This window comes from Roseicella aerolata, assembly GCF_020523605.1.
GTDB lineage: Bacteria > Pseudomonadota > Alphaproteobacteria > Acetobacterales > Acetobacteraceae > Paracraurococcus > Paracraurococcus aerolatus.
This window is the reverse complement of record NZ_JAJAQI010000015.1, coordinates 54,743-110,878: the sequence shown is the minus strand read 5'-3', so window position 1 is coordinate 110,878 and position 56,136 is coordinate 54,743. Positions and strand designations below refer to the sequence as shown.

At 72.5% G+C, this 56,136-nt stretch carries 50 protein-coding genes (2 of these 50 only partly in view); 33 read left to right on the top strand and 17 right to left on the bottom strand.

What is annotated here, in order from left to right; translation table 11 throughout:
- Window positions 1-184, top strand: the 3' end of a protein-coding gene (locus LHA35_RS11940) for an ABC transporter ATP-binding protein (protein WP_226608508.1). Its footprint begins 566 nt before the window's first position; 184 of the gene's 750 nt are visible here — the last part of the coding sequence; the start codon falls outside the window, past its left edge; its stop codon occupies window positions 182-184.
- A gap of 272 nt (window positions 185-456) precedes the next feature.
- On the opposite strand, the gene LHA35_RS11935 is transcribed toward LHA35_RS11940, so the two are convergent.
- A complete protein-coding gene (locus tag LHA35_RS11935) occupies window positions 457-1,461 on the bottom strand; it encodes a transglycosylase SLT domain-containing protein (RefSeq protein ID WP_226608495.1) in 1,005 nt (334 codons plus the stop codon).
- Between the two features lie 265 nt (window positions 1,462-1,726).
- On the opposite strand from LHA35_RS11935, the gene LHA35_RS11930 reads away from it, so the two are divergent.
- Together LHA35_RS11930 and LHA35_RS11925 are read left to right on the top strand one after the other, a co-directional pair.
- Entirely contained in the window at window positions 1,727-3,049 is a 1,323-nt protein-coding gene (locus LHA35_RS11930) for an ABC transporter substrate-binding protein (RefSeq protein WP_226608494.1), read from the top strand.
- Between the two features lie 129 nt (window positions 3,050-3,178).
- On the top strand, window positions 3,179-4,075 hold the full coding sequence (locus LHA35_RS11925; RefSeq protein WP_226608493.1) for a TauD/TfdA dioxygenase family protein: 897 nt from the start codon (window positions 3,179-3,181) through the stop codon (window positions 4,073-4,075).
- A 306-nt stretch (window positions 4,076-4,381) separates the two neighbouring features.
- Here the strand turns inward: LHA35_RS11925 and LHA35_RS11920 are convergent, their stop codons facing one another.
- A complete protein-coding gene (locus tag LHA35_RS11920) occupies window positions 4,382-4,957 on the bottom strand; it encodes a tyrosine phosphatase family protein (RefSeq protein WP_226608492.1) in 576 nt (191 codons plus the stop codon).
- A gap of 119 nt (window positions 4,958-5,076) precedes the next feature.
- Between LHA35_RS11920 and radA the strand changes: the two genes are divergently transcribed.
- From radA to LHA35_RS11885, 7 genes are all read left to right on the top strand, one after another.
- On the top strand, window positions 5,077-6,501 hold the full coding sequence (radA, locus tag LHA35_RS11915; RefSeq protein WP_226608491.1) for a DNA repair protein RadA: 1,425 nt from the start codon (window positions 5,077-5,079) through the stop codon (window positions 6,499-6,501).
- A gap of 68 nt (window positions 6,502-6,569) precedes the next feature.
- On the top strand, window positions 6,570-7,571 hold the full coding sequence (locus LHA35_RS11910; protein WP_226608490.1) for a Bug family tripartite tricarboxylate transporter substrate binding protein: 1,002 nt from the start codon (window positions 6,570-6,572) through the stop codon (window positions 7,569-7,571).
- 118 nt (window positions 7,572-7,689) lie between these two features.
- Window positions 7,690-8,250 (top strand): CvpA family protein, encoded by a 561-nt coding sequence (locus tag LHA35_RS11905; RefSeq protein ID WP_226608489.1) that lies wholly within the window; start codon window positions 7,690-7,692, stop codon window positions 8,248-8,250.
- An 8-nt stretch (window positions 8,251-8,258) separates the two neighbouring features.
- On the top strand, window positions 8,259-9,740 hold the full coding sequence (gene purF, locus LHA35_RS11900; RefSeq protein WP_226608488.1) for an amidophosphoribosyltransferase: 1,482 nt from the start codon (window positions 8,259-8,261) through the stop codon (window positions 9,738-9,740).
- Window positions 9,740-10,450 carry an SDR family NAD(P)-dependent oxidoreductase gene (locus tag LHA35_RS11895; RefSeq protein ID WP_226608487.1) on the top strand — a complete coding sequence of 237 codons (711 nt, stop codon included), beginning with the start codon at window positions 9,740-9,742 and terminating at the stop codon, window positions 10,448-10,450. The genes purF and LHA35_RS11895 overlap by 1 nt, the downstream gene beginning before the upstream one ends.
- 80 nt (window positions 10,451-10,530) lie before the next feature.
- Window positions 10,531-11,358, top strand: a complete 828-nt coding sequence (locus LHA35_RS11890; protein ID WP_226608486.1) for a 23S rRNA (adenine(2030)-N(6))-methyltransferase RlmJ — start codon at window positions 10,531-10,533, stop codon at window positions 11,356-11,358.
- Between the two features lie 5 nt (window positions 11,359-11,363).
- The gene (locus tag LHA35_RS11885; RefSeq protein ID WP_226608485.1) at window positions 11,364-12,344 is read left to right on the top strand and encodes an NAD(P)H-dependent glycerol-3-phosphate dehydrogenase; all 981 of its coding nucleotides are present in this window, start codon (window positions 11,364-11,366) and stop codon (window positions 12,342-12,344) included.
- 839 nt (window positions 12,345-13,183) lie between these two features.
- Here LHA35_RS11885 and LHA35_RS11880 read toward each other — a convergent pair.
- The 3 genes from LHA35_RS11880 to LHA35_RS11870 all read right to left on the bottom strand — a co-directional run bounded on the left by LHA35_RS11880 (window position 13,184) and on the right by LHA35_RS11870 (window position 15,406).
- On the bottom strand, window positions 13,184-14,071 hold the full coding sequence (locus tag LHA35_RS11880) for a TauD/TfdA dioxygenase family protein (protein WP_226608484.1): 888 nt from the start codon (window positions 14,069-14,071) through the stop codon (window positions 13,184-13,186).
- 81 nt (window positions 14,072-14,152) lie between these two features.
- On the bottom strand, window positions 14,153-14,884 hold the full coding sequence (locus LHA35_RS11875) for an endonuclease III domain-containing protein (RefSeq protein WP_226608483.1): 732 nt from the start codon (window positions 14,882-14,884) through the stop codon (window positions 14,153-14,155).
- 90 nt (window positions 14,885-14,974) lie between these two features.
- The gene (locus LHA35_RS11870) at window positions 14,975-15,406 is read right to left on the bottom strand and encodes a helix-turn-helix domain-containing protein (protein WP_226608482.1); all 432 of its coding nucleotides are present in this window, start codon (window positions 15,404-15,406) and stop codon (window positions 14,975-14,977) included.
- Between the two features lie 192 nt (window positions 15,407-15,598).
- On the opposite strand from LHA35_RS11870, the gene LHA35_RS11865 reads away from it, so the two are divergent.
- Window positions 15,599-16,825 (top strand): HlyD family secretion protein, encoded by a 1,227-nt coding sequence (locus tag LHA35_RS11865; protein WP_226608481.1) that lies wholly within the window; start codon window positions 15,599-15,601, stop codon window positions 16,823-16,825.
- A 6-nt stretch (window positions 16,826-16,831) separates the two neighbouring features.
- Complete coding sequence (locus tag LHA35_RS11860) at window positions 16,832-18,790, top strand: glycosyltransferase (RefSeq protein ID WP_226608480.1); 1,959 nt, start codon at window positions 16,832-16,834, stop codon at window positions 18,788-18,790.
- A 52-nt stretch (window positions 18,791-18,842) separates the two neighbouring features.
- Here LHA35_RS11860 and LHA35_RS11855 read toward each other — a convergent pair whose 3' ends face one another.
- The 5 genes from LHA35_RS11855 to LHA35_RS11835 form a co-directional block, all read right to left on the bottom strand.
- The gene (locus tag LHA35_RS11855) at window positions 18,843-19,751 is read right to left on the bottom strand and encodes a hemolysin family protein (protein WP_408902319.1); all 909 of its coding nucleotides are present in this window, start codon (window positions 19,749-19,751) and stop codon (window positions 18,843-18,845) included.
- Window positions 19,752-19,753: 2 nt separating this feature from the next.
- Window positions 19,754-20,245, bottom strand: coding sequence for an rRNA maturation RNase YbeY (gene ybeY, locus LHA35_RS11850; RefSeq protein WP_226608478.1), 492 nt, complete (start codon window positions 20,243-20,245; stop codon window positions 19,754-19,756).
- 46 nt (window positions 20,246-20,291) lie between these two features.
- On the bottom strand, window positions 20,292-21,353 hold the full coding sequence (locus LHA35_RS11845; RefSeq protein ID WP_226608477.1) for a PhoH family protein: 1,062 nt from the start codon (window positions 21,351-21,353) through the stop codon (window positions 20,292-20,294).
- A gap of 53 nt (window positions 21,354-21,406) precedes the next feature.
- On the bottom strand, window positions 21,407-22,810 hold the full coding sequence (gene miaB, locus LHA35_RS11840) for a tRNA (N6-isopentenyl adenosine(37)-C2)-methylthiotransferase MiaB (protein ID WP_226608476.1): 1,404 nt from the start codon (window positions 22,808-22,810) through the stop codon (window positions 21,407-21,409).
- Window positions 22,811-23,005: 195 nt separating this feature from the next.
- The gene (locus tag LHA35_RS11835) at window positions 23,006-23,935 is read right to left on the bottom strand and encodes a lysophospholipid acyltransferase family protein (protein WP_226608475.1); all 930 of its coding nucleotides are present in this window, start codon (window positions 23,933-23,935) and stop codon (window positions 23,006-23,008) included.
- A 498-nt stretch (window positions 23,936-24,433) separates the two neighbouring features.
- On the opposite strand from LHA35_RS11835, the gene LHA35_RS11830 reads away from it, so the two are divergent.
- The 3 genes from LHA35_RS11830 (at window position 24,434) to LHA35_RS11820 (ending at window position 27,937) form a co-directional block, all read left to right on the top strand.
- On the top strand, window positions 24,434-25,060 hold the full coding sequence (locus tag LHA35_RS11830; protein WP_226608474.1) for a DUF3124 domain-containing protein: 627 nt from the start codon (window positions 24,434-24,436) through the stop codon (window positions 25,058-25,060).
- 266 nt (window positions 25,061-25,326) lie between these two features.
- Window positions 25,327-26,226: a universal stress protein gene (locus LHA35_RS11825; RefSeq protein WP_226608473.1), complete on the top strand. Its 900-nt coding sequence runs from the start codon at window positions 25,327-25,329 to the stop codon at window positions 26,224-26,226.
- A 28-nt stretch (window positions 26,227-26,254) separates the two neighbouring features.
- Window positions 26,255-27,937: a cation:proton antiporter gene (locus LHA35_RS11820; RefSeq protein ID WP_226608472.1), complete on the top strand. Its 1,683-nt coding sequence runs from the start codon at window positions 26,255-26,257 to the stop codon at window positions 27,935-27,937.
- Between the two features lie 228 nt (window positions 27,938-28,165).
- On the opposite strand, the gene LHA35_RS11815 is transcribed toward LHA35_RS11820, so the two are convergent.
- A complete protein-coding gene (locus tag LHA35_RS11815) occupies window positions 28,166-30,241 on the bottom strand; it encodes a protein-disulfide reductase DsbD family protein (RefSeq protein WP_226608471.1) in 2,076 nt (691 codons plus the stop codon).
- 131 nt (window positions 30,242-30,372) lie between these two features.
- Window positions 30,373-30,636 (bottom strand): hypothetical protein, encoded by a 264-nt coding sequence (locus tag LHA35_RS11810; RefSeq protein WP_226608470.1) that lies wholly within the window; start codon window positions 30,634-30,636, stop codon window positions 30,373-30,375.
- A 319-nt stretch (window positions 30,637-30,955) separates the two neighbouring features.
- Here LHA35_RS11810 and LHA35_RS11805 point away from each other — a divergent pair, with 319 nt between their 5' ends.
- The 3 genes from LHA35_RS11805 to LHA35_RS11795 all read left to right on the top strand — a co-directional run bounded on the left by LHA35_RS11805 (window position 30,956) and on the right by LHA35_RS11795 (window position 34,510).
- Complete coding sequence (locus tag LHA35_RS11805) at window positions 30,956-31,279, top strand: hypothetical protein (protein ID WP_226608469.1); 324 nt, start codon at window positions 30,956-30,958, stop codon at window positions 31,277-31,279.
- A 33-nt stretch (window positions 31,280-31,312) separates the two neighbouring features.
- Window positions 31,313-33,907 (top strand): ATP-dependent helicase HrpB, encoded by a 2,595-nt coding sequence (gene hrpB / locus LHA35_RS11800; RefSeq protein WP_226608468.1) that lies wholly within the window; start codon window positions 31,313-31,315, stop codon window positions 33,905-33,907.
- Window positions 33,908-34,081: 174 nt separating this feature from the next.
- Entirely contained in the window at window positions 34,082-34,510 is a 429-nt protein-coding gene (locus tag LHA35_RS11795; protein ID WP_226608467.1) for a GFA family protein, read from the top strand.
- A 224-nt stretch (window positions 34,511-34,734) separates the two neighbouring features.
- Here the strand turns inward: LHA35_RS11795 and phnE (LHA35_RS11790) are convergent, their stop codons facing one another.
- The 4 genes from phnE (LHA35_RS11790) to phnC are packed head-to-tail and all read right to left on the bottom strand — an operon-like array spanning window position 34,735 to window position 38,213.
- Window positions 34,735-35,592: a phosphonate ABC transporter, permease protein PhnE gene (gene phnE, locus LHA35_RS11790; protein ID WP_226608466.1), complete on the bottom strand. Its 858-nt coding sequence runs from the start codon at window positions 35,590-35,592 to the stop codon at window positions 34,735-34,737.
- Entirely contained in the window at window positions 35,589-36,491 is a 903-nt protein-coding gene (phnE, locus tag LHA35_RS11785) for a phosphonate ABC transporter, permease protein PhnE (RefSeq protein ID WP_226608465.1), read from the bottom strand. The genes phnE (LHA35_RS11790) and phnE (LHA35_RS11785) overlap by 4 nt, the downstream gene beginning before the upstream one ends.
- Window positions 36,492-36,495: 4 nt before the next feature.
- On the bottom strand, window positions 36,496-37,404 hold the full coding sequence (phnD, locus tag LHA35_RS11780) for a phosphonate ABC transporter substrate-binding protein (protein ID WP_226608464.1): 909 nt from the start codon (window positions 37,402-37,404) through the stop codon (window positions 36,496-36,498).
- 23 nt (window positions 37,405-37,427) lie between these two features.
- Complete coding sequence (phnC, locus tag LHA35_RS11775; protein ID WP_226608463.1) at window positions 37,428-38,213, bottom strand: phosphonate ABC transporter ATP-binding protein; 786 nt, start codon at window positions 38,211-38,213, stop codon at window positions 37,428-37,430.
- A gap of 141 nt (window positions 38,214-38,354) precedes the next feature.
- Here phnC and LHA35_RS11770 point away from each other — a divergent pair, with 141 nt between their 5' ends.
- The 9 genes from LHA35_RS11770 (at window position 38,355) to LHA35_RS11730 (ending at window position 49,978) form a co-directional block, all read left to right on the top strand.
- On the top strand, window positions 38,355-39,329 hold the full coding sequence (locus tag LHA35_RS11770) for a Bug family tripartite tricarboxylate transporter substrate binding protein (RefSeq protein WP_226608462.1): 975 nt from the start codon (window positions 38,355-38,357) through the stop codon (window positions 39,327-39,329).
- Window positions 39,330-39,447: 118 nt separating this feature from the next.
- Window positions 39,448-41,079: a GMC family oxidoreductase gene (locus tag LHA35_RS11765; RefSeq protein WP_226608461.1), complete on the top strand. Its 1,632-nt coding sequence runs from the start codon at window positions 39,448-39,450 to the stop codon at window positions 41,077-41,079.
- A 234-nt stretch (window positions 41,080-41,313) separates the two neighbouring features.
- The gene (locus LHA35_RS11760) at window positions 41,314-41,997 is read left to right on the top strand and encodes a thioesterase domain-containing protein (RefSeq protein ID WP_226608460.1); all 684 of its coding nucleotides are present in this window, start codon (window positions 41,314-41,316) and stop codon (window positions 41,995-41,997) included.
- A gap of 73 nt (window positions 41,998-42,070) precedes the next feature.
- Window positions 42,071-43,711: a long-chain fatty acid--CoA ligase gene (locus LHA35_RS11755; protein ID WP_226608459.1), complete on the top strand. Its 1,641-nt coding sequence runs from the start codon at window positions 42,071-42,073 to the stop codon at window positions 43,709-43,711.
- Window positions 43,712-43,920: 209 nt separating this feature from the next.
- Entirely contained in the window at window positions 43,921-45,531 is a 1,611-nt protein-coding gene (locus LHA35_RS11750) for an ABC transporter substrate-binding protein (RefSeq protein WP_226608458.1), read from the top strand.
- A gap of 250 nt (window positions 45,532-45,781) precedes the next feature.
- Window positions 45,782-47,389: an ABC transporter substrate-binding protein gene (locus LHA35_RS11745; protein ID WP_226608457.1), complete on the top strand. Its 1,608-nt coding sequence runs from the start codon at window positions 45,782-45,784 to the stop codon at window positions 47,387-47,389.
- A 236-nt stretch (window positions 47,390-47,625) separates the two neighbouring features.
- Complete coding sequence (locus LHA35_RS11740) at window positions 47,626-48,114, top strand: GcrA family cell cycle regulator (RefSeq protein ID WP_226608456.1); 489 nt, start codon at window positions 47,626-47,628, stop codon at window positions 48,112-48,114.
- 230 nt (window positions 48,115-48,344) lie between these two features.
- Entirely contained in the window at window positions 48,345-49,226 is an 882-nt protein-coding gene (locus LHA35_RS11735; RefSeq protein ID WP_226608455.1) for a DMT family transporter, read from the top strand.
- A 113-nt stretch (window positions 49,227-49,339) separates the two neighbouring features.
- Entirely contained in the window at window positions 49,340-49,978 is a 639-nt protein-coding gene (locus tag LHA35_RS11730; protein WP_226608454.1) for a class I SAM-dependent methyltransferase, read from the top strand.
- Window position 49,979: 1 nt separating this feature from the next.
- On the opposite strand, the gene LHA35_RS11725 is transcribed toward LHA35_RS11730, so the two are convergent.
- A complete protein-coding gene (locus LHA35_RS11725; protein WP_226608453.1) occupies window positions 49,980-50,711 on the bottom strand; it encodes a transglycosylase SLT domain-containing protein in 732 nt (243 codons plus the stop codon).
- 574 nt (window positions 50,712-51,285) lie between these two features.
- On the opposite strand from LHA35_RS11725, the gene coxB reads away from it, so the two are divergent.
- From coxB to LHA35_RS11700, 6 genes are all read left to right on the top strand, one after another.
- Complete coding sequence (gene coxB / locus LHA35_RS11720; protein ID WP_226608452.1) at window positions 51,286-52,218, top strand: cytochrome c oxidase subunit II; 933 nt, start codon at window positions 51,286-51,288, stop codon at window positions 52,216-52,218.
- A gap of 47 nt (window positions 52,219-52,265) precedes the next feature.
- Complete coding sequence (gene ctaD / locus LHA35_RS11715) at window positions 52,266-53,867, top strand: cytochrome c oxidase subunit I (RefSeq protein WP_226608451.1); 1,602 nt, start codon at window positions 52,266-52,268, stop codon at window positions 53,865-53,867.
- 156 nt (window positions 53,868-54,023) lie between these two features.
- Window positions 54,024-54,962, top strand: a complete 939-nt coding sequence (locus LHA35_RS11710; protein WP_226608450.1) for a heme o synthase — start codon at window positions 54,024-54,026, stop codon at window positions 54,960-54,962.
- The gene (locus tag LHA35_RS28625; protein WP_264185487.1) at window positions 54,959-55,087 is read left to right on the top strand and encodes a hypothetical protein; all 129 of its coding nucleotides are present in this window, start codon (window positions 54,959-54,961) and stop codon (window positions 55,085-55,087) included. Before LHA35_RS11710 ends, LHA35_RS28625 begins: the two co-directional genes overlap by 4 nt.
- Before the next feature lie 32 nt (window positions 55,088-55,119).
- Window positions 55,120-55,737, top strand: coding sequence for a cytochrome c oxidase assembly protein (locus LHA35_RS11705; protein WP_226608449.1), 618 nt, complete (start codon window positions 55,120-55,122; stop codon window positions 55,735-55,737).
- A gap of 229 nt (window positions 55,738-55,966) precedes the next feature.
- Window positions 55,967-56,136, top strand: the 5' portion of a protein-coding gene (locus LHA35_RS11700) for a cytochrome c oxidase subunit 3 (RefSeq protein WP_226608448.1). It continues 685 nt past the right edge of the window; only the first 170 of its 855 coding nucleotides appear in the window; it begins with the start codon at window positions 55,967-55,969; the stop codon falls past the right edge of the window.

The following is a 56,136-nucleotide window of genomic DNA, read 5'->3' as shown; positions in this document are numbered from 1 at the left end:
CGTCTCCATCACCCATGACATGGCGAGCGCCCGGCGCATCGGCGACACGGCGGCGATGCTGCACAAGGGCCGGATCGTCTGGAGCGGCCCGGCCGCCAGCCTGGGCCATACCGGCCATGCGCTGGTGGACCAGTTCGCCAATGGCGAGCGGGAGGGGCCGATCCAGATGGAACTGCGGCGCTGAAGCAGATCGCGGAGGGGCATGAACGCCCCGCAGCGTGAATCTACTCTACAAACAGCGGTCTACAGCGGATTGGCGTTCAGCTTTGAACGCAATCCGCTGTAGGGCGGACCGCGGAGGGGCGTGAACGCCCGGGCGCCTGAATCGGCTCGAAAAACAAGGAGCTACAGCGGATGGACGTTCAGGAAGGAACGCATTTCGCCGCAGCGGGCCTGCATGTCCCGAGGGCGGGCGGCATCATCCTGGCCTGAGACACCCGGCCGGCCGCGGCCCCGTCACCGCGCATCCGCCAGTTCCAGCACCGGCGGCACGCCGAGCGAGACCAGCATCGGCCCGTGCAGGTCGCGCTGCCCGGCGATGGACCGCCCGACCCAGCCATGCAGCTCCGCCAGGCTGAGCGGCCGGCCGCTGCGGCGCTCGGCGAAGAGCTCCCGGTTCATGGCGTGGCCGTCGCGCGAGACGAAATCCGCGGCGGGGCGGGAGGGTGACTTCTCCAGCGCCGTCAGGAAGCGCTGCGCCCCGGCCGGGCCGAGCAGGTGGACCAGGTAGAGGTCCTCCGCCCGGACCGGGCGGCCGAGGCTCGCCTGCAGCCCGCCACGGGCGCGGTTGATCCGCTCCGCCGCCAGCACGGCCGAGAGCCGCGGATTGTCCCGCAGATCCAGGATCTGCTTGAGGTGGCGCGGGTCGCGCGTGGTGATCGCCCCCGTCGCCGCATCGGTCCGCAGCTGCGCGGCGCGCTGCGCGAGGCCGTGCCGCGGGCCGAAATCGCGCACCACCTCCAGCCAGGTCGCCTCGGTGAACTGCATCAGGCCGCGCGCCGTGGAGCGGCCGTTGCGGGCGCGCGGGTCGAAGCGGCTCTCCTGCCAGGCGAGTGCGACCAGCAGCAGCGGGTCGAGGCCGGTCGCGCGGCTGGCATGGTCGATCGCCGCGGTGACCGACTGGCCGGAAGGCGCCGCGGCACGGGCGGGCAGCGCGGCGCGGGCCGGACGCGCCGCGGCGGCCGGCCTGCTCGCCCTGCGGGCCGGCGTGGCGCGAGTGGGCTGGCGGGCTGCCGGCCGGGCTTCCCGCGCCGGCCGGGGCTGGGCGGCCGGCTTGCGCGGCTGGCTCGTCTCCGCGCGCGGCTTCGGGCCGCCGCGGGCCGCCTCGGCCGGGGGGATCAGCCAGGGTGCGGCAAGCAGCGCCGCCGCCATGGCGAGGGCCGGGACGAGGCGCGCCGGCAGGTGGGCACAAGTGTTCTCAGCGCGCCGCGTGAGGGCGGCGCGACCATGGTCCGGTCGCATGCGGCAGGCCTCCCTGGGGGGATGGGGAGATCAGGCGTGACGTTGCGGGATAATGTCGCCCGGGCCGAGCGGTTCCGTGATGCCGGCCGCCGCTGGCGCTTGCGTCGCGGCGAACCCGCCTGTGCCGCCGGTTGCGCGATGGATCAGGAGATCGCGAGGGCATCCCGCCGGACTCGTCCCGCCTGCGCGACGGGCCGCATCCTCCTCCTCGCCGGGTGCCGCCCAGGCGTCGCCCTGGCCAAGGACATGTCAGGGAGGATCAACCATGCAGGACGTCACCCGCCGCGCGGCCCTTGGCCTCGGCGCCGCGGCGCTCGCCGGCCCGGCCATGGCGCAGGGCAGCATCCCGCGCACCGATGCCGGGCCGCTGCGCGCCACGCCCGAGGCCGGCGCCACGCTCCGCGTCATCCGCCCGGCCCGCTTCGTCGAGCCGGACGAGGTGATCTTCCGCCAGAACGCCCAGCGCTTCCAGGACCGCTTCAACATCCCCGTCCGGGTCGATTTCGTGGGCTGGGAGGACATCCGGCCGCAGACCGCGGTGGTGGCGAATACCGGCACCGGCCCGGATGTCGTCATCGGCTGGTCCGACGACCCGCATATCTATGCCGACAGGGTGGTCGAGCTGAACGATGTCGCCGACTATCTCGGGCAGCGCTATGGCGGCTGGATGACCCTCGCCGAGCGATACGGCAAGCGGCACAACAGCAATGCCTGGCTGGGCATCCCCTTCGGCGGCAATATCGGGCCCTGCACCTATCGTGTCTCGGCGGTGAAGGAGGCCGGCTTCGACCGCATCCCCGAGGACCATGAGGGCTTCCTCAGGCTCTGCCAGGCCTTGAAGCGCAACAACAAGCCGGTCGGCTTCGCCCTGGGCAATGCGGTCGGGGACGGCAACAATTTCGCGCAGTGGCTGCTCTGGTCGCACGGTGCCTATCTGGTGGACGAGGAGGGCAAGGTCGCCATCAACAGCCGGGAGACGGTGGAGGCGCTGAAATACCTCCAGGAACTCTACCCGACCTTCGTGGCCGGCACGCTCTCCTGGCTTGATCCCTCGAACAACCGGGCCTATTCGGCGCAGGAGATCTTTCTCACCGCGAATGGCGTCTCGCTCTACTTCACCCTGAAGAACGATCCGAAGACCGCGGCGATCGCCGAGGACACGCAGCACGCCTTCATGCCGAAGGGTCGCGCCAGCGCGCCGCCGCAGACCGCGACGGTGATGAACGCCATGGTCTTCCGGCACACGCGCTACCCGAACGCCGCCAAGGCCTTCATCGCCTTCATGCTGGAATCCGAGCAGTACGAGCCCTGGATGCAGGGCTCGCTCGGCTACTGGGCGCATCCGCTGAAGGCCTACAGCGCCAGCAGCGTCTGGACCTCCGACCCCAAGCTCACGATCTTCCGGGAGACGATGGAGACCCCGTTCTGGAGCGGTTACAAGGGGCCGATCAGCCAGGCTTCCGGCGCGGTCGCGGCGGATTACGTGCTGGTGCAGATGTGCGCCGCCGTCGCCACCGGCCAGGCGACGCCGGAAGCCGCGGCACGGGAGGCCGAGCGGCGGGCGCGGCGCTACTACCGCGCGAGCTGACCGCCGGAGCCGGCGCCCGCCCGGGGCGCCGGCCAGTCCGCCGGGAATTCAGACCGCGACGCAGGCGGACGGTCGCTTGACCGCCAGGGGCCGGCCGGGGCTAATATATCAGCCCTGGAGGACCAGGCCATGCCGCTGCAACTCACCCCGCTGCACCCGCTCTTCGCCGCCGAGGTCTCGGGCCTCGACCTGCGCACCACCCCGGGCCCCGAGATCTGCGACGAGATCCACCGCGCCATGGACCGCTACGCGGTGCTGGTTTTCCGCGACCAGCGGCTGGACGACGACCAGCAGATGGCCTTCGGCGAGGCGCTCGGCCCGCTGGAGGAGGCGCGCGCGACGGTGGACGCGCACAAGCACCGGCTGAAGCACAACCGGATGGCCGACATCTCCAACCTCGATGTCGATGGCAAGCTGCTCGCGGCCGATGACCGCCGCCGCATGTTCAACCTGGGCAACCAGCTCTGGCATTCCGACAGCAGTTTCAAGGCGACGCCGGCCAAGTATTCCATGCTGCATGGCCGCGTGGTCCCGCCCGAGGGCGGCGAGACCGAGTTCGCCGACATGCGCGCCGCCTGGGATGCCTTGCCGGAAAAGACCAGGGCGCAGGTCCGCGACCTCGTCACGGAGCACAGCCTCATCTACTCGCGCGGGCAGATGGGCTTCGAGGACTACACCGAGGAGGAGAAGCAGAAATTCGCCCCGGTGAAGCAGCGCCTGGTGCGCTGGCATCCCGGCTCGCAGCGCCACTCGATCTATCTGTCATCGCATATCGGGCAGATCCTCGGGATGCCGCGGCCCGAGGCGATGATGCTGATCCGCAACCTGACGGAATTCGCGACCCAGCGTCAGTTCGTCTATGCCCATCCGTGGCGGCAATGGGACCTGGTGATGTGGGACAACCGCTGCACCATGCACCGTGCCCGGCCCTATGACGACCACACCTATCCGCGCGACATGCGGCGCGTGACGCTGATGGACGTGGCGCCGACGCTGGAGCAGCAGCTGCCGATGGCGGCGGAGTAGCGGCCTGGCCCTGTCACGGCCGGGCTCCGGCCCGGCCGTCATCCTGTCCGACCGCCCCGCATCAAGCACCGGTGGCGGCTGCGAGCCTCAAACGCCGGCGGCCCTCCGGGCCCTGGCTGCGCGGCATGAGCCGCGGCGCGCCTTCGCGCCCGGCCCGCTCCGCAGGTCAGGACGTCATGCGCTACAGCGGATTGCGTTCGAAACTGAACGCCAATCCGCTGTAGACCGCCGTTTGTAGAGCAGATTCATGCCGTGGGGCGTTCACGCCCCTCCGCGATCCGCTCTAGGCGTCATGCGGGCCGGCTATCAGCCCAGCGCCTCCGCCGCATCCACCTCCCGCCCCCGGCCGGCCTTGCGCATGATCTCGGCGAGGTGCGGCCGGATGCGCAATTGGTGCCGGTAGATCACCGCCGCCGCCGCCGGCAGCGTGCCGCCCCGGCCGAGCATGGCATCCCCCATCTCCAGCAGGCGCAGGTTCGGCCAGGCCTTCTCGCGGATGCCGAGGATGCCCTGCAGCAGCTCCTCGGCCGGCAGCGCCGGCCGGGCCTGGGCCAGGACCAGCGCCATGGAGGCGGTCGAGCGCGAGATGCCGGCATGGCAATGCACCAGCAGCCTGGAGGCCGCCTCGGCCTCCAGGTCCCGGCCGAAGGAGAGGATGGCCTCCACATCCTCCTCCCGCGGCGGGGTCATGCCCGGCATCGCCTCGATGATGTCGTGGAAGCGGAGCTCCAGCTTGGCGTGCTCGCCGAAGGCTCCGAAGGCCTCGGGCACCGGCCAGTCGGGGTCGAGGATCGACAGCACATGGCTGACGCCGGTCTCGCAATGGCCGGTCAGCTCCTCGATGCCGCAGACGGTGAGGCCGAAGGGAAAATGCGTGTCCATGGGCAGGAGCATGGGTCTGCCCGGCGCCTCGGTCCAGGGCTGGCCGCGGCGGAATCGGGTGACGTTGCGCGGCCGCGGCGCTATATCCCCTGTTCACGTTTCGTCCCGGAGGGTGCCGCTTGGCCAAGGACCGCAACCGCCATGTCTGCCAGGCCTGCGGCGCCGTCTTCCCGAAATGGCAGGGGCGCTGCGATGCCTGCGGCGAGTGGAACACCCTGCAGGAGGAAGCGCCGCCCCCGGCGCGCGGCCCCGGCCCGGCGGCCAGGGCGGCGGGCGGGCGGCGCGTGGAATTCGTGGGCCTCCAGGGCCAGGCGGCGCCGCCGCCGCGCATCCCGACAGGCCTTGCGGAGCTCGACCGCGTGCTGGGCGGCGGGCTGGTCCCGGCCTCCGCCGTTCTGGTCGGCGGCGATCCCGGCATCGGCAAGTCCACCATCCTGCTGCAGGCGGCGGCGCGCATCGCGACGGCTGGCCGCCGCGCCCTCTATATCAGCGGGGAGGAGGCGGTGGCGCAGGTCCGGCTCCGCGCGCTGCGCCTCGGGCTGGAGCAGGCGCCGCTGGAACTCGCCGCCGCCACCGCGCTGCGCGACATCGCGGCGAGCCTGGAGGAGGAGAAGGACGCCGCGCTGGTCGTCATCGATTCCATCCAGACCCTCTGGCTGGATGCGCTCGACAGCGCGCCGGGGACGGTGGCGCAGGTGCGCGCCTGCGCCGCCGAGCTGATCCGCCTGGCCAAGACCCGCGGCTTCGCCCTCGTCCTGGTCGGGCATGTGACGAAGGAAGGGACGCTGGCCGGACCCCGCGTGCTGGAGCACATGGTGGATGCCACGCTCTATTTCGAAGGCGATCGCGGCCACCAGTTCCGCATCCTGCGCGCCGTCAAGAACCGCTTCGGCGCGACGGACGAGATCGGCGTCTTCGAGATGACCGAGGGCGGGCTGGTGGAGGTGCCGAACCCCTCGGCCCTGTTCCTGGCGGAGCGGCGCGGCAATGTCGCGGGCAGCGCGGTCTTCGCCGGCATCGAGGGCACGCGGCCGGTGCTGGTGGAGGTGCAGGCGCTGCTCGCTCCTTCCGCCGGCGGCAGCCCGCGCCGGCAGGTGGTGGGCTGGGACACCGGGCGGCTGGCCATGCTGATGGCGGTGCTGGAGGCACGCTGCGGCCTGACGCTCGGCATGAACGACGTCTACCTGAACATCGCCGGCGGCCTGCGCATCGCCGAGCCGGCGGCCGACCTCGCGGTGGCGGCGGCGCTGGTCTCGGCCGCGACCGACCGGCCGACCGACCCGGAGACGGTCTATTTCGGCGAGGTCGGCCTTTCCGGCGAGATCCGCCAGGTGGCGCAGGCCGAGGCGCGCCTGCGGGAGGCGCAGAAGCTCGGCTTCGCCGGCGCCGTGCTGCCGCGGCGGCTCGCCCGCGGCGGGCGGGCGCCGGTGGCGCTCGAGGGGCTGCGCCTCGCGGAGATCGGGCATATCGCCGACCTGGTCGCGCCTTTCGCCGCCAAGACGGGGCGGCGCGAGAAGGAGAGGGAGGCCGCGAAAGCGGGTTGAGCCGCCGGCGCGCGGGCCGCATCCTTCCCCGCAACGAGGCCGTTCAGGCCCGGAGGGAGGAAGTGCCCATGCCCATCCGTCGCCGGGCCGTGCTGGCCCCCTTGGGCGCGCTCTGGGGCGCGCCCGTCTTCCTCTCGCCCCGCGCCCTGCGCGCCCAGGGCGGCTTCCCGGACCGGCCGGTCCGCCTCATCGTCCCCTTCGCCCCGGGCGGCAATTCCGACACGGTCGCGCGCGTCATGGCGCCGAAGCTGTCCGAGATGCTGGGCCAGCCGGTGGTGGTGGAGAACCGCGCCGGCGCCGCCGGCAATGTCGCGGCGACCGCCTTCGCCCGGGCGAAGCCGGACGGCACCACCATCTTCCTCGGCTCGAACGGGCCGCTGACGGTCAACCCGACCATCCAGGCCAACCTGGCCTATGACCCGGCCAGGGATTTCGCGCCGGTCGGGCTCTTCGTCCGCACGCCGACCGTGCTGGCGGTGCATCGTAGCGTCCCGGTCCGGACACTCGTGGAACTGGTCGCGCTGGCCAGGGCGGCGCCCGGCAGCATCACCGCCGGCTCCTCCGGCAATGGCAGCACCTCCCACCTGGCGATCGAGAGCTTCAACGCCGCGACCGGCGCGGCCCTGCAGCACGTGCCCTATGGCAGCGGCGGCGCCATGACGCCGGACCTGGTGGCCGGGACCATCAAGGCGGCGATGACCGAGATCTCCACCGCCCTGCCGCTGCACCGGGAAGGGGTGGTGCGCATCCTCGGCGTCGGCTCGGCGCAGCGGCTGAAGGTGGCGCCCGAGGTGCCGACCCTGGAGGAGGCCGGGATGCCGGGCTTCCGCGCCGCGGCCTTCGTCGGGATTGTGACCGTCGCCGGCACGCCGCCGGAGGCCATGGCGGCGCTCTCCGCCGCGGTGGCCGCCGCCGTCGCCGATCCGGCCAACCGGCAGCGGCTGGAGGAGATGGGCAGCGAGATGGCCTCTCCCGAGGAGGCGACGCCGGCGGGCTTCGCCGCCTTCCTGGTGCGGGAGACCGCCTGGACCCGGGCGGCGGCGGAGCGGGCCGGGCTGCGGGCGGGGTAGGGGCGCCGGCCCGGGATCGCCCCCGCCCAGCCCCTTCCCCACCGCGACGCTGCCCCGCTTGCGCTGACTGCCGCTTGCGTGGACACCGCCACCGCCCCGCCGCTATACCGCCGCCACGATGACCTGGGTCGACGGTGTGGTGCTGGCGGTGCTCGCCGTCTCGGCGTTGCTCGCCTTCATGCGGGGGCTTGTGCAGGAAGTGCTCGGGGTCGGCGCCTGGATCGGCGCCGCCTTCCTTGCGCTCGCCCTCCGCCCCGCCGTGGTGCCCTTGCTCGAGGGCAGCGTGGAGCCCGCCTGGCTGGCCGATGCCCTGGCCGCCGGCGGCGTCTTCCTCATCGTCCTGGTCGTCCTCAAGATCCTGATCAGCTTCGTGGCCCGCCGCGTGCAGGACAGTGTCCTGGGCGGCACGGACCGCGCCCTCGGCCTGGTCTTCGGCGTCGCGCGGGGTGCGTTTCTGGTCATCCTCGCCTATATCCTGGGTGGCATGGTGCTGCCCGCGGCCGATCGCTGGCCGGAGGCCGTCCGCGAGGCGCGGACGCTGCCCCTGGTGGTGGACGGTTCCCACTGGCTGGTGGCCCAACTGCCCCCCGAATACCGGCCCCGCGTCGCCGCGCCCCCGGCACGCCCGGGGCCGACGCATGACGAATTGCTGCGACCGCCGGCCCGCAACCGGACGTGAGGACCCCCATGACCGACCTGTCCACCCGTCCGTGGCAGTCCGAAGACGACAAATTCCACGAGGAATGCGGCGTCTTCGGCGTCTGGAACGCCACCGATGCCGCCGCCCTCACCGCGCTCGGCCTGCATGCCCTGCAGCACCGGGGGCAGGAGGCCGCCGGCATCGTCGCCCTAGATGAGGGTGGCATCTTCCACGCCCATAAGGGCCAGGGCCTGGTCGGGGACATCTTCTCCGACGCCAAGGTGATGGCCCAGCTTCGCGGCCGCGCCGCGGTCGGCCACAACCGCTACGCCACCACCGGCGAGACGGCGCTGCGCAACGTCCAGCCGCTCTATGCCGATTTCGCCTTCGGCGGCTTCGCGGTCGCGCATAACGGCAACCTCACCAACGCCCTTGGCCTCCGCCGCAGCCTGGTCGGGCGCGGCTGCCTGTTCCAGAGCACGACCGATTCCGAGGTCTTCATCCACCTCATCGCCATCAGCCTCTACTCGACCGTGGTGGACCGGCTGATCGACGCGCTGCGCCAGGTCCAGGGCGCCTACAGCCTGGTGGCGCTGCACAACGGCGCGCTGATCGGCGCGCGGGACCCGCTCGGCGTCCGGCCGCTGGTGCTCGGCCGCATGGGCGGGGAGGGGGGCGCGCCCCCCTCCTGGGTGCTGTCCTCCGAGACCTGCGCCCTCGACATCGTCGGCGCCGAATTCGTGCGGGACATCGATGCCGGCGAGATCATCGTCATCGACGACAAGGGCGTGCACAGCATCAAGCCCTTCGGCAAGCAGCCGGACCGCTTCTGCATCTTCGAGTACATCTACTTCGCCCGGCCCGACTCGATCGTGGAAGGCACGCCGGTCTACGACACCCGCAAGAAGATCGGCGCGGAGCTGGCGCGCGAGAGCGGCGTGGCGGCCGATGTGGTGGTGCCCGTGCCGGACAGCGGCGTGCCGGCGGCCATGGGCTATTCCATGGAAAGCGGCATCCCCTTCGAGCTCGGCATCATCCGCAACCACTATGTCGGCCGCACCTTCATCGAGCCGACCGACCAGATCCGCCATCTCGGCGTGAAGCTGAAGCACAGCGCCAACCGGCCGATGCTGGAAGGCAAGCGGGTGATCCTGGTGGACGATTCCATCGTCCGCGGCACCACCAGCCGCAAGATCGTCGAGATGGTCCGCCAGGCCGGCGCGACGGAGGTGCATATGCGCATCTCCTCCCCCCCCACCACCCATAGCTGCTACTACGGCATCGACACGCCGGAACGCGGCAAGCTGCTGGCCGCCAGGCACGATCTGCAGGAGATGGCGCAGATCATCGGCGTGGACAGCCTCGCCTTCATCTCGCTCGACGGCCTCTACCGCGCGCTCGGCAAGCCGGGCCGCGATCCCAAGAAGCCGGCCTATTGCGATGCCTGCTTCACCGGCGACTACGGCATCCCGCTGACCGACGCGCAGGACAACAACGACCGGCAGCTCTCGCTGCTGCAGGCGGGCTGATGCCGAAGCCGCTCGAAGGATCGGTGGCGCTCGTGACGGGCGCCTCCCGCGGCCTCGGCGCCGCGACCGCGATCGAACTGGCGAAGCTCGGCGCGCATTGCGTGCTGACCGCCCGCACCCAGGGCGCGCTGGAGGAGGTCGACGACGCCATCCGCGCCGCGGGCGGCCAGGCGACCCTCTTCCCGCTCGACCTGGCGAAGGATGGCGAGAAGCTCGACATGGTCGGGCCCTCCATCGCCCAGCGCTTCGGGCGGCTGGACATCCTGGTGCATGCCGCGGGCGTGCTGGCGAAGCTCACCCCCATCGCGCACATCATGCCGCGGGACTGGCAGGAAGCCGTGGCGGTGAACCTCTCCGCCTGCTGGCGGCTGATCCGCACCTGCGACCCGCCGCTGCGCGCCGCCCCCGCCGGCCGCGCCGTCATCCTGACCGACGGGCTGGTGGCGGAGCCGCGCGCCTATTGGGGCCTCTACGGTTTCGGCAAGGCCGGGCAGGAACACCTGGCGAAAGCCTGGGCGGCCGAGGTGGCGAACACGAAGCTCCGGGTGAACCTCTTCGACCCCGGCGCCGTCGCCACCAAGCTGCGCGCCATGGCCATGCCGGGCGAGGACCCGGCGACCCTGCCGCAACCCGCCGAGGTGGCGCCGCAGGTCGCTGCGCTCTGCCTGCCCGCGGAAAGCCGTAACGGCGAGGTCGTTCGCCGCACATAGCGGAGGGGGGCTTTGCCCCCTCCGCACCTCCCCCACCAGGGGTCAGGCGACCCCTGGACCCGGCCTGAGTTGGCAAGACCATGAACTACCGCCACGCCTTCCACGCCGGCAATTTCGCCGATTGCATGAAGCACGCGCTGCTGGTCTGGCTGCTGCGTGCCCTCGCGGCCAAGGAAAAGCCCTTCCGGGTGCTCGACACCCATGCCGGCATCGGCAGCTACGATCTCGGCGGCAGCGAGGCGGAGCGCACCGGGGAGTGGAGGAAGGGCATCGGCCGGCTGCTCGACACCAGCGGTGGGCCGCTCGCCGATTATGTCGGCCTGGTCCGCGCCGCCGGGGCGCCGGCGCAATACCCGGGCTCTCCCGCCCTGATCCGCGCCCTGCTGCGGCCGCAGGACCAGCTCCTCGCCTGCGAACTGCACCCGGAGGACCACGCCACCCTCCGCGCCCGCTTCCGCGGCGACCGGCAGGTCGCCATCCACCACCGCGACGGCTACGAGGCGCTGAAGGCCCTCACCCCCTTCCCGGAGAAGCGCGGCCTGGTGCTGGTGGACCCGCCCTTCGAGCAGGAAGGGGAGTTCGACCGCATGGCCCAGGGCATCGCCCTGGTCGGCCACCGCTTCCGCGCCGGCATCCAGGCCTGCTGGTATCCCATCAAGCACCGCGCCCCGGTCCGCGCCTTCCACGCCGGGCTGAAGGAGAGCGGGGTGCGCGACCTGGTCGCCGCCGAGCTCTGGCTGCGCGAGCCGACCGACCCGCAGCGCCTGAACGGCTGCGGCCTGCTGGTCGCCAACCCACCCTGGAAATTCGAGGAGGAAGGCGCCGCCATCCTCGCCGCGCTGCTGGAGCGGCTGGGGGAGGGCGAGCCCGGCCAGGGCTGGGCCATGACCCGCATCGCGGAGGAATAGGGGGAATGCCGAAGCTCGCCGTCCTCGGGGCCGGCGCCTGGGGCACCGCCCTCGCCCTGCAGGCAGGGCGGGCGGGGCAGGCGGTGACGCTCTGGGCGCGCGACCCGGCGCGCGTGGCAGCCATGGCGGCGGCGCGCGAGAATGCCCGCTACCTCCCCGGCATCGCCCTGCCTGATGGAGTCTCCGCCACCGCCGACCTGGCCGCGGCGGTGCAGGGCGCCGAACTCGCCATCCTCGCCGTTCCGGTGCAGCATATCCGCGCCTTCCTCGCGGGACTGCCGGCGGCCGCGCCGCCCCTCGTCACCGTCGCCAAGGGCGTCGAGCTGGGCACGCTCCTCCTGCCGCTCGAGATCATCGCGGCGCTGCGGCCCGGCCATGCCACTGCCGTCCTCTCCGGCCCGAACTTCGCGCGGGAGGTCGCGGCCGGCCTGCCCGCCGCGGCGGTCGTCGCCAGCCATGACCAGGCCCTGCGGGGACAGGTGGGTGACCTGCTGGCGACGCCTGCCTTCCGCCTCTATGGCAGCGACGACCCGGTGGGCGTGCAGGTGGGCGGCGCCGCCAAGAATGTCATCGCCATCGCCGCCGGCGTCGTGATCGGCGCCGGCCTGGGCGAGAATGCCCGCGCGGCGCTGGTCACGCGCGGCGTCGCGGAACTCTCCCGCCTCGCGGTCGCGCTCGGCGGCCGGGCGGAGACGGCGGCCGGGCTCTCCGGCCTCGGCGACCTGCTGCTGACCGCGACGGGCCCGGGCAGCCGCAATTTCTCGCTCGGCTTGGCGCTCGGCCAGGGGCGGACCCTGGCCGAGGTGCTGGCGGAGCGCGTGGGGGTGACGGAAGGGGTGGCGACCGCCCCGGCGATCACCGCCCGCGCCCGGCGATGCGGCGTCGAACTGCCGATCTGCCAGGCCGTGGCCGACCTGCTGGCGGGCCACCTGACGGTGCCGGAGGCCATGGGCCGCCTGCTCTCCCGGCCGCGGCGGGACGAGTAGCGACGGCCGCGCCACGGCGGCGCGCGGCCCTGCCCTTGAGCGCCGGTTCCTGCTGCGGATCCGCCTTGCGGTCCGGCCGTGATCCGTGGCCGGCGCCCGTCGCGCCGCGCTGCGCCGCCCTGTCCGGCCCACCATCTGGCGAGCTGTCGCGCCTCGCGCTCACGTCAGATCGGGCGGGCCTCCCGGGCACGGGCATATATCATTTGTTAGATGTTTTAACGCTTCGCAAATGCCTAGGCTGCTCTGGCCGGGTGCAGCGGTCTGGTTTCAGAGAATGAAAAATTTAATTTGGTGCAAGTGGAGGGGCGACATTGCCGTTGCTCAAAAATTCCAGAATAGCATTTATGACGAGTAATGGCGTATTTACAGGATTTACTTTGTTGGGTTTGGGTTGGGTAAGAATTTACTGAATTCGAAGCTGAATGATATACGCCAATGGTACAAGGCCGTTGCCCCGGCCTCGTCGCTGCGCTGGGCACCAGCGCGGCGGCGCTGCGGGGAGCCCCGACAGGCCGGTCTCTCGTCTGGCGGTGTTCGGGCGATGGCATCACGCCACCCGGGTGGCGATCCGCTGCAAGCCATTGTCTGCAGGGCGGAGTCTCGCGCGCGGACGTTCACGCCCGGGCGCGGTCTGCGCTACAGCGGGTTGCGTTCATGCCTGAACGCCCATCCGCTGGTGCTCCTTGCCGTTCGAGCAGGGTCACGCTCCCGGACGTTCACGCCCGTCCGCGTTCCGCTCTACAGCGGATTGCGTTCGAAACTGAACGCAATCCGCTGTAGATCGCTGTTTGTAGAGCAGATTCACGCTGCGGGGCGTTCACGCCCCTCCGCGATCTGCTCTAGGCCGCCTGTTCCAGCGTCGGCGCCACATCCGCCACCGTCGTGCGGTGCAGGTCGCGCACCTGCGCCGCGTCATAGCGCCGGGCGCGGTGCATGGTGACGCGGTTGTCCCACATCACCAGGTCATGCGGCTGCCAGACATGGGCGTGAACATTCTCGCGCTGCGTCGCGTTCTCCGTCAGGTCGCGCAGCAGCGCCCGCGCTTCCGGCACCGGCCAGCCCTGGATGGCCCCGGCATGGGAGGAGAGAAAGAGCGAGAGCCGCCCGGTCCGCGGGTGCCGGCGCACCAGGCGCTGCGGCACCGGCGCCCATTTCGCCCGCTCCTCCTTGGTGAAGTCGGTGAAGCCCAGCACGCCGCGCGAGTAGATCTGGCTGTGTTCGCAGACCAGGTCGCGCACCAATGCCCTGGTCTCCTGATCGAGCGTGTCCCAGGCCCGGCGCATATCGGCGAATTCCGTGTTGCCGCCTGCCCCGGGGATGACGCGGGCCGAAAGCAGGGAATACTTCGCCGGCGTCGCCTTGAAGCTGCTGTCGCTGTGCCAGAGCATGTTGCCGAGGCTGAACAGCCGCTTGCGGTCGTCCCGCGCCATCACCGTGCCGTCGCGGTGCAGGTTGGAGATGTCGTTCACCTCCATGGACAGCCGCCGCTGCTCGCCCTGCACGATGTCGCCCGTCGCCAGTTCCAGCGGGCCGAAATTCCGGCTGAAGGCGACCTGCTGCGCGTCGTCGATCTCCTGGCCGCGGAAGACGAGGACGCCGTAGGTGTCCATCCCCTCCTCGATCGCCGCGGCCTCGGCCGGGGTGATGATGTTGCGAAGGTCGACGCCGGAGACCTCGCCGACGAAATCGGGGCGCGCCGGATTGGCGGGGCGGATGGCAAGCGGCATGGGCAGGGTTTCCTCCTCCGGGGGGCCTCCGGCCCCTTCTCAGGCCGCCGAGCTTAACGCCGGGCGCCGCCGCCGGCCATCTCAGCGATGCGCCGTGACGCCGACCTGCCGGCATTGCCGCAGCAGGGCGCAGCCGGAGCAGCGCGGCTTTTCGCCGGTGCAGACGAATTTCCCGAAGGGCACCAGCTGCTCGTTGATCTCGATCCAGTAGCGCTCCGGCAGCCGGGCCAGCAGCGCCTGCATGGTCCGTTCCGGCGTGCCTGTCGCCACATAGCCCCAGCGGTTGGCAATGCGGTGGACATGGATGTCGACCGAGATCGCCGGCGTCCCGAAGCCGACGCCGAGCGTCAGCGCCGCGATCTTCGGCCCGACGCCGCGCAGCGCCTGCAGCCCCTCCATCGTGTCCGGCACCGCCCCGGCCTCGGCGATCCGGCGGGAGAGGGCGAGGATGTCCCGCGCCTTCGGCTCCGGGAAGGTCGCGCCCTCCAGCAGCCCGACCAGCTCCGCCTCCGGCAGCGCGGCCATGGCGTCCGGCGTCCGGGCGCGGGCAAAGAGGCGGCGGCAGACCGGGATGGTGGTCTCGTCCCGCGTCCGGGCGGAGATCAGGGCGGCCACCAGCTGCTCGAAGGGCGAGGCATGGCCCTCGTCGCGCAGCGCGAACATCGCCGCCCGGGGCAGGCCCGCGGTCGCGCCGCGCAGCAGGCGGAAGACCAGGTCGATGTCGAAGGGGTCCTTGCCGGGCAGGGGCAGCTCCGCGGGCAGCGGGGCGGCGACGGCAGAAGGGGAGGGGGGCCGGGTGGAGGGTTGCGGCATGCCGCCTCAACGCGGTGCCTGCCCCGGATGGTTGCCGCAGGGCTGCCCGGTCATCCCGGGCCGGGGCAGGGCCGCCCGGCGCAGCGGCCGCTAGGGCAGCAGGCCCGGCAGCAGGTCGTCCGGCCGCCCCGCCTCGCGCGGCCGCTTCGGCGCCGGTGCGGGGCGGTTGGCCACCATCTGCCGCAGCCGGATCAGCTCATCCACCAGCCGGTCCATGGTCTGCCAGAGCGGCTCGTCGCCCTGCCGCTCCGCCAGGACGAAGCGGTGCGCCGCCAGCGTCACGTTCAGCGTGCCGCGCGTGCTCTCCGGCCGCGGGCTGCGCATCTGCACCAGCGCCTTCTCCACCTCCTCGACCGGTACGCCGAAGCGGGCGGCGATGGCGGCCGGGGGCTCGCCCTGCCGGCGGAGCGCGCGGGCCTTCGCGGCCTCCTTCGGCTCGAGCGCGATGTTCGGCCTGAGGGCCTGGGTCCGGCGCGACATCTCCCCCGAGCCGCTGCCCGGCGGCTTGCCCTTGAACGGCATGGCGGTCCCCCTCGATTCGCCTCTTTGGTGAAGTGCGGAAAGCCGAAAGGGTTCCGTCGCTCAGGCCGCCGGAGACCTGCGGTGCGGAGTTGTGAAACCCGTCGCCGGGCCGCGGCTGGGATTCACCAATAAGCGAGGTTCAGCTGCGAGATTGCCGGCCCGAACGGCGCCGAATGGCTGGATCAGACCCACATGCCTGACGATCTCCGCCTGCATCCGCCGCGGATGGCGGGCCAGAACACCACCACAGTTGCTGGCCCGGAGGATGGCAAACGCAGGCATGGGCTGCGCCGCCTGCTGCGCGGCGCGCTCGGCCTCGGGCTGATCGCCCTGGCGGGATTCTTCCTGCATGACCGCTTCTACCGGCTGGAGGCGGCGCATGCCGTCATGGCCGGGGCGCCCATGGTGCTGCGCGCGCCTCTCGGCGGCGTGCTGGAGGCGCCGGCCGGTCCCGCCCCGCGCATCGGGGATATCCTGCCGGCCGGCACGCCCTTCGCCATCCTGCGCAACCCGCGGGTGGATGACAGCCGCCGGGCCGAGCTCATGGCGCAGCTCGCGACCGCCGAGGCGGAGCGGATCGCGCTCGACCACCGCGCCGCGCATGCCGCTGCGGAACTCGCCGAGGCTGATCGCCACGCCGCGCTCTTCCAGCAGACCCGGACCGCGACGCTGCGTGCCCGGCTGGCCGAGGTGGAGAGTGCCGCCCTCGCCGCCGAGGCCCGCCTGCAGGAGGCCGAGCAGGCGCTGCGGCGGTCGCAGAGCCTCCATGCCACGGGCAATGCGCCGGCCGCCGCGCTCGACCAGGCGACCCGTGCCGCGGCGGTCGCCCGGGCCGAGCGCCAGGCGGCGGTCGAACGCCGGGCCGTGCTGATGGCCGAGCTTGAGGCCGCCGGGCAGGGCGTCTTCGCCTCGGAGGCGGCGACGGACCGCTCCGCCACCCAGCAATTCCGGGACCGGCTGCGTGCCGCCGCCGCCGAGCTGGAGGCGCAGCGGCTGGAGCGGGAGGCGCGGCTGGCCGCGCTCCGTGCCCAATTGCAGGAGGAGGCGGGCCGGCTGGAGCGGCTGCGCCAGGCCGAGCTGTCCCTGCCGGTCGCCGCGCGCCTGCTGCATCTGGCCGCGCGACCGGGGGAGCAGGTGCTGCCGGGCCAGGAGGTGGCGGTCCTCGCCGAATGCGGGCGCCCCGAGGTCACCGCGGCCGTCGAGGCCCATGTCTTCCGCGGCCTGCGCCTGGGTCAGGCGGCGCGGTTCCGGCCCGCCGGCGAGGATGCCGCGCTGCCGGGCGAGGTGGCGGCGCTGCGGGCCGAGCCCGGCCGGGCGGAAGGCGGCCTGCCGCGCTTCGAGGTCCTGGTCCGCCTGTCCCCGGAGAGCGGGCATGCCGCTGCCTGCGAAAGCGGGCGGCTCGGCCGCCTGTCCTTCTGAGGCCGCATGCCGGACCTCGCTTCCGCCGCGGCGCCCCTGCTTCTCGTCCTCGGCATGGCGCTGCTGCTGGCCGGGACGCCGCCGGACCGCCCGCTGCCACGGCTGCTCGGGGCGCTCATCGTCGCGCTGCTGATGCTGCGCTACCTGGCCTGGCGCGTGACGGAGACCTTGCCGCCGCCGGAGCAGGGGATCGACGCGCTCCTCGCGCGGGCCTTCCTCGGCCTGGAAATGCTGAGCTGCCTCGCCGGCCTGCTGCTCCTGCACGTTCTCTCGCGCAGCCGGGACCGCAGCGCCGAGGCCGATGCCCATCCGGTGGAGCTGTTCCCCGGCGGCCCGCCGCTGATCGACATCCTGATCCCGACCTACAACGAGGGCCGCGAGATCCTGATGCGCAGCATCGTCGGCGCGCTGGCGCAGGACTACCCGCGCTTCCGCGTCTGGGTGCTGGATGATGGCCGGCGGCCCTGGCTGCGTGCCCTCGCCGAGGACCTCGGCGCGCACTACGTGACGCGCGGGGACAACCGGCACGGCAAGGCCGGCAACATGAACGCGGCGCTCCGCCACCTGCTCGCCCTGCCGGAACGGCCCGACGCCATTGCGGTGCTGGATGCCGATTTCATCGCCACGCCGCAATTCCTCCGCCGCGCCGCCGCGCTGCTGCACGACCCGCGCGTGGGCTGCGTGCAGACGCCGCAGCACTTCCTGAATCCCGACCCGATCCAGCTGAACCTGCGCGGGCTCTCCACCCTCAGCGACGAGCAGCGCTTCTTCTTCGACGCCATCCTGGCCAGCAAGGACGCCCACGGGACGGCCTTCTCCTGCGGCACCTCCGCGCTGATCCGCGCCTCGGCGCTGGAGGAGATCGGCCTTTTCCCGACCGAGAGCGTGACCGAGGATCTCCTGCTCTCGATCAAGCTCACCGGCCTCGGCTGGCGCACCGTCTATCTGAACGAGCCGCTGACCGTCGGCCTGGCGCCGGAGGGGCTGCAGGAATACCTGACGCAGCGCGGCCGCTGGTGTCTCGGCACCATGCAGATCGTGCGGACGCGCTGGGGGCCGTTCTCCTTCGGGCCGACGCCGCTGCTGATGCGCCTGCACACGCTCGATACCGTGCTCTTCTGGCTGGTCGGCTCGCTGATGCGCCTGGCCTGCTTGCTGGTGCCGATCCTCTACTGGTGGCTCGGGCTGGTGGTCATGCGGACCGACCTCGCCGGCCTGCTCGGCCATCTCGGCCCCTACTGGTTCGCCTGCGTGCTCTATCTCGGCTGGGTGAGCCGCGGCACCAACCTGCCCGTCATGGCCGAGGCCATGGGGCTGCTGGTGACGCGCGAGGCGCTGCGGGCCAGCGCCATCGGCCTGTTCGGCCGCCGGGACCAGCGCTTCAAGGTGACGGCCAAGGGAACGCGGCGCGACCGCGTGGTGGTGCAATGGAGCATCGCCTGGCCCTGGCTGACGCTGCTCCTCCTCACCATCGGCGGCATCGGCTGGCGGCTCCTGCTCGGCCCCGCGCCGGGCACGCCGCCGGATGTCGAGGCGATGAACCTCTTCTGGAGCCTGTTCAACGTCGCGATTCTCGGCATCACCCTGCTGATCTGCGTGGAGCAGCCGCGGCAGCGCCTGCAGGAGCGCTTCGATGCCGATGAGGCCGCAACGCTCCGCCTGCCGGGACGGGAGGAGGTGCCGGTCAGGCTGCGCGACCTCTCCGTCACCGGTTGCCGGGTGGAGGGCGGGCCGGAGGGGCTGGTGCCCGGCCAGACGGTGACGCTGCACCTTGCCGGGGTTGGCGCAGTGCTGGCGGATCTGCGCCGCGTCAGCGGCACGGCCTTGCACCTGGCCTTCCGCGCGCCGGCCCCGGTGGAGGCGGCGCTGATCCGCAAAATCTTCTCCGGCCGCTATGTGCGCTCGGTCGCCAGCACGCGGCCGCTCGACCTCGTGCGGGTGCTGGCGCGGCGCGCCTTCGCCTGAGGCCGGGCCGGGCGGCGCCCCGCCCGGCCGCGCGCGTGCGGCCGGCGGCCCGCTACTCCGCCGCCTGCTTGCTCGGCTGCGCCCCCGGCTTGCGCACGCGCAACCGCCGGATCCGCCGCGGATCGGCGTCCAGCACCCGGAATTCCAGCCCGGAGGAATGCGAGACCAGTTCGCCCCTGGCCGGCACGCGGCCCGCCAGGGTGAAGACCAGCCCGCCCACCGTGTCGATATCGGCCGCGCGCTCCTCCTCGGTCAGCACGGCGCCGAGCTTCTGCTCGAAGGCCTCAACCGGCATGCGGGCATCCAGCTCGATCGTGCCGTCCGGCCGCTCGAGCATCTGCGGCGGCACGTCCTCGTCATGCTCGTCGGAGATGTCGCCGGTGATGGTCTCGACCAGGTCCTCGATCGTCACCAGCCCGTCGATGCCGCCATACTCGTCCACCACCAGCGCCATGTGGACGCGCGCCGTGCGCATCTGCAGCAGCAGGTCGAGCACCGGGACGGAGGGCACGGTGAAGAGCGGCTTGCGCAGGATCGATTTGAGGTCGAAGGACTGCTCGCGGCCGACCGCGGCGAAGACATCCTTGATGTGGACCATGCCGACGATCTCGTCGAGCTGGCCGCGATAGACCGGGTAGCGGCTGTGGCCGTCGCGCTGGATCAGGCGGATCGCCTGGTCGAGCGTGAAATCCTCCGGCATCGCCATGATGTCGGCGCGCGGCACCATGACGTCGTCGGCGGTCTTGTCGCGCAGCTTGAGCACATTGCCGAGCACCGCGCGCTCCTGCGCGCTGAACTCGTCGCGGTGGCCGTTCTCGTCGCCCGCGCGGCGCTGCTCCTCGCGCTCCTCGATCAGCTCCTCCATGCGGTCGCGGACGCTCTCCGCCTCCCGCTTCCGCAGCAGGCCCTGCAGCCGCCAGAGGATGCCGTTGCGCTGCTCTCGCGCCTCGCTGTTGGTCATGCTCATGCCGGGACCCCCCGCCCCATCTCGGGCTTCCAGGGGTTGGGCAGCCGCATGCGGTGCATGGCGCGGGCCTCGGCGCGTTCCATCCGCCGCGCCTCGCCGGCGCTCAGATGGTCATGGCCGACCAGGTGCAGGGCGCCATGCGCGACCAGATGCGCGAAATGCGCGGCCGGCCGCTTGCCCGCCGCCTTCGCCTCCCGCCGCACCACGCCGAGGGCGAGGGCGATGTCGCCGAGATGGTCGCCCATCCCGGGGAAGCTCAGCACGTTGGTGGGTTTTTCCTTGCCGCGATGCTCGCCGTTCAGGCGCTTCAATTCGCGGTCATCGGCCAGCAGGACGCTGACGCTGCCTGCCTCCCCGCTGTCGCGGAGCGCCGCCTCGACGGCGCGGCGGGCCAGGGCCTCGACCCGCGGCACCAGGCGCCGCCAGGCCGGATCGGCCAATACGACCTCCACCGACACGCCTGGGTCGGGGACATCGTCCTCTTCCATGATCCCGGCGAAGGCGGGGGGTGGCTCCCCCGCACCGCCGGGACGACTACTTCCCGGTTCCATCCTGTTCCTTCTTCCCCCGGCGGCCCTGCTGCTCCGCAGCCTGGCCGTCGGCCCGCCCATGGGTCCGCGCCTCGTCGGCGCGGCCGTAAGCCGCGACAATCTTCGCCACCAGGGGGTGGCGGACGACGTCACGTTCATCGAAGCGGGCGACGCCGATGCCCTGCACCCCGTCTAGGATGCGCAGCGCGTCGGCCAGCCCGCTCTGCTGACCATGCGGCAGATCGACCTGGGTCGGATCGCCGGTGATCACCATACGCGTCCCCTCGCCCATGCGGGTGAGGAACATCTTCATCTGCGCCGGCGTGGTGTTCTGCGCCTCGTCCAGGATGGCGAAGCAATGCGCCAGCGTCCGGCCGCGCATGAAGGCGAGCGGCGCGATCTCGATCTCCCCGCTAGCGATGCGGCGGGCCACCTGTTCCGCCGGCAGCATGTCGTGCAGCGCGTCATAGAGGGGGCGGAGATAGGGGTCCACCTTTTCCTTCATGTCGCCCGGCAGGAAGCCCAGACGCTCGCCGGCCTCGACCGCCGGGCGGGAGAGGACGATGCGGTCGACCCGCCCCGCCTGCAGCAGCGCGACGCCCTGGGCAACCGCGAGATAGGTCTTGCCGGTGCCGGCCGGGCCGATGCCGAAGACCATCTCCTGCCGCGCCAGCATCTCGATATAGCCGGCCTGGGCCGGACTGCGCGGGGCAATGGCGGCCTTGCGTGTCCGGATCTCCGGGATGTCCTGCAGCGGCAGGCGCGGATCGTTCTCCGCCTCGCCTTCCGCCATGCGCAGTGCCGCCTCGACATCGGCCGTGGTCACGCCCTGTCCTTTCTCCAACCGTCGCCAGAGCGCGCGCAGGGAGGCTTCCGCCATCTCCGTCCGCTCGGGCGTCCCCAGGATGGTCAGCCGGTTGCCGCGGGAGCCGAGCCGAACCCCGAGCCGCTGCTCGATCCGCACCAAGTGGCGGTCATGTTCCCCATAGAGCAGGGGGAGCAGGGCATTGTCGTCGAACTGCAGGGTGACGGTCCGCTGTTCGGGGGAAGGGGAAGGGCGCGGCATGGCGCGCGCCTCCCCCGGGGGTCCGGGGGTCCGGAGGGCGATGGCGGCGGTGTTCAAGCGGGCGCAGGCTCCTCTTCGGGCTGGACGTCATAGGGCGCATCCCCGGCCGCCAGCAGGCCGGAGAGCGAGTTCGGATGCGCGGCGAGCACCGTCACGGGCGCCTCGGTGCCGATGAGCGAGAGCGGGCCGGTGAGGTGGACGGGCTGCAGCCAGGGCGATCGCCCGGCGACCTGCCCCGGATGGCGGCCGGGGCCGGTGAAGAGCACGGGAAAGGTCATCCCGACACGGGACCGGTTGAACGCGTCCTGCTGTTCCCTGAGCAGCGCCTGAAGCGCCTGCAACCGTGCATCCTTGTCCGCCTCCGCCACCTGAAATGGCGCTCCGGCGGCCGGTGTTCCAGGGCGGGCCGAATATTTGAAAGAGAAAGCCTGCGCGAAGCCGACCCGGCGGACGAGGTCCATGGTCTGCTCGAAATCCGCCGCGGTCTCGCCGGGGTGGCCGGCGATGAAGTCGGAGGAGAGGGCGAGGTCCGGCCGCGCCTCCCGCAGCCGGTCCACGATGCGGAGGAAATCGGCCGCGGTATGGCCGCGGTTCATCGCCTGCAGGACGCGGTCGCTGCCGCTCTGCACCGGCAGGTGCAGGAAGGGCATGAGCTGTGGCAGGTCCCGGTGGGCGGCGATCAGGTCGTCATCCACGTCCCGCGGGTGGCTGGTGGTGTAGCGGAGCCTCGCAAGGCCGGGGATCTCCGCCAGCGCCCGCAGCAGCCGCCCGAGGCCCCAGCTCCGGCCCTCCGGCCCCTCCCCATGATAGGCATTCACGTTCTGCCCGAGCAGCGTGACCTCCCGCGCCCCGGCGGCGACCAGCCGGCGCGCCTCGGCCAGCACCCCGGCCACGGGGCGGGAGAATTCGGCGCCGCGGGTATAGGGGACGACGCAGAAGGAACAGAATTTGTCGCAGCCCTCCTGCACCGTCAGGAAGGCGGTCACCCCCTGCGGGGCGGCGGCATCGGGCAGGTGGTCGAACTTGTCCTCGGCCGGGAAGTCGGTCTCGATGACGGCGCCGGCGGCACGGCTGGCGCGGGCCACCATCTCCGGCAGCTTGTGGTAGGTCTGCGGCCCGAGGACGATGTCCACCCATGGGGCGCGGGCGGTGATCTCGGCGCCTTCCGCCTGGGCGACGCAGCCGGCGACGGCCAGCACCATCTCCCCGCCCTCGGCGCGCCGGGCCTGCTTCGCCTCCCGCAGCCGGCCCAGTTCGGAGAAAAGCTTCTCGGTCGCCTTCTCCCGGATATGGCAGGTGTTGAGGATGACCATGTCGGCCCCCTCCGGCGTCTCCGCCGGCGCATAGCCGATGGGCGCCAGGACATCCGCCATCCGGGCGCTGTCATAGACATTCATCTGGCAGCCCCAGGTCCGGATGAAGAGGCGCTTCCGGGGGGTAGCCGTGGTGCTGGTCATGCCGGGAACAAACTCCGCCGCCCCGGCCATGGAGGGGTGCCGGGGTCCGCGGGGCAGATGCGCAAGGCCCGGGGCCGGGTCAAGCGCCCGATGGGCCCGGCCCGTGCCGGGAACGATCATGCCGGGCCCTGCCGGGCGGCGGCGTGCTGGCGAATCGTCTCACGCCCCGAGGGTCGGCGAAGCCTGCCGCTTCGGTCAAGCGACGGTTTCGCGGGGGCGCGGCGCGAGCGGCGCCGCCGCCCGGTTCTGCCGCAGCCGCTCGGCCGCCTCGGTCACGATCCGCTGCGCCTCGGCCGCCAGGGTCTTGCGGTTCGGCAGCAGCCTCGGCGGGAAGGGCTCGTGCAGCACCACCGTCACCCGCGCGCCGCTGCGGCGGGCGAGGGCCCAGATATGGCTGCCCATCTCCATGTCGCCATACCAGGCGAAGAGTGGCCGGTCCCGCCGGCAGGCCGGCAGCCCGCCGAGCCGGTCATAGACCACCGAGACCGGCTGGATCTCCGCCGCGGCATCGGCGATCGCGAAGAAGGAGGAGCGGAAGGGCAGCACCCGCGTGCCGTCATTGCTGGTGCCCTCGGGGAAGAGGATCAGGCTGTCGCGGGCGGCCATGCGGCTGCGCATCTCCTCTGCCTCCTTCCCCGTCGCGCCGCGGCTGCGGCTGACGAAGACGGTGCGGCCGAGCCGCGCCACGGTGCGGATCACCGGCCAGGTCCCGACCTCCGCCTTGGCGACGAAGGCGGCGTCCAGCACCCCGCCGAGGACCGGGATGTCGAGCCAGGAGGAATGGTTGGCGACGAAGAGCACCGGCCGGTGCCGGCTCTGCCGCCCGATGACCTGGACCTTGAGGCCGAGCAGGAAGCAGAGCGTGCGGAAATAGAGGACCGGGAAGAGCGACTTGGCATGGCCGGGGAGGGCCAGCAGCACGGCCTGGACGGGGATGCAGAGCAGCGTCCAGAGCGCCACCAGCAGCAGGCGCCGGACGGCGCGGAGGCGACCGCCGAGCGGGCGCTCCTCGAACACGTCGAAGAGCCGGCCACCGGGCAGTCCCTGGCGGAAGCGGAGCGGCTTGCGCCGGCGCAGGCGGCGCGGGCGCAGGGCGTCGATAGGGGCGCGGGCGACGGCATCCATGACGTCAACGGCGATAGCCTGCGACCGAAGACGGGGCAATGACGGCGCGGCGACGGATGCGTGACAGGAAGGGAGCGTGCTGCCGGCGCCTCGGTGCCGGGGCGGCGACCTTCTCGCGCGGCCGGCGCGGATCCCGGCGGAGCCGGGCGCGAGGCGGGGCGGCCTGCCCGATGGCCGCCCGGGGATGGCAGGCAGCCCTCCCTTGGAAGCAGCGCGGGCCGCGCCACGGCGTGGAGACCGGGCGGGGCCGCCGCGCCGGCCGCTGCCTGACGCATGCGGGGCCCGGCAGCCGGCGCTCAGCGCCGCGACGGCCCGCTGCCTGCAACGGCGCCGGGGCGTCATCGGCAAGCCCATGGGGAGGTGCCTGGCAGGCTTCGCCGCGCATCCTTGCAGCCGGCATCGCGCAGGCTCGTTCAGGCTGTCGCCGGACCGTGGCGCCCATGATCACTCCGGGCGGTTGAACAGGAACGTATTGATCAGCACTGGGGGAGTGGCGGGGTGAAGATTGGCGAACTGAAATTCGGCACATTCCTGCGCCTCTGGGCGGTGGGTGTCATCGTCTTCGCGAGCTGGGGCGCCGCCATGGTGCTGGTGCTGCAATGGGCCGAGCGGACCTGGCCGCCGGAGGACCGCAGGCAGATCGCGGAGGCGGAGCTCCGGCCGGACCTCGCGCATTTCCGCCCGCTCGACGGCCCGCCGCCGCCCGCCGCGCGTGGCGGCGTGACCTATGTGCCGGTCTATTCCACGCTCTATATCGGCGACCGCGAGGTGCAGGCGGGGCTCGCCGTGACGCTCAGCCTCCGCAACACCTCGCCGGACCATGAGCTGGTGGTGCACCGGGTTGATTACTACGACACGGCCGGGACGCTCCTGCTGCGCCTGGCGGACCGGCCGCATGCGGTGCCCGCGATGGCCACGGCCGAGTTCTTCATCGACCGCAGGGACCCGGCCGGCGGGCCGGGCGCCAACTACCTCGTGGAGTGGTCGATCCCCGAAGGCGGGACCGACCCGCTGATCGAGACGGTGATGGTCGGGCGGCTCCGGAACGCGGGGATCACCCTGGTCGGCCGCGGCCTGGTGACCGCCACCGGCGACGGCGCCGCCCCTGGCCGGCCGGGCGAATAGCCTTCCGCGCCGGCCAGGGCGGGCCGGGGGGCCGGCCCCGGCGGCCCGCCCGGCCGGAAGGCACCGGAACCGGGGCGGCGCGCCGCGGCCGCGTCGAAGCCGCGGGCGGAGGACCCGGCCGGCGGATGAAAGGGAGGCGAATTTCCCGTATGGATTCCGTCACCTGATCCGCCCGGCCGCCGCGGCGCCGCAGGCGCGGCATCGCAGCGCCCGGACCACGCGCGATGGCCTGGGCGGGGCGGCAGGGGTGACGAAGGAGAACCGACATGTCCCAGACCGGTGACCCGGCCGCGGCGGGCCAGGCCAGGCGGCGGCTGCTCGCCGCGACGGACCTGTCCTCGCGCTCGGACCGGGCGCTCCGCCGCGCCGGCCTGCTGGCCCGGGCCATGGAGGCCGAGCTCCTGCTGCTGCATGCCGTGGACGACGACCAGCCGCGCAGCCTGGTGGAGGCGGAGCGGCGGGAGGCCTGGGCACTGCTGCGGCAGCAGGCGGCCGGGCTGCCGGAACTGCAGGCGGCCGGTGCGACGCCGCTGGTCGAGGAAGGCGACCCCTTCGAGGCCGTCCTGCGCATAGCCGAGGCACGGTCGGTCGATCTCGTCGTGCTCGGCGAGCATCGCCGCCGGCCGCTGCGCGACATCTTCGTCGGCACGACGGTCGAGCGGGTGATGCGCCACGGCCGGCAGCCGGTGCTGATGGTCAACCAGCCGCCCGCCGGCCCCTATCGCCGCATCCTCGCCGCCACCGACCTCTCGGAGCATGCGGCCCGCGCGCTGCGCGCCGCCGCCCGGCTCGGGCTGCTGGCGGGCGCGGACCTCACCCTGCTGCATGCCTTCGAGCCGCCGGGCATGGGCGCCGTCGCCCTCGCCAACCTGCCCGAGGCCGAGGTGAGGGCGCATGCCCAGGACGCGGCGCGCGAGGCGCGGGGCGCCTTGGACCGCTTCGCCGCCGGCCTCGGGCTCGATCGCCCGCCGCTGCGGCTGGTCGAGGAGGGCCGGGCCGCGACGGTGGTGAAGGAGGCCGCCGCCCGGCTGCGCCCCGACCTGCTGGTGATCGGCACGGCGGGCGCCGGCGGCCTGCGCCGGGCGCTGCTCGGCAGCGTCGCGGCCGAGGTGCTGGCCGCGATCCGCTGCGACGCGCTGGCCGTCCCGCCGGAGGCGGCGCGGTGACCCGCCGCCCGCGCTGAGGAGACGCATCTTGCAACATGTTCTCGCGGCCTCGGTCTTCTACGAGGTCGCCGCCCTGCTCGTGCTCGGCGCCGCCGCCGGCCTGCTCGCCATGCTGCTGCGCCAGCCGCTGATCGTTGGCCTGATCGCCGCCGGCATCCTCGCCGGCCCGGCGGCGCTCGGCGTGGCGCGGTCGGACGAGCATATCGCGCTGCTGTCGGAACTCGGCATCGCCGTGCTGCTCTTCCTGGTCGGGCTGAAGCTGGATATCGGGCTGGTGCGCAGCCTCGGCCCGGTCGCGCTCGCCACCGGCCTCGGCCAGGTGGCCTTCACGGCCGGCATCGGCTTCCTGCTCTGCCTGGCGCTCGGCCTCGATCCGCTGACCAGCCTCTATGTCGCGGTCGCGCTCACCTTCTCCTCCACGATCATCATCGTGAAGCTGCTCTCGGACAAGCGCGAGATCGACAGCCTGCACGGGCGCATCGCGCTCGGCTTCCTCATCGTGCAGGACATCGTCGTGGTGCTGGCCATGGTGGTGGTCTCTGCCATGGCCGCGGGGGCGGGGGAGGCCACCGCCCTCGCCGGCCTCGCCCGCGTCGTCGCGGGCGGCGGGGCGATGCTGCTGGCGGTCGGCCTCGTCATCCGCTTCCTGGCCGGGCCGCTGACGGCGCGGCTGGCGCGGGCGCCGGAACTGCTGGCGGGCTTCGCCATCGGCTGGGCGGCGCTGCTGGCCGCCATCGGCGACTATGTCGGGCTGGGGAAGGAGCTGGGCGGGCTGCTGGCCGGCGTCTCCCTCGCCTCGACCCCCTACCGGGAGGCGATCGCGGCGCGGCTCTCCAGCCTGCGGGACTTCCTGCTGCTGTTCTTCTTCATCGCCCTCGGCGCGCGGCTCGACCTCGGCCTGCTGGGCGAGCAGGTCGGCGCCGCCCTCGCCCTCTCGGTCTTCGTGCTGGTGGGCAACCCGCTGATCGTCGTCGCCATCATGGGGGCGATGGGCTACCGGCGCCGCACCGGCTTCCTGGCGGGGCTGACGGTCGCGCAGATCAGCGAGTTCTCCCTGATCTTCATGGCGATGGGCGTGGCGCTCGGGCATGTGGCGGAGCCGGCGCTCGGGCTGGTGACGCTGGTCGGGCTCGTGACCATCGCGCTGTCCACCTACATGATCACCCATTCCCACCGCCTCGCAGCCTGGCTGGACCGGCCGCTCCGCCTCTTCGAGCGCGGGCATCCCTGGCGCGAGGCGACGGCAGCCGGCGGCGCGGGGGCGGGCCCGGACGGCCAGGTGGATGTCGTGGTGTTCGGCCTCGGGCGCTTCGGCGGCGCGATCGCGCACCGGCTGCGGGCGCATGGGCTGAGCGTGCTCGGAGTGGATTTCGACCCGGAGGCGGTGCGGCACTGGCACCGGCAGGGCTTCGAGGCGGTCTATGGCGATGCCACGGACCCGGAACTGGTCGCGACGCTGCCGCTGGCCGGGGCGCGCTGGGCCATCTCCTCCATCCCCGGCCATGCGGGCGGGCTGACGCATGAGGACCATCGCCTCGCGCTGATCGAGGCGTTGCGGAGCCGGCAATTCCGCGGCCGGGTGGCGGTGACGGCGCATGCGGAGGCCGAGGTGGACGACCTGCGCGCGCGCGGCGCCGACCTCGTGCTCCTCCCCTTCCAGGATGCCGCGGATCGCGCCGCCGAATTGCTGGCGGCCGGCCGGTGCGGCTGACCGGCAGGGCAGGCGTCCGGGGCGGGAGCCCGCGCCTTCTCGCCGCCAGGGCCGGCAGCGGATCGGCGTTCACTCCTGGAGGCGATCCGCCAGGGGGGAGGCCGGCCGGCGCCGCTGCAACGGATGGCGCCCGAGGCCGGACGCCGATCCGCCGCAGCGCATGGGTCCTCGGGCAGGTCTGCGCGTCCGGCCGTGCAAGGCGTCCCGCGATCTGCTGTCAGGGCCGTGTCAGCCCGCCTCGTCCAGCGCCCGCAGCACGATCCCTTCGGTCAGCACCTGCGGCAGCACGGCCGGCGCGCCGCCGCCGGCGGGGTAGAGCAGGTAGAGCGGCACCCCCTCCCGCCCGTGCTCGCGCAGCAGCGCGCCGATGGCGGCATCGCCATGGGTCCAGTCGCCCTTGAGGGTGGCGATGTTCCGGGCGGCGAAGCCCGCCTGCACGGGGGCCGCCTTCAGCACGAGTTGCTCGTTCACCTTGCAGGTGATGCACCAGGCGGCGGTCATGTTGACGAAGACCGGCCTTCCCTCCGCCTGCAACGCCGCGACCCGGGCGGCGGACCAGGGCTCGGCGCCCGCCTCCGCCGCGCTGGCCGCGGGCGGGGCGGCGGCGAGGCCGGGCAGCAGGGCCAGCGCGGCGAGGGCGGCGGCGCCGGCCAGCGCCCGGCCGGCCCGGCGCCCGCCGCGGCCGGCGCTGCGCTGCGCCGCCCCCAGCGCCCAGGCCGCGAAGCCCAGCAGCACGGCCCCCGCCAGCAGCAGTGCCAGCCCGTCCGGCCCGGCCTGCTGCGCCAGCACCCAGGCCAGCCAGGCGGCGGCGCCGTACATCGGGAAGGCGAGGCCCTGGCGCAGCCGCTCCATCCAGGGGCCCGGCCGCGGCAGGCGCCCGGCAAGGCCGGGGAAGAGCCCGAGCAGCGCATAGGGCGCGGCGAGGCCGAGGCCGAGCGCGGCGAAGACGGCGAGCGTCGCCGGCATGGGCAGGGCCAGGGCGGTGCCGATGGCGGCCGCCATGAAGGGCGCGGTGCAGGGGGTGGCCACCAGCACCGCCAGCGCGCCGGTCATGAAGCTGCCGGCATGGCCGCCGCGCGCCGCCAGGGTCGCGCCGGTCCCGACCGCCCCGCCGAGGTGGTAGACGCCCGAGAGGTTGAGCCCGACCGCCAGCATCAGCCAGGCGAGCGCCGCGACGAAGGCGGGCGCGGTGAACTGGAAGCCCCAGCCGGCGGCGATGCCCGCCGCGCGCAGCGCGATCAGCACCCCGGCCAGCGCCAGGAAGGTGGCCAGCACCCCGGCGGTGTAGCTGCCGGCATGGGCCCGCACCTCCGCCCGCGCCGCGCCGGAGAGGCGGGCCAGCGCCATCGCCTTCATCGCTAGGATGGGGAAGACGCAGGGCATCAGGTTCAGGATCAGCCCGCCGAGGAAGGCCGAGAGCAGCGCCTGCCAGAGCGGCAGCGCCGATGCCCCCGTCTCCACGGCACCGCCGACCGGCGCCGCCACGGCATAGGCGGCGCGCACCCCCGCGGCATCGGTGAGGACGACGACGCCGGCGAGCGTCCCGGGCAGCGGCGCCCCCTCCGGCCGGGCAAGCGCCAGGGTCAGCCGGCCCTCCGCCAGGGTCAGCCGCTGCGGCGCGGCGTTGTGCAGCAGCCCGCCTTCTTCGGGAAAGAAGAAGGCCTCCCGCACAGTGGCGGGGGAGAGGCCCTCGCCCGTCAGCGTCAGGCTGCCGCGCGCCCCGTCCAGCGCCGCCCGCGCCGGCCAGGGGGAGGGGCGGGGGGCGGCGGCCTCGGCCGAGGTGAAGAGCGGGGCGAGGCTGCCATCGAGCCGCCCGGCCGCGGCCACCGGCAGGTCGAGGCGGAAGCGCCCTTCCTCGGGGATGCAGATCTCGGCGCAGACCAGCCAGGTCGCCTCGGCCTCGATGGTCAGCCAGTCGCCGGGCGAGAGGCCGGCGGGGGCCGCCATCCGGAAGGGCAGCAGCACCTCGCCCTCATAGCCGAAGCTGACCAGCGGCCCCGTCGGGATGCGCTGCGGCGCCGGCCAGCGGATCGGGCCGGGCTCGGCGCCGGCGGGCGAGAGGATGGCCACCTCGGGCGGTGCGCCGGCATCGCCGGGATTTGCCCAGTAGCTGTGCCAGCCGGGGGCGAGGCGGAGGCGGAGCCCGAGTTCGACCGCCTCGCCCGGCGCCACGGCATCGGCGGCGGCGACCAGGGTCGCGGTGGCGCGCGGCGACCGGACGGCAGGGCTTTCCGCCGCCTCCGCCCATGGGGAAACCAGCGGGGCAAGCAGCAGGAGAAGGGCGGCGAGGAACAGGCGGGCCATGGCGCAGCCATAGAACGGAATGCCGCGCCGCCAAAGCAAGCACCGCCGGGTTGCGGATTGTCGCGGACCGCAGGGATCGCCGGGCGGCAGCGGCCTTCCCGGGGACGGGAGCCCCGGGCGTCACGCCGCCGTCAGGCCCCCTCCTCCGGCGCGGTGGCCGCTCGCCTGGCCTGCCAGCGGCCGAGCATCGACCGCAGGCCGTTCCGGCCGGCCTCCGCCTCCGCGGCCGCCAGTTCCGCCATGAAGACCTCGCGCTGCGGCGCGTTCATGGCCTGCAGCAGCGCCCGCTGCCCGGCCGGCAGGTCGTCCAGCACCCCGCCCGCCCGGCGGTGCCGGGCCACGGCGCGGGCGAGGTCCCGCAGGAGCGCCTCCTCCGGCTCGGGCAGGCTGGCCATCCCGGCTCCCTCCATCCTGCCGGGGAGAACGCCGCCGGAGGGGGCCGGGTTGTCCACGGGCCGGCCCGCGGCGCAGGGGTTTCCGCCATCGCCGCCGGAACTCCTGCCGCCGCGGCCCGCTACCGGGGCGGAGCCAGCCGCGCCCGCCGCCCCGCCGGTGTCGGGCCGGAAGGAACAGGGATGCCGGAACAGAGGAACGAGGATGCTCCGGGCGCGGACCGTCCCACCGCCCGCCCGGAGGCGGAGGCCGGGCGGGCCGTGCCCTCGCCAGATCGTCCCATCCGCCGCTAAACCCCCGCCCCACCCAACAGGAAGGCCCATGCCCATGACATTGTTCACCGTCGAGGTCGCGGGCCGCCCCGTCCTCGTCTTCGCCGAGGAGACCCGCGACTCGGCGGAGGAGTTGCTCTCCACCCTGATCGGCCCGGACCTGCAGGAATTCGAATCCGAAGGCCGCCCGCTCTGGGACGGCGAGGCAGCGCTCGCGGTGCGGGAGGCCGATGAGGCCGAGACCACGCGCTGGGAGGAGGGCCTCGCCGACGCGCAGGAGAGCGGCTCGATCGGCGAGGATGCCGACGACTTCGCCGTCTTCCTCGTGGAACTCGACGAGGAGGATGAGGACGAGGACAGCGAGGAGGGCTGACCCGCCCGGGGCCGCGCCCCTATAAGCGCGGCCATGCTCCCCGACCTTCCGGTGACCGAGGCGCTGCCGGCGCTGACCGCGGCGCTGCGCGCCGGCTCCAACGCCCTGCTCATCGCCCCGCCCGGCGCCGGCAAGACCACGCTGGTGCCGCTGGTGCTGAAGGACGAGCCCTGGGCGGCGGGGCAGAAGCTGCTGGTGCTGGAGCCCCGGCGGGTCGCGGCCCGGGCCGCGGCGCGCCGGATGGCCGAGCTGGTGGGGGAGGGCGCGCCGGGCCAGACCATCGGCCTTGCCACGCGCCTCGACCGCGCCGTCTCCGCCGCCACGCGCGTCGAGGTGGTGACGGAGGGGCTGCTGGTCCGCCGCCTGCAGTCCGACCCGGGCCTCGAGGGCGTCGCCGGCGTCCTGTTCGACGAGGCGCATGAGCGCAACCTCGACACCGACCTGGCGCTCGCCCTCTGCCTCGACCTGCAGCGCGCGCTCCGGCCGGAGCTGCGGCTGCTGGCCATGTCGGCGACGCTGGATGGCGGCGCCTTCGCCGGGCTCATGGGACGCGGGCCGGTCCATGGCGCCGCGCCGGACGGCGCTGCGCCGACCTGGCCGCAGGGCGACGCGCCGACCATCGAGAGCCTCGGCCGCGCCTTCCCCGTGGCCATCGAGCACCGCCCGCGCGACATCCAGGATCCGCGCGACCTGCCGGAGGCCATGGCCGGCGCCATCCGCGCGGCACTGAAGGCGCATGAAGGCGATGTCCTCGCCTTTCTCCCCGGCTGGGGCGAGATCCGCCGCACCGCCGAGCGGCTGGGCGGGGTGGAGGCGGATGTCCTGCCGCTGCATGGCGAGATGCCGCCGGCCGAGCAGGACCGTGCCCTGAATCCCGGGCCGCGGCGCAAGGTGGTGCTGGCGACCTCCATCGCCGAGACCTCGCTGACCGTCCCCGGCGTGCGCATCGTGGTGGATGGCGGCTTCCGCCGGGCGCCACGGCTGGATCCGGCCACCGGCCTCTCCCGCCTCGTCACCGTCCGCATCAGCAAGGCCGCGGCCGAGCAGCGCGCCGGCCGCGCCGGCCGCACCGCGCCGGGCATCGCCATCCGCCTGTGGTCGGAGGCGCTGCATCGCGGCCTGGCGCCGCAGGACCGGCCGGCGATCCTGGAGGAGGAGCTCTCGGGCCTCGCCCTCGACCTCGCCGCCTGGGGGGCGGAGCCGGCCTCGCTCGCCTGGCTCGATCCGCCGCCCGCCGGCGCCATGGCGGCGGCACGGGCGCTGCTGGCGGAGCTCGACGCGCTGGACCGGGCGGGGCGGGTGACGGCGATGGGCCGGCGCATGGCCCGCCTCGGCACCCATCCGCGCCTCGCCCGCATGCTGGCGGCGGCGGAGACGGAGGGGGAGAAGGCCATGGCCGCCGACCTCGCCGCGCTGCTGGAGGAGCGCGACCCGATCCGCGGGCGGGAGGCGCCGAGCGACGTCACGCTCCGCCTCGATCTGCTGCATGGCGGCGATCACCCGAACGCCGACCGCCCGGCCATCCAGCGCATCCGCCGCGCCGCGGCGCTGCACCGCCGGCGGCTCGGCGTGCATGGCAGCACGCATCCCGAGGGCGATCCCGGCGCGCTGCTGGCCGCCGGCTTCCCCGACCGGATCGCCGCCATGCGGGGCGTCATGGCCGGCGCCTTCCGGCTGGCGAGCGGCCAGGGTGCCCGGCTGGCGGCGACCGACCCGCTGGCGAAGTCGCCGCTGCTGGCGGTGGCCGACCTGGAGCTCCAGGGCACCGAGGCGCGCATCCGCATGGCCGCAAGGATCGACCGCGCGGCGCTGGAGGCGCGCTTCCCCGAGCGCTTCGTGCGGGAGGAGGGCGCGGCCTTCGATGCCCGGGCGGGCGCCGTCCAGGCCCGCAGGCGGCTCCGCTTCGGCCCGCTGGTGCTGGAGGAGGCGACCATCCCGCATGCCGATCCCGCCGCGGTCGCCGCCGCGCTGGCCGCCGCCGTGGCGGAGCGGGGCTTGCGCGACCTGCCCTGGACCGGCACGGCGCGGCAGGTGCAGGCCCGCATCGGCTGGATGCGTCGCGCCGAAGGCGCGCGGGACGGAGGCGCCGAAGGCGCGCGGGACGGAGGCGCCGAAGGCGCAGGGGAGAGGGATGCGGCGGGCGCGGCCTGGCCCGACCTCTCCGATGCCGCGCTGATCGCCACCGTGCAGGACTGGCTGGCGCCGCATCTGCACGGGATGACGAAGCTCTCCGAACTCTCCGGCCTGAACCTGCCCGACATCCTGCTGCAATCCCTGCCCTGGGAGAAGCGGCAGCGGCTGGACGCCGCCCTGCCCCCGCGCCTGCCCCTGCCAGCCGGCCGCAGCGCCGCCATCGACTATGCGCGGGAGGTGCCGACGCTGGAGGCCCGCGCGCAGCACCTCTACGGCCTGGCCGGACTGCCGCGGCTGGCGGAGGGCCGGGTGCCGCTGCAGGTTGCGCTGCTCTCCCCGGCCGGGCGGCCGATCGCGGTCACCGGCGACCTGGCCGGGTTCTGGAAGGGCGGTTGGCTGGATGCGCGCAAGGACATGCGCGGCCGCTACCCCAGGCACAATTGGCCGGAGGACCCGGCGACGGCGCAGCCCGACCCGCCGCGGCCGGGGCGGTAGCGCCGGCGCCGCCTGCCCGGACCCATTGCGGCGTCCCGCCCCGTGCGACGGGGCGGACAGGGCCTGGCGCCACCGCGGGCGCCGTGCTGTCCCCGCATCAACACGATGTCAGATGGCGCCCCGGGGCCATGGGGCGAGACTGCCGCCATCGTCACATGACGGGGGAGGGACAGCATGAACGGCGCATTCACCGGCACCTGCTTCTGTGGCGCGGTCGAGATCCGCGCCACCGGCCAGCCCACCGGCATGGGCTACTGCCATTGCCGGTCCTGCCGGTCCTGGTCGGGCGGGCCGGTCAATTCTTTCACCCTCTGGCCGCCGGAGGCGGTGGAGGTGACGAAGGGCGCCGAGCACCTGGCGACCTATGCCAAGACCGAGATGAGCCACCGCCAGTACTGCCGGCTCTGCGGCGGCCACCTGATGACGCGGCACCCGCCGCTGAACCTGGTGGATGTCTTCGCCGCGACCCTCCCCGAACTGCCCTTCGTGCCGCAGGTCCATGTCAATTACGCCGAGACCGTGCTGCCGATGAAGGACGGGCTGCCCAAGATGAAGGACTTCCCGGCGGAGATCGGCGGCTCGGGCGAGATGGTGCCGGAATAGCGCGCGGCGGGTGCCCGGCCGCACCGGCGGCGGGCACCCATGGCTGAACGCCCGCCGCTGGCAATCATGGATGGGAACGTAGAGCCCGTCTCCCGGGCCCTCACGCCCGGGGGCGACCGGCTCTACAGCGGATTGCGTTCAGAACTGAACGCTCATCCGCTGTAGCTCCTTGTTTTCCGAGCAGATTCACGCCTTCGGTCGTTCACGGCCTCCGGCGATCTGCTCTAGGCCCCGATCAGCCGCCGCCGCAGCCGGCCCGAGACGGCATCGATCGCCGCGACCATCGCCAGGATCAGCAGCAGGATGAAGGACACGGTGGGCCATTCCAGCGTGCGGATCATCTCGGCAAGCACCAGCCCGATGCCCCCCGCCCCGACGATGCCGATGATGGTGGAGGAACGCGCGTTGCTCTCGATCATGTAGAGCACCTGCCCCGCCATCACCGGCAGCACCTGCGGCAGCACGCCGAAGCGCAGCCGCGCCCGCCCGTCGCCGCCGGCCGCGACCACGCCCTCCTGCGGCCCGCGCTCGGCGGCCTCGATCGCCTCCGAGAACATCTTGCCGAAGAGGCCGATATCGCCGGTCATCACCGCCAGCACGCCGGCAAAGGGCCCGAGGCCCACGACGCTGACCCAGATCAGCGCCCAGATCAGCGCATCCACGCCGCGCAGGCTGTCGAGCAGGCGCCGCGACAGGAAGCGGACCACGGCGTTGACGGTGGCGTTGCGCGCCGCGAGGAGCCCGAGCGGCAGGCCGAGCAGCGCCGCCAGCAACGTGCCCAGGAAGGCGATCGCCAGCGTCTCGGCCAGCGCATGCAGGATCAGCCGGACATTGGCGAAGGTGCCGGGATCGGGCGGCAGCATCAGCGCGAGGAACCGCAGCAGCTCGCCGAGGCCGGAGAGGATGCGCCCCGGTGCGATCTCCAGCCGCCAGATGCCGAGGGCGAACAGCGCCATGCCCGCCAGGAAGGCCCCGGTGACGGCGGCGCGCCCGGGCGTCACCAGGCGGAACTGCGCCGGATGCGCGGCGCGCAGCGCCGGCAGCCGGGCCAGCGCGTCGGCGCGCAGCAGGTTGTCGCTCATGCCCGCCGCTCCGCCAGCAGGCGGTGGCGCAGCAGGCCGGTCAGGCTGTCGATCACGACCACCGTCAGGATGATCAGCACCAGCAGCGCGGCGACGTCGTTGTAGTAGAACTTGCGGATGGCCTCGACCAGGTCCTGGCCGATGCCGCCGGCCCCGACGAAGCCCAGCACCGCCGCCCCGCGGACATTGATCTCGAAGCGCAGCAGCGCATAGCTGAGGAAGCCCGGAAGCACCTGTGGCACCACGGCGAAGCGCGCCATGGCGGTCCAGGAGGCGCCGGCGGCGACCGCGCCCTCCACCGGCTTCATGTCGATATTCTCCACCACCTCCGCGCACTGCTTGCCGAGCGCGCCGAAGCTGTGGAGGGCGAGGGCGAGGACGCCCGGCAGCGGGCCGAGCCCGAAGGCGATGACGAAGACCAGGGCGAAGACGAGTTCCGGCACCGTGCGGCAGAATTCCAGCAGGCGCTTCACTGTGCCGCGCAGCCAGGGATTCCGCAGGATGTTGCCGGCCGAGAGCAGGCCGCAGGCGAAGCCACCGGCGGCGCCGAGCAGGGTGCCGAGATAGGCCATCAGCAGCGTGTCGCCGAGCAGCGAGAGCCAGTGCGGCAGGCCCCAGAACCACTCCGCCGGGTCGGCCCAGACTGGCTGCCCGGCCTGGGCGCCGGCTTCCAGCCTCAGCATCCGGCCGAAATAGCCGAGGAAATTGCCGCCCTTCTCCCAGAGCAGGGCAGGGTTCACCTGCGCGACCCAGCCGCTCAGCAGCACCGCCGCCAGCGTCACGGTGGTGCCCGCCAGCAGGCGGCGGCGCTCCGCCGCGCGCACCGCCCCATAGGCCGCCGCCAGCGGCGCGAGCTGGTCCGAGGGCCGGACGATCAGGCCGGCGCCGCCGCTGCGCAAGGGTTCAGCTCCGCTGCCGGCGCAGGCCGTCCACGAAGCGGTTCAGCTCGATGATCGGCTGGTAGGCGGCGTTGTCCGTTGCCTCCCAGGGGCGGGCCTTGCCATCGGTCAGCCGCTCGAACAGTGCCGGGTCGCGCTGCGGCAGCTCCAGCACCGCCATGCGGATCGCCGCCTTCAGCTCGGCCGGCAGGCCGGCGAGATAGGCCATGGGCGAGTTCACGATCTGCTCGGACTTAAAGATGATGCGGAAATCCCCCGCCTTCACCATGCCCTTGCGGTCCATGCGGAGCAGGTTGCTCTCGCTCTCGTCGTTCCACCAATTGGCGGCGACGTCGACGGTGCCCTGATGCAGCGCGATCACCGCATTCTCGTGGCTGCCGGTGTAAATCACGCGGGCGAAGAATTGCTCCGGATTGATGCCCATCCGGTGCATCGCATGGCGCGGCACGTTGTTGCCCGAGGTCGAGTTCGGATCGACCAGCCCGAGATTCTTCCCGCGCAGGTCCTGGATCGCCTGGAAGGGGCTGTCCTTCCGCACGTAGAAGACCGAGTGATAGCCCTTGCTGCCGTCGAGATTGACCTCGATCGCAAAGGCCTCGACCGGCGCGCCGGTCATCAGCGCGCGGGCGAAGGCGGAGGGGCCGTATTGCGCGACATGGATGTTGCCGGCGCGCTGGCCCTCGACCACCGCGGCATAGTCATTGGCGACGCGCAGCGTCACGCGCGTGCCGCTGGCGCGCGCCAGGTATTCGGCGAAGGGCGTCCAGCGGTTCACCACGCCCTGGGAATTCTCCGACGGGATGACGGCGAAGACCAGCTCCGGATAGGCGCTGCGCCAGGCCTGGGCGTGCAGGGGGACGGGGGCGGCGGCCAGCGCGGCGCTGGCGCCGAGGAGGGTGCGGCGGCTGAGCATGAGTCGGGTCTCCGGTGGGGGGATCAGGCGGGGACGGGAATGCGGGACGGCGCCTCTGCTCCGACCGCCTCCGCCGCCTCCAGCCCATAGAGCCGGCGCGCGGCCGCCTCCGTCAGCGCCGCGGCCGGGCCGTCGAAGACCAGGCGCCCGGCATCGAGCCCGACCAGCCGCTCGCAATAGGCGCGGGCGAGGTCGAGCGAATGGATGTTGACCAGGACGGTGATGCCGAAGTCGCGGTTGATGGCCGCCAGCGCGCCCATCACCAGCGCCGCGTTGCGCGGGTCGAGCGAGGCGACCGGCTCATCGGCCAGGATCACCTGTGGCTCCTGCACCAGGGCGCGGGCGATGGCGACGCGCTGTTGCTGCCCGCCCGAAAGGCTGCCGGCACGCTGCGCGGCGAGCTGCGCCATGTCGAACTGCGCCAGCGCCGAGAGCGCGATGGCGCGGTCCGCCTCCGGCCAGAGCCGCGTGAGCGCGCGCCAGGCCGGTACGTGGTTCACCCGCCCGACCAGCACATTGGTCAGCACGTCCAGCCGCGGGGCGAGGTTGAACTGCTGGAAGATCATGGCGCAGCCGGTGCGCCAGCGCCGCAGCGCCGGTCCCCGCAGCGCGGTGATGTCGCGGCCGCGGTGCAGGATGCGGCCGGAGCTCGGGTCGGTCAGCCGGTTGATCATGCGCAGCAGCGTCGATTTGCCGGCGCCGGAGCGGCCGATGACGCCGACCATCTGGCCGGCCGGCACGGTGAGCGTCACGGCATCCACCGCCGTCACGGCGCCGAAGCACCGCGTGAGGCCCTGCAGCTCGAGCATCGGCATCCCCTGTCTCGCGGCCGCTCTACAGGCGGCCGGTGACAGCCGGATGACGGGGGCATGATATCCCGATGGAGACCGGGGGCTTGATCCGGAGGCGCGGCGCGGCCAGCCTGGGTGCAACCAGTCCGGGGAACGTCCATGACCATCCGCCGCCGCGCCGCCCTCGGCGCGCCTCTCCTGCTCCTGCCCGGCGTGCCGCGTGCCCAGGCGCCGGCGCCCTTCCCGGACCGCGCCATCACCGTGCTTCTGGGCTATCCGCCGGGCGGCGTGACGGACATCACCACCCGCGCGGTGGCCGAGCGGATGGCGCGCGAACTCGGCGTGCCGGTGGTGGTGGAGAACCGCGCCGGCGCCGCGACGGCCGTGGCCAATACCGCCGCCGCCCAGGCGCGGCCGGATGGCTACACCCTGCTGATGGGCACCTCCACCCTCGCCATCAATCCGGGCCTGCAGCCCAACCTGACGCCGAAGGAGCCGATGCGGGAACTGGCGCCGATCGGCACGGTGTTCCGCACCGCCTTCGTGCTGCATGTCCATCCCAGCCTGCCCGTCCGCAGCACCGCGGAGCTGATCGCCTGGGCGAAGGCCAATCCGGGGAAGCTCAATTTCGGCAGCAGCGGCACCGGCGCGGTGAACCACCTGGCCCAGGCGCTCTTTGCCCGGCGCGCCGGGATCGAGGTGACGCATGTGCCCTACCGGGGCGGCGCGCCGGCGCTGCTCGACCTGCGGGCGGGGCGCATCCAGGCCATGTTCCAGGCGGTGCTGGAGGCGCTGCCGGTGCTGGGCGAGGGGGCCACGCGCGGCCTCGCCATCTCCTCGGCCGAGCGCCTCCCCCTGCTGCCGGACCTGCCGCCGGTCGCGGAGGCGCTGCCGGGCTTCGACGTGGTGTTCTGGCAGGGCCTCTTCGCCCCCGCCGGCACGCCCGCCCCGGTGCTGGCGCGGCTGGAGGCGGCGCTGACGGCGGTGACCCGGGATGCCGATCTCCGCGCCCGCATGGCGGAGAACGGCGTGGTCATCACCACCGGCGATGCGGCGGCGCTGCGGAAGACGCTGGCCGAGGAGACGGTGATGTGGGGCGATCTGATCCGGGATGCGGGGATCAAGCCGGATTGAGCCGGCCCGGGGCCGGCGGGGCCGGAGATCCCGCCCCTGACCCGGCCTGCCCCGGCCCACCCCTTCGCCGCCGCGGATCCGCATGCCATCCTCCCGCCAAAGGCGGAGGAAACGGCGAATGCCCGAAGGCTCGATCCAGCGCGACCAGGTCGCGACGGTGCACACCACGGACATCCTGGTGCTCGGGGCCGGCTCGGCCGGCTGCGTCATCGCAACAAGGCTCAGCGAGGACAGCGGCACCCAGGTGGCGCTGATCGAGGCGGGACCGGCCGCCTGGCGCGATCCCTGGATCCGCATCCCCGCCGGCTTCGCCCGGCTCTATGCCAGCGGGAAGTATGACTGGCGCTTCCATACCGAACCCGAGCCGGGGCTCGACGGCCGCAGCATCCACTGGCCGCGCGGCAAGGTCGTCGGCGGCTCCGGCGCGGTGAACGGCCTGGTCTTCCTGCGCGGCAGCCCGCGCGACTACGACCGCTGGGCGCAGTCCGGCGCCCGCGGCTGGGGCTATGACGACTGCCTGCCCTTCTTCAAGAAGATGGAGACCTGGACCGGCGAGCCCTCGGAGGAGCGGGGGACGAGCGGGCCGATCCATACCTCGGAGGCGCGGCACACCTCGCCCGGCGCGCAGGCCTTCATCGCCGCGGCGCTCGCCATGGGGCACAAGCGGGTGAAGGACTTCAACGGCGCCTGGCATGAGGGCGCCGGGCCCATGCCGCTCAACATCAAGCGCGGCCTGCGCAGCCATGCCGGCGACATGTTCCTCCGGCCCGCGCGCAGCCGCGCGAACCTGCGGATCATGCCGGAGAGGCCGATCCAGCGCCTGCTCTTCGACGGCACGCGCTGCATCGGCGCGCTGGTGAAGGGCCCGCAGGGGCTGGAGCGCTGGGAGGCGCGGCGGGAGGTGGTGCTGAGCGCGGGCGCCATCGGCACGCCGCATATCCTGATGCTGTCCGGCATCGGCGACGGCGCGCATCTGCAGGAGAGGGGGATCGAGACCTTCCTGCACGCGCCCGGTGTCGGGCAGAACCTGCAGGACCATTTCCTGCAGCGCATGCGCTACCGCGTGAAGCCCTGCGGCACGGTGAACGAGATGATGCGCAGCCCCTTGGGCAAGCTGCGCATGGCGGCGCGCTACGCCTTCGACCGGCGCGGCCCGATGTCGATCGGCGCGGCGGAGGCCAACCTGTTCGCCCGCGTGCTGCCCGGCGCCGAGGAGCCGGACATGCAGTACCTCTTCGTCAACTTCACCGTCACCAGCTACGACCAGGGGCCGGACCCCTTCCCGGGTTTCATGTTCAGCGCCTGCCAGTGCCGCCCGGACAGCCGCGGCACCGTCACGCTGCGCAGCCCCGATCCTGCGGACAAGCCAGTGATCCGCGCCAACTACCTCGAGGCGCCGCACGACCAGCACCTGATGGTGGAGGGGGTGAAATATGCCCGCCGCCTCGCCGCCCAGGCCCCGCTGGCCGGGCTGATCGAGGAGGAGCTGACGCCCGGCGGCAAGGTCCAGACGGATGAGGAGATCCTGGCGCATATCCGCCGCGATGGCGGCACGGTCTACCACCCCTGCGGCACCGCCCGGATGGGGGAGGACAGCCTGGCGCCGGTGGACAGCCAGCTCCGGCTGAAGGGCGTCACGGGCCTGCGCGTGGCGGATGCCAGCGTGATGCCGCTGGTGCCGAGTTCCAACATCCAGCCGGCGGCGCTGATGATCGGGGAGCGGGCGGCGGCCTTCATCCGGGCGGGATAGCGGCGCGCCCCCCCCCGCACCCGGGCAGGGGGCCTGCCCCCTTGGCGGCCGTGCCGCCAACCACCGCCAAAGGCCGAAGGCCCCTGGGAACCGGGGGCTTCCCTGCGGCGGGAGGGCACGGCTTGCGCCATGCCGGCAGGCAGAGATCCTGACCGGCAGCCGCCCGAGGCGGCGCCGGCGATTGCGGCCGCACCAATATGCCGGCATCGACGCGGGGCGGTATAACGGCCGACGATGCCGCAGCAGCGATCCGATCCGCCCCGCCCGCTCCTCATCCTCGTCGGCGGCGCCGCCGACCGCGCGCTGCGCAAGGTCGGCCGGGTGCATGACCGCCTCGCTGCCCGGCCGGATGCCGCCACCCGCGCCCTGCACTACCTGCACCATGACCAGGCGCGCGCGATCCGGGCCCTGATCGCGGCGCAGCCACCCGGCACGCCCATCCGGCTGGTCGGCCACAGCTGGGGCGGCCATGCCGCGGCGCGCATCGCGGCCCGGCTGGGGGAGGAGGGGAGGCCGGTGGAGCTGCTGATCACTATCGATCCGGTGGCGCGCCTGGTCGGCCCGGCCTTCCTCGGCCGGGTGAAAGCGGGCGCGCGGCGCTGGATCAATGCCCGCGCCGCTGGCGGGCCGCGCGTCCATCCCTCCGACCTGGTCGCGGCGATCGGCGGACCCTATGGCGGGGCCCCACGCGGCCAGGCCGACCTGCACCTCGACCTGCCGCATTGCCATGCGGATGTCAGCGGGATGCTGGACTGCCGCACCCCGGCCGGCCTCTCCCTGCTCGAGATCGCGCTCGGCCTGGAGCAACTCGCCGAGGGGTTGGAAGGGGTCACCTCGTCCGGCGCGCCGCGTGGGGTGCCGCATGCCCCGGGGGGCGGTTCCGCCCCTTGCGCCGCGTCCGGCGCGCCCAAGGGTTGACCGCTCTCCGCCCTTGCCGCCGGCCCCCCGGGCGCCTCATATCGGAGGCAAATACAGGGGGAGGCTCGCGACCATGCTCGGCCTGATGCAGGACCGTCCGCTGCTCATCTCGTCCATCCTGGAGCATGCGGCGAGGAACCATGGCGGCGCGAAGATCGTCTCCGCCCGGCCGGATGGCAGCCTGGTCCGGCATGGCTGGCCGCAGGTGGCGGCGCGCGCCGCCCAGCTGGCCCATGCGCTGGCGGCCCGCGGGGTGAAGCAGGGCGAGCGGATCGCGACGCTGGCCTGGAACGACCACCGGCATCTCGAGGTCTATTACGGCGTCTCCTCCATGGGCGCCGTGCTGCACACGGTGAACCCGCGCCTCTTCCCCGACCAGATCGCCTTCATCCTGAAGGATGCGGAGGACACCCACCTCTTCGTGGACCCGACCCTGGTGAAGGGCGCGGAGGCGCTGGCGGACCGGCTGCCGGCCAGCCTCAGGACCATCGTCATCATGGGGACCGAGGCCGAGATCCCGGCCGACTGCCCGCTGCGCGGCCGCTTCGAGGTCATCGCGCAGGAGAGCCTGATCGCCGGCCAGCCGGAGCATTTCGACTGGCCCGAGCTGGATGAGCGCTCCGCCTCCTCGCTCTGCTACACCTCCGGCACCACCGGCGACCCGAAGGGCGTGCTGTACAGCCACCGCTCCACCGTCATCCACGGCATCGCGGTGCTGCAGAAGGATGTCTTCAACATCGGCGCCGAGGATGTGGTGATGCCGGTGGTGCCGATGTTCCATGTGAATGCCTGGGGCATCCCCTATGCCGCGGCCATGGCCGGCGCCTCCCTGGTGCTGCCCGGGCCGAAGCTGGACCCCGCCAGCCTGCACCGGCTGTTCGAGGAGGAGCGCGTCACCTTCTCCGCCGGCGTCCCGACCATCTGGACCGCCCTGCTGCAATGGCTGCGGGCCGACCCTGCCCGGAAATTCAGCAACCCGCCGCGGCTGGTGGTCGGCGGCACCGCCCTGCCGACGCCGATCAATGCCGGCTTCCTCAAGGAATACGGCGTCCATATCCGCCATGCCTGGGGCATGACCGAGCTCAGCCCGCTGGGCACCGCCAATTCCCGCCTGCCGCAGAATGCCGACTGGGACGAGGACCGCTTCCTCGACTACGCCCGCAAGCAGGGCCGCGCGCTGTTCGGCATCGAGTTGCGCGTGCGGGATGCGGAGGGGAAGGAGATCCCCCATGACGGCATCGCCTTCGGCGAGCTGGAGGTGCGCGGTCCCTGGGTGGCGAAGCAGTATTTCAACCGCCCGGGCGACCCGGCCTTCACCGGGGATGGCTGGTTCCGCACCGGCGACGTGGTGACGGTGGACGAGCTCGGCTGCATCGAGATCGTCGACCGCGCCAAGGACGTCATCAAGTCGGGCGGCGAGTGGATCAGCTCCATCACGCTGGAGAACCTGATCATGGGCCACCCGGCGGTGGCGCAGGCCGCCGTCATCGGCATCCATCACAGCAAATGGGATGAGCGGCCGCTGCTGCTGGTGGTGCCGAAGCCGGGGGCGAACCCGACGGCCGAGGAGATCATCGGCTACTACGAAGGCAAGGTGGCGAAGTGGTGGATCCCGGACCAGGTGGAGTTCGTGGAGAGCCTGCCGCTGACCGCGACCGGCAAGCTGTGGAAGGCGGACCTGAAGCAGAAATACCGCGATCGCAGCGCGGGGTAGGGGGGCGCACCGCCCCCGGGCGGGCCTGCGGGGCCGCAGCGCACCCGGCCGGCACCCTCCCGGTCAGCCCGATCCCATTGGGGCTCGACCACCCGTGATGCCGCGCCGAGGGGCAGGCCCGGCCGGGGCCGGGCGGGGCGGGCCGGGGGCGCCATCCCTCAGCACGATCCTTGCAAGGCCACCGCCCGCAACCGGGACCGGAGCCTCGCATGAGATTTCCAAAGCTCGCCCTCGCCGCCGCGCTGGCCGCCCCTGTGGCGGCGCTGCCGGCGGCCGCCCAGGCGCCCCAGAAGGTGCTGCGCATCGCGATGACCGCCAGCGACGTGCCGACCACCACCGGCATGCCGAACAACGGCTTCGAGGGCATGCGCTTCCTCGGCTATCCCGTCTTCGAGGGGCTGGCGGCCTGGGACCATTCCGACCCGAAGAAGCTGTCCGACCTGAAGCCCGGCCTGGCCGAGCGGTGGGAGCAGGACGAGGCGGAGCCGAAGAAGTGGCGCTTCCACCTCCGTCGCGGCGTCGCCTTCCATGACGGCGCGCCCTTCAACGCCGATGCGGTCATCTGGAACCTCGACCGGTTCTTCCGGAATGACAGCCCGCAATTCGATCCGGCGGGCAGCGCCATCACCCGCGGGCGCATCCCCGTCCTCGCCGCCTGGCGCAAGGTGGATGACTTCACGGTGGAGATGGAGACGACCCGCCCCGTCTCCTACTGGCCCTACCTCACTGCCTATATCCTGCTCACCTCGCCGCAGAGCTTCGAGCAGGCGGGGCGGGACTGGGCGAAGGTGGCCGCCCTGCCGGCCGCCGGCACCGGGCCCTTCCGCCTCTCCCGCTTCGTCCCCAGGCAATCGGCCGAACTGACGCGGAACGAGAATTACTGGGACGCGGCCAATCGCGCGAAACTGGACCGCGTGGTGCTGCTGCCGGTGCCGGAGGCGAACAGCCGCCTCGCCGCGCTGCGCAGCGGCCAGGTGGACTGGATCGAGGTGCCGCCGCCGGATGCCGTCGCCTCCCTCCGCGCCTCCAACTTCCAGGTGGTGACGGGCAGCTATCCGCATATCTGGCCCTGGGTCTTCGCCGCGGGCAAGGCGGGCAGCCCCACCGCCGATATCCGCGTCCGCCAGGCGCTGAACTACTGCTTCGACCGGCAGGAGATGGTGGCGCTGCTGAACGGCATGGCCGAGCCCTCGGTGGGCTATCTCAAAGCCAGTGACCCGAATTTCGGCAACCCGAACCACCGCTACCGGCTGGATGCGGCGCGTGGCAAGGCGCTGCTGGCCGAGGCCGGCTACGGCCCGCAGAAGCCGCTTTCCATCAGGATCGGCATCTCCAACAGCGGCTCCGGCCAGATGCTGCCCCTGCCGATGAACGAGTTCCTGCAGCAATCCCTGCAGCAGCATTGCGGCGTGCGCGTCACCTTCGAGGTGGTGGAGTGGAACACGCTGCTCGGCGGTCTGCGCGCCGAGCCGGGGCAGCCGCAATGGCTGGGGGCGGATGCGCTGAACATCAGCCTGCATTCCTCCGACCCATCGGCCATGGGGCGCTGGTTCTTCGGGCCGAATGTCACCCCGCGCGGCTCGAATGCCGGGCACTGGCGGGATGCGCAGTTCGACGCGGCCTTCGCGGCGCTGGAGACGGAGACCGACCCGGCGAAGCGCGCGGCGCTCACCCGGACGGCGCATGAGCGGCTGGTGGACAACCCGCCCTGGCTCTGGATCGTGCACGACCTGAACCCGCGGGCCATGTCGCGGCGGGTGACCGGCTTCGTCAGCCCGCAGAGCTGGTTCATCGACCTGGCCAGGGTGGACATGCAGTAGAGCAGATCGCCGAAGGCCGTGAACGACCGAAGGCGTGAACCTGCTCGAAAATCAAAGGTCTAGGTGGATTGGCGTTCATTTCCAAACGCCATCCGCTGCAGGCCCGGGCGGACTGCCCGAAGCCGGGCCGGATCCGGCGGGCGCCTGATCCCCGGCGCGGGCGCCCTGGCCGGGCCCGTCGCGGGGGCGACGCGCCCCTTGCATGGTTGTTGCTAGGCCCTGCCGGTTTCCGACCGGGAGGACCATGCTGATGAGCCTACTCCACCGCGCCGCGGGCCTCGGCCTCGCGGCGCTGATCGCGGGCACGGTGCCGGCGCTGGCGCAGCAGAAGACGCTGCGCATCGCCATGACGGCGGCCGATGTGCCGACCACCACGGGCATGCCGAACAACGGCTTCGAGGGGATGCGCTTCCTCGGCTATCCCGCCTTCGAGGGGCTGGTGCTCTGGGACCTCTCCGATGCCTCCCGCCCGGCGGGGCTGCGCCCCGGCCTCGCCGAGCGCTGGGAACAGGACCCGGCCGACCCGAAGACCTGGATCTTCCACCTCCGCCGCGGGGTGAGATTCCATGACGGGACGGCGTTCACCGCCGATGCGGTGATCTGGAACCTCGACCGCTTCTTCAAATCGGACAGCCCGCAATTCGAGCCGGCGGGCAGCGGCATCACCCGCGCCCGCATCCCGATCATGGCGGGCTACCGCAAGATCGACGACCACACGGTGGCGATCTCCACCACGCGGGTCGCCAGCTACTTCCCCTACATGGCCGTCTACATCCTGATGACGAGCCCGCAGAGCTGGGAGACGGCCGGCCGCGACTGGGCGAAGGTGGCGCAGCTTCCCGCTTCCGGCACCGGCCCCTTCCGCCTCTCGCGCTTCACCCCGCGCGTCTCGGCGGAACTGACGAAGAATGAGGGCTACTGGGACAAGGCGCGGGTGCCGAAGCTCGACCGCGTGCTGCTGCTGCCGATCCCGGAGGCGAACAGCCGCCTCGCCGCGCTGCGCAGTGGCCAGGTGGACTGGATCGAGGTGCCGCCGCCGGATGCCATCCCGAGCCTGCGCCAGGCCAATTTCAACGTCGTCACCAACAGCTACCCGCATGTCTGGCCCTGGATGTTCCAGCTCGGCGGGCAGAACACGCCCTTCCGCGACGTGCGCGTGCGGCAGGGGCTGAACTACTGCGTGGACCGCGCCGGCCTGGTGCAGCTGCTGAACGGCACGGCGGAGCCCTCCATCGGCTGGCTCAAGCCGTCCGACCCGAATTTCGGCCGGCCCGAGCACCGCTACGGCTTCGACCCCGCCAGGGGCAAGGCGCTGCTGGCCGCGGCCGGCTTCACGCCGCAGCGCCCCCTTCAGTTCAAGGTCATGATCTCCGCCTCCGGCTCCGGCCAGATGCTGCCGCTGCCGATGAACGAGTTCCTGCAGCAGAACCTGAAGGAGGCCTGCGGCGTGAACGTCACCTTCGAGGTGACGGAGTGGAACACGCTGCTGACCGCGATCCGCAGCGGGCCGGACGCGCCGATCCTGAATGGTTCGGTCGCCGCCAACCCTTCCTCGCCCTCCTCCGACCCCTCGGTCGCGGCGCGCTACTTCCTGCAGGCCTTCGTGCCGCCCAACGGCTTCAACTGGCCGCAATGGAACGACCCGCAATTCGAGGAGGCCTTCGCCGCGCTGGAGAATGCGCGTGACGAGGCGAGCTTCGGCGCGGCCTATGCCAGGGCGCATGAACGTCTGGTCGACAACCCGCCCTGGCTGTACATCGTGCACGACCTCAATCCGCGCGCCATGTCGCGCCGGGTGCGCGGCTTCGTCTCCGCACAATCCTGGTTCCAGGACCTTGTGACGGTGGACTTGCAATAGCTGTGGTTGCGCGCGGCGCCGCACGCCGCGCGCGTATTCGGTGGCGACGCGCCTCCCGGTTCGCGTTAAGACGCTAACTGAGAGGCGCGAATGTTTTCCCGCTCATTCTTTTCCCCAGTCTTTTCCACAGATTTTCGTGTGCTGATTGCATGCCAGAACTTGTGGTGAGTACCCGCGTTGGCCTACCGTATCTTGTGGGTGGCAACATCTAGTGGGTCAGGTTCGGGGAGAGCCACATGGACTGGACGGCTGAGGCGATCGAGCAGCTCCGCGGCCTCTGGGCGGAGGGCCATTCGACGGCCGAGATCGGCCGGCGCATGGGCGTCTCGAAGAATGCCGTGGTCGGCAAGGCGCACCGGCTGAACCTGCCGGCGCGGCCGAGCCCGATCCGCCGCGAGCCCGGGGAGGGCGGCGCGGCGCCGCGACCCGCCGCGCAGCCGCGCCGCCTTGCCGTGCCGCCGCCGCTGCGCGAGCCCGCGCCGCTGCGCCGGCCGGAGGCGCCGGCCGCGGCCGCCGCGCCGGTGGCTGCCCCGCCGCCGCCCGCCGCCGTGGTGCGCCCCTTCCCGCGCGTCGCCGCCCGCAGCTGCTGCTGGCCGCTCGGCGAGCCCGGCACGCCCGATTTCCGCTTCTGCTCGGCCGAGGCGACGCCGGGCAAGCCCTACTGCGCCGAACATGCCTCGGTGGCCTATGTGCGGGTGCGCGACCGGCGGGAAGACGCCGCCTAGGCCGCGGGGCGCCGCACCGCGGCCGCCATGCCCGGGCCCAGCCCGGGCTTTTTTCTGCGGGCCGGACGCCGCGGCGATGGCCGGCGCAGCGCCGCATGCCAGCCCGCCAGCGATGACCGGTTCATGAAGGCCGCAGCGCGCCGCGTGCATTCCGGGGCTTCGCAGCGCGCGCTTCCGGCGCCGCGCCGCCGCCGCGATGCTGCGCCCATGATCCGCCCCACCATCCCTCGATGAACGGCCGCCTCGCCGGCGTCGCGCTGCAGCTCTCGGCGCTTGCCGTCTTCGTCTGCATGGACACCATGCTGAAGCTGCTGACGGCGCATTATGCCGTGCCGCAGCTGATGTGGGCACGCTTCCTGTTCAGCCTGCTGGCCGCCGCGCTGTTCTTCCGGCTGGTGATGGGGCGGCTGCCCTGGCGGTCCAGGGCGCCGGGGCTGCAGGCGGTGCGCAGCCTGCTGCTGGCGGCGAGCAACCTGATGTTCTCGACCGCCCTCGTCTACCTGCCGCTGACCGACTGCACCGCGATCGGCTTCGCCTCGCCGCTCTTCACCGTCGCGCTCGCCGCGGTCTGGCTGAAGGAGAGGGTGGGGAAGCGGCGCTGGCTCGGCGTGGGCATCGGCTTCGCCGGCGTGCTGGTCGCGCTCCGCCCGCCCTTCCTGACGGGCGGGGAGCCGGCGCACTGGGCCACCATCCTGCCGCTCGGAACCGCGCTGCTCTTCGCGGTCTACCAGATCATGACGCGCCGGCTGGCGACCATCGACGACCCGCGCACCACCATCCTGCATACCGGCCTCGCCGCCTCGATCGCCGCGAGCCTGGCGCAGCCCTTCGTCTGGACGCCGCCTTCCCTGCCGGACTGGGGGCTGCTGGCCGCACTCGGGCTGCTGGGCGGGGCGGGGCATGGGCTGCTGGTGCTGGCCTATGCCCGGGCGCCGGCCAGCCTGCTGGCGCCAATGTCCTATACCCAGCTCATCTGGGCCTCGATCGCCGGGGTGCTGGTCTTCGCCGACTGGCCGGATCTGTGGACGCTGCTGGGGGCGGCGATCATTGCGCTGGGCGGGGTGCTGGTGGCGTTGCCCGACCGCCGCGCCAGGCAGCCGGTCGAGACATGATGCGGCCCAACGGGCTTGCCTTGGCGGTCCCGGTAGTCTAGCCCGCAGGCTTCCGTGGCATTCATAAAGGGGTCACAAGCATTCGCGAGGCAAGGCTGCTCCAGGATGCCCGGATGGGCCACCCCCGCGCGGCGCTCGATGCCGGTGCGGTGCGCGAGGCCTATCGCCGCTGGGCGGGTGTCTATGACGAGGTGTTCGGCTCCGTCTCCGGCCCCGGCCGCCGGCGTGCCGTTGCGGCGGTGAACGGGCTGCCGGGCACGCGCGTGCTCGAGGTCGGGGTCGGCACCGGCCTGGCCCTGCCGCTCTATGATCCCCGCAAGCGGGTGGTCGGCATCGACCTGTCGCGCGACATGCTGCTGCGCGCGCAGGAACGGGTGGCGACGCGGCGGTTGCGCAATGTCGTCGGGCTGCTGGAGATGGATGCGGAATCCATGGCCTTCGCCGATGGCAGCTTCGATGTCGCGGTGGCGATGTTCACCGCGACGGTGGTGCCGGATGCCCGGCGGCTCTACCGGGAGATGCGCCGCGTGGTGCGCCCCGGCGGGCAACTCCTCTTCGTGAACCACTTCGCCGCCGAGGGCGGCCTGCGCTGGTGGGCGGAGCGGACACTGGCGCCGCTCTCGCGCGTGCTCGGCTGGCATCCGGATTTCGCGCTGGGCGACCTGCTGGAGGACCCGCGCGCCGCCGCCGAGATCGTGCCCTGCCCGCCTTTCGGGCTGTTCACCCTGGTCCGCGTCCCCCAGCCGGCCTGATTCAGGGCGGGGTCCGGGGCCAGGCTTCGGCCCCGGCGGCGGGCGAGGGGGACGGTGCCACCCTCTGGCAGGCGATGCGCGGCCTCGGCGCATGGCGCGCGACCTTCAGCGCCGGCCGGAGCCCCGGCGCGCAGAGGCCCTTCGCCGCCGCGATCGGCACCGTGCCGCCGCCCGCCGCCCAGGCCGCGCCGAGCCGCGCCAGCATGATGCGCCGGTGGTAGCCCGCGCCGCGCCCGGCATCCCCGGAATGGTAGTTGGCGATGGCTTCCGCCCAATTACCGAAGCGGCCGTGCAGCGCGCGCAGGAAGGTGATGGCGTAGCGGATATTCGCGGCCGGCTCGAATCCCGCCTGCGGGTCCGGGAAGGCGTCGGGGTGGTGCAGCAGGTTCACCTGCATGCAGCCGATATCGATGGAGCGGCGCCCGGCGGCCTGCAGCGCCGCGACCTCCGCGGCCGCGGCGGCACGGCTGTCCAGCACCCGGCCCTCGCCCTCCACATTCAGGGACCAGGGCCAGGGCTCGAAGCGGCCGGTGCGAGGGTCGCTGCGCCCGCTCTCGACCAGGGCGATGGCCAGCAGCAGACCGGGCGGGAGGCCGGAGCGCGGCTCGGCCGCGGCGATGGCGCGGCGGCAGGCGGTCCAGGGGTCCTCGGCGGCCGGGCCCTGGGCAAGGGCCGGGCCCGCGGCAAGCAGGGTCGGCAGGAGCAGCAGGCAGCGGAGAAACCCGGGCGGCACCACGCTGTCCTGTCACCCCGGGGCGGCGGGGTCAAATCACCGCGGCGCAGCCAGGGGCCCGCTTGGGGCCAGGCCGGCGTGGGGCGAGGCGGCCGGCGGGCGGGGCAGGATCGGCGGGGACCAGGTCGCCGAACTGGCGGAGATGTTCCGGCCGATGCGCGGCCCGGCGCGGCTGCGGATCGTCCTCGCCTGCCTCGGTGCGCCGGCGGCGGCTGGGGAGGAGGCGGAGCGCCTGGGCATGTCCGCCTCGCCCGTCTCGCGCCATGCGGTTGCTGCAGGCGGACCGGTGCGGCCGGCAGGTCTGCTGCACGGTGCGGGACGAGCATGTCCGGTCGATGCTGTCGGACATGGTCGACCCTGTGGCCGAGGGGGAGGCAGAGGTTGAAGGAGGCGCCTGAAAAAGCGCGGCGGCCTTGCTGTATGTCAAAGCGGCCTCACTTGTGCGGTGCCAGGGTGCGCGACTATGGTCCGGCCGCGCCTGCCCCGCGCCTGCGGGAGGGGTGTGCCGGCCGTCCTGCGGCCCGGCGGGAATAGATTGCGGGCGGCGCGCGTCGTCAGCCCGGACGGGAATGGGATGCGACGTGTGATCGGGCGATGGTTCGCTAAGGCATCGAGGCTCGCTACCGCCGGCCTCGTCGGTGCGTCGGCCCTCTTCGGACAGGCGCTTGCGCAGGGAAATGAGCCGACCGGCGGGATCGTCGGCAGCACCGAGGGCTCGCTCGGCGCGCCGACCCCGTGGGGCATGGGCCTGCAGCCTGCGGCGGGGCCGGTGAAGGAGGCCATCCACGACTTCAACACGCTGGTGCTCTGGATCATCATCGCCATCACCCTGTTCGTGATGGTGCTGCTGGCCTATGTGGTCTGGAAGTTCCGCGAAGCGGCCAACCCGACGCCGTCCCGCACCAGCCACAACACCATGATCGAGATCGCCTGGACGGTGATCCCGGTGCTGATCCTGGTGGTGATCGCCATCCCGTCCTTCCGCTTGATCTACTACCAGGACCGGGCGCGCGACGCGGACATCACCATCAATGTCCAGGGGCGGCAGTGGTACTGGAACTACACCTATCCGGATCACGGCAACTTCGCCTTCGACAGCCGCCCGATTCCGGATGAGGACCTGCAGCCGGGCCAGCCCCGCAACCTGGCGGTGGACGAGCCGCTGGTGATCCCGGTCGGCGCCACGGTGCGCGTGCTGACCACCGGGCAGGACGTGATCCACAGCTTCTTCGTCCCGGCACTCGGCGTGCAGAAATATACCATCCCCGGCCGGACGCTGGAGACCTGGTTCCGCGCCGACCGCGCCGGCACCTTCTACGGCCAGTGCAACCAGATCTGCGGCACGAACCACTGGTTCATGCCGATCGAGGTCCGGGCGGTGCCCGCGGCCGAGTTCCAGACCTGGGTGGACCAGGCGAAGACGAAATATGCGCGGGCGGACGGCGCCCCGGTGTCGGTGGCCGCCGCCCCGGCGCCCACCCGGCAGATTGCGGCCCTGCCCCGGTAATCCCGGGGCTCGGCTGACCCTGATTGACCTCGAGGCGGGACGGATCCATGGCGACCGCGAGTGACCACGCCCATCACGGGCACGACCACCACGACCACAAGCCGGGCTTCGTGGCGCGCTGGTTCTTCAGCACGAACCACAAGGACATCGGCACCCTCTACCTCATCTTCTCGGTCTTCGCCGCGATCATCGGCGTGCTGCTCTCCGTCCTGATGCGGATGGAGCTGCAGAATCCGGGGATGCAGATCTTCGCCGACGGCCAGATGTGGAACTCGGTGGTCAGCGCCCATGGCCTGATCATGGTGTTCTTCGTGGTCATGCCGGCGTTGATCGGCGGGTTCGGCAACTGGTTCGTGCCGATCATGATCGGCGCGCCGGACATGGCCTTCCCGCGCATGAACAACATCAGCTTCTGGCTGCTGGTGCCGGCCTTCCTGATGCTGGGCGCGAGCCTGTTCGTGGGCTCCGGCCCCGGCGCGGGCTGGACGATCTACACCCCGCTCTCGGACAGCACCTACCATGCCGGCCCGGCCATGGACCTGGCGCTGTTCGCCCTGCACCTGGCGGGCGCGAGCTCGATCATGGGCGCGGCGAACTTCATCACGACCATCTTCAACATGCGCGCGCCGGGCATGACCCTGCACAAGATGCCGCTGTTCGTGTGGTCGATGCTGGTGACCGCCTTCCTGCTGCTGCTGGCGGTGCCGGTGCTGGCCGGCGCGATCACCATGCTGATCACGGACCGCAATTTCGGCACGGCCTTCTTCAACCCGGCCGGCGGCGGCGACCCGGTGCTGTTCCAGCACCTGTTCTGGTTCTTCGGTCACCCCGAAGTCTACATCATGATCCTGCCGGGCTTCGGGATCATCAGCCACATCGTCTCGACCTTCAGCCGCAAGCCGGTCTTCGGCTATCTCGGCATGGCCTATGCGATGGTGGCGATCGGCGTCGTGGGCTTCATCGTCTGGGCCCACCACATGTTCACCTCCGGCATCGATGTCGACACCCGCGCCTACTTCATGGCGGCGACGATGGTGATTGCGGTGCCGACGGGCGTGAAGATCTTCTCCTGGATCGCCACCATGTGGGGCGGTTCCATCCAGATGAAGCTGCCCATGCTCTGGGCCATCGGCTTCATCTTCCTGTTCACGGTGGGCGGCGTCACCGGCGTGAAGCTGGCCAATGCCGGCGTGGACGTCATCCTGCACAACACCTACTACGTGGTGGCGCACTTCCACTACGTGCTGTCCCTGGGCGCCGTCTTCTCGATCTTCGCCGGCTTCTACTACTGGATCGGCAAGATGAGCGGAAAGCAGTACCCGGAGTTCTGGGGGCAGGTGCATTTCTGGATGCTGTTCATCGGCGCCAACCTGATCTTCTTCCCGCAGCACTTCCTGGGCGCGCAGGGCATGCCCCGCCGCTACCCGGACTACCCGGATGCCTTCTGGGGCTGGAACCTGGTCTCCTCGCTCGGCTCCTACATCGCCGCGGCGTCGATGCTGGTGTTCTTCTACGTCGTCTACCGGACCTTCACCTCGAAGGAGCAGGTGGCCGACAACTACTGGGGTGAGGGTGCGACCACGCTGGAATGGCAGGTCAGCAGCCCGCCGCCCTTCCACACCTTCGAGGAACTGCCGCGCGTCCGCTGACGCGCCTGGGCTCGGAACTGCCGCGCGTCCGCTGACGCGAGGGGCAGGCAGAAAGGCCGGGACCCACGGGTCCCGGCCGGCATTCACCATCAAGACCGGGATGCGCCATGCCCCGCGGCATGGCGTTTTCTCCATGCAGGGCCTGGATCCATCGCCATGAGCGATCTCACCGCCTCCTCCGCATCGGAAGCCCTCCCGGCGCAGGACCTCTCGGAGGTCCGCGACTGGGTCACGCTGCTCAAGCCGCGGGTGATCTCGCTGGTGGTGCTGACCGGCGTGGTGGGGCTGATCGTGGCGCCGGGAACGCTGCCGCCGGCGCTGGCGATCGCCGCCGTGCTCTGCATCGCGCTCGGCGCGGGCGCCGCGGGCGCCATCAACATGTGGTACGACCGCGACATCGACGCGCGGATGAAGCGCACCGCCCGCCGCCCCATTCCGGCCGGGCGGATCGAGCCGGGCGCGGCGCTCGCCTATGGCGTCTCGCTCGCCACCGCCTCCGTCCTCATCATGGGGCTCGCCACCAATTGGGTGGCGGCCGGCGTGCTCGCGCTCTCGATCGCCTTCTATGTCGTCGTCTACACCATGTGGCTGAAGCGCCGGACCAGCCAGAACATCGTCATCGGCGGCGCCGCCGGGGCCTTCCCGCCGGTGATCGGCTGGGCCGCCGTCACCGGCGACGTGACGCTCGAGCCCCTCATTCTCTTCGCCATCATCTTCTTCTGGACCCCGCCGCATTTCTGGGCGCTCAGCCTGTTCGCCCATGCGGATTACGAGCGGGTCGGCGTCCCCATGCTGCCCGTCACCCATGGCGCGCGGGAGACCCGGAAGCAGGTGCTGCTCTATACCCTGCTGCTGGTGCCGCTGACGCTGGCGCCGACGCTGCTCGGCTTCGCCGGCTGGGTCTATGCCGCCGCAGCCCTGCTGCTGGGCGCCGAATTCCTGCGCCATGCCCTCGCCGTCTGGCGGGACCGGCAGGATCCCGCGGGGCGCAGCCTCTCCGGCGACGTGCCGGCCAGGAAGGCCTTCCGCTACTCCCTTTCCTATCTCGGCCTGCTCTTCATCGCGCTCGCCGTGGACCGGATGATCCTTGGATGACGCCCGAAGAACGCGCCGATCTCGACCGCCGCCGGCGGCAGAAGAACTGGGCAGTGCTGGGGGTGCTCCTCGCCCTCGTCATCCTGTTCTTCTTCATCAGCACGGCGCGCGTGCTGCGGGGCTAGCCATGCCGCACCGCGCGCCCAATTCTGCCGCCATGGACCCGACCCGCGCCGAGACGCTCCGCCGCCGCAACCGCCGCACCGCCATGGGCGTCGGCCTCTTCGTCTGCGGCATGGTCGGCCTCTCCTTCGCCTCCGTCCCGCTCTACGACCTGTTCTGCCGCGTCACCGGCTATAATGGCACGGTGCAGGTGAACGGCCCGGCGGCCCCGGGGGCGGGGAGCCAGGTCATGACCATCCGCTTCAACGCCAATACCCAGCCCGGCCTGCCCTGGCGCTTCGTCCCCGGCCAGGGCCCGATGCAGCTCCGTGTGGGGGAGGAGGGGATGGCCTTCTACCAGGCCACCAACACCGCCGCGGTGCCGGTCACCGGCATCTCCACCTACAACGTGACGCCCGAGGTGGTGGGGAAGTATTTCCACAAGACCGCCTGCTTCTGCTTCGAACAGCAGACGCTCGAACCCGGCCAGCAGGTGGACATGCCGCTCGCCTTCTGGGTGGACCCGAAGATCGCGGAAGACCCGAACACCCGGGGCATCCGCACCATCACCATCAGCTACAGCTTCTTCCGCAGCCTCGAGGACGCGCAGCGCACCGGCGCCCTGGCGAATGCCGGGCCGCATGTCGGCGCGCCGCCGCGTGCCACCCCCTGACCGGCGCGCGGGGCTCCGGCGGCACCGCCCGGGGCCCCGCACGCCGGCCCGACCAGGACCGCGCCGGCCCGGCCCCGCACGTTGCCGGGCCAGGCCGGTGCAACCCCGGGAACGCCCCCGCGATCAGGCCGCACGGGCTTGATCAAGGCGGGGTTTTCGGGATTGATGCGCCCATTCGGCGCCCGCCCCGCAGGGGTCACGGCGCCGCCGAATCAGACCAGGACGTCAGATGGCCAGCACCACCGATATGACGGCGAATGCGGCGGAGCCCGCCCCGCTGCACAAGCACCCCTACCACCTGGTGGACCCCTCGCCCTGGCCGCTGGTCTCCAGCTTCGCGGCCGGCGCGCTGGTGCTCGGCATCATCCTCGTCGCGCATTACGGCAGCTGGTGGATGCT

Coding starts and splice junctions, on each gene's coding strand:
- ybeY (WP_226608478.1), bottom strand. CDS start 20,245: ATGGAAGAGGACGATGTCCCCGACCCAGGCGTGTCGGTGGAGGTCGTA.
- LHA35_RS11865 (WP_226608481.1), top strand. CDS start 15,599: ATGCCTGACGATCTCCGCCTGCATCCGCCGCGGATGGCGGGCCAGAAC.
- LHA35_RS11810 (WP_226608470.1), bottom strand. CDS start 30,636: ATGGCCAGCCTGCCCGAGCCGGAGGAGGCGCTCCTGCGGGACCTCGCC.
- purF (WP_226608488.1), top strand. CDS start 8,259: ATGACCGACCTGTCCACCCGTCCGTGGCAGTCCGAAGACGACAAATTC.
- LHA35_RS11890 (WP_226608486.1), top strand. CDS start 10,531: ATGAACTACCGCCACGCCTTCCACGCCGGCAATTTCGCCGATTGCATG.
- phnC (WP_226608463.1), bottom strand. CDS start 38,213: ATGCTCGAGCTGCAGGGCCTCACGCGGTGCTTCGGCGCCGTGACGGCG.
- LHA35_RS11730 (WP_226608454.1), top strand. CDS start 49,340: ATGGGCCACCCCCGCGCGGCGCTCGATGCCGGTGCGGTGCGCGAGGCC.
- LHA35_RS11845 (WP_226608477.1), bottom strand. CDS start 21,353: ATGCCGCGCCCTTCCCCTTCCCCCGAACAGCGGACCGTCACCCTGCAG.
- LHA35_RS11825 (WP_226608473.1), top strand. CDS start 25,327: ATGTCCCAGACCGGTGACCCGGCCGCGGCGGGCCAGGCCAGGCGGCGG.
- LHA35_RS11875 (WP_226608483.1), bottom strand. CDS start 14,884: ATGCCGCAACCCTCCACCCGGCCCCCCTCCCCTTCTGCCGTCGCCGCC.
- LHA35_RS11880 (WP_226608484.1), bottom strand. CDS start 14,071: ATGCCGCTTGCCATCCGCCCCGCCAATCCGGCGCGCCCCGATTTCGTC.
- LHA35_RS11855 (WP_408902319.1), bottom strand. CDS start 19,751: ATGACCAACAGCGAGGCGCGAGAGCAGCGCAACGGCATCCTCTGGCGG.
- LHA35_RS11755 (WP_226608459.1), top strand. CDS start 42,071: ATGCTCGGCCTGATGCAGGACCGTCCGCTGCTCATCTCGTCCATCCTG.
- LHA35_RS11750 (WP_226608458.1), top strand. CDS start 43,921: ATGAGATTTCCAAAGCTCGCCCTCGCCGCCGCGCTGGCCGCCCCTGTG.
- LHA35_RS11705 (WP_226608449.1), top strand. CDS start 55,120: ATGGACCCGACCCGCGCCGAGACGCTCCGCCGCCGCAACCGCCGCACC.
- LHA35_RS11770 (WP_226608462.1), top strand. CDS start 38,355: ATGACCATCCGCCGCCGCGCCGCCCTCGGCGCGCCTCTCCTGCTCCTG.
- LHA35_RS11710 (WP_226608450.1), top strand. CDS start 54,024: ATGAGCGATCTCACCGCCTCCTCCGCATCGGAAGCCCTCCCGGCGCAG.
- phnE (WP_226608466.1), bottom strand. CDS start 35,592: ATGAGCGACAACCTGCTGCGCGCCGACGCGCTGGCCCGGCTGCCGGCG.
- LHA35_RS11745 (WP_226608457.1), top strand. CDS start 45,782: ATGAGCCTACTCCACCGCGCCGCGGGCCTCGGCCTCGCGGCGCTGATC.
- LHA35_RS11870 (WP_226608482.1), bottom strand. CDS start 15,406: ATGCCGTTCAAGGGCAAGCCGCCGGGCAGCGGCTCGGGGGAGATGTCG.
- LHA35_RS11735 (WP_226608455.1), top strand. CDS start 48,345: ATGAACGGCCGCCTCGCCGGCGTCGCGCTGCAGCTCTCGGCGCTTGCC.
- LHA35_RS11905 (WP_226608489.1), top strand. CDS start 7,690: ATGACCTGGGTCGACGGTGTGGTGCTGGCGGTGCTCGCCGTCTCGGCG.
- LHA35_RS11860 (WP_226608480.1), top strand. CDS start 16,832: ATGCCGGACCTCGCTTCCGCCGCGGCGCCCCTGCTTCTCGTCCTCGGC.
- coxB (WP_226608452.1), top strand. CDS start 51,286: ATGCGACGTGTGATCGGGCGATGGTTCGCTAAGGCATCGAGGCTCGCT.
- LHA35_RS28625 (WP_264185487.1), top strand. CDS start 54,959: ATGACGCCCGAAGAACGCGCCGATCTCGACCGCCGCCGGCGGCAGAAG.
- phnD (WP_226608464.1), bottom strand. CDS start 37,404: ATGCTCAGCCGCCGCACCCTCCTCGGCGCCAGCGCCGCGCTGGCCGCC.
- miaB (WP_226608476.1), bottom strand. CDS start 22,810: ATGACCAGCACCACGGCTACCCCCCGGAAGCGCCTCTTCATCCGGACC.
- LHA35_RS11920 (WP_226608492.1), bottom strand. CDS start 4,957: ATGGACACGCATTTTCCCTTCGGCCTCACCGTCTGCGGCATCGAGGAG.
- LHA35_RS11765 (WP_226608461.1), top strand. CDS start 39,448: ATGCCCGAAGGCTCGATCCAGCGCGACCAGGTCGCGACGGTGCACACC.
- LHA35_RS11835 (WP_226608475.1), bottom strand. CDS start 23,935: ATGGATGCCGTCGCCCGCGCCCCTATCGACGCCCTGCGCCCGCGCCGC.
- LHA35_RS11805 (WP_226608469.1), top strand. CDS start 30,956: ATGCCCATGACATTGTTCACCGTCGAGGTCGCGGGCCGCCCCGTCCTC.
- hrpB (WP_226608468.1), top strand. CDS start 31,313: ATGCTCCCCGACCTTCCGGTGACCGAGGCGCTGCCGGCGCTGACCGCG.
- LHA35_RS11925 (WP_226608493.1), top strand. CDS start 3,179: ATGCCGCTGCAACTCACCCCGCTGCACCCGCTCTTCGCCGCCGAGGTC.
- LHA35_RS11815 (WP_226608471.1), bottom strand. CDS start 30,241: ATGGCCCGCCTGTTCCTCGCCGCCCTTCTCCTGCTGCTTGCCCCGCTG.
- LHA35_RS11760 (WP_226608460.1), top strand. CDS start 41,314: ATGCCGCAGCAGCGATCCGATCCGCCCCGCCCGCTCCTCATCCTCGTC.
- LHA35_RS11910 (WP_226608490.1), top strand. CDS start 6,570: ATGCCCATCCGTCGCCGGGCCGTGCTGGCCCCCTTGGGCGCGCTCTGG.
- LHA35_RS11930 (WP_226608494.1), top strand. CDS start 1,727: ATGCAGGACGTCACCCGCCGCGCGGCCCTTGGCCTCGGCGCCGCGGCG.
- ctaD (WP_226608451.1), top strand. CDS start 52,266: ATGGCGACCGCGAGTGACCACGCCCATCACGGGCACGACCACCACGAC.
- LHA35_RS11885 (WP_226608485.1), top strand. CDS start 11,364: ATGCCGAAGCTCGCCGTCCTCGGGGCCGGCGCCTGGGGCACCGCCCTC.
- LHA35_RS11740 (WP_226608456.1), top strand. CDS start 47,626: ATGGACTGGACGGCTGAGGCGATCGAGCAGCTCCGCGGCCTCTGGGCG.
- LHA35_RS11895 (WP_226608487.1), top strand. CDS start 9,740: ATGCCGAAGCCGCTCGAAGGATCGGTGGCGCTCGTGACGGGCGCCTCC.
- LHA35_RS11795 (WP_226608467.1), top strand. CDS start 34,082: ATGAACGGCGCATTCACCGGCACCTGCTTCTGTGGCGCGGTCGAGATC.
- LHA35_RS11935 (WP_226608495.1), bottom strand. CDS start 1,461: ATGCGACCGGACCATGGTCGCGCCGCCCTCACGCGGCGCGCTGAGAAC.